56 protein-coding genes and 1 tRNA gene (2 of these 57 cut by a window edge) are annotated in these 57,671 nt (G+C 42.3%); 42 read left to right on the forward strand and 15 right to left on the reverse strand.

What is annotated here, in order from left to right; genetic code table 11:
* The 16 genes from pgeF to ACQ4LT_RS10480 form a co-directional block, all read left to right on the forward strand.
* Nucleotides 1–432 carry the 3' portion of a peptidoglycan editing factor PgeF gene (gene pgeF / locus ACQ4LT_RS10405; RefSeq protein WP_445665976.1) on the forward strand. Its footprint begins 333 nt before the window's first position, so only the last 432 of its 765 coding nucleotides appear in the window; its start codon lies beyond the left edge, outside the window; it ends in the stop codon at nucleotides 430–432.
* Between the two features lie 72 nt (nucleotides 433–504).
* Entirely contained in the window at nucleotides 505–1,344 is an 840-nt protein-coding gene (locus ACQ4LT_RS10410) for a histone deacetylase family protein (RefSeq protein ID WP_445665977.1), read from the forward strand.
* A gap of 84 nt (nucleotides 1,345–1,428) precedes the next feature.
* Nucleotides 1,429–2,574, forward strand: a complete 1,146-nt coding sequence (locus tag ACQ4LT_RS10415; RefSeq protein WP_445665978.1) for a 1-deoxy-D-xylulose-5-phosphate reductoisomerase — start codon at nucleotides 1,429–1,431, stop codon at nucleotides 2,572–2,574.
* A gap of 15 nt (nucleotides 2,575–2,589) precedes the next feature.
* On the forward strand, nucleotides 2,590–3,933 hold the full coding sequence (gene rseP, locus ACQ4LT_RS10420; RefSeq protein ID WP_445665979.1) for an RIP metalloprotease RseP: 1,344 nt from the start codon (nucleotides 2,590–2,592) through the stop codon (nucleotides 3,931–3,933).
* A gap of 15 nt (nucleotides 3,934–3,948) precedes the next feature.
* Nucleotides 3,949–4,602, forward strand: a complete 654-nt coding sequence (locus ACQ4LT_RS10425) for a phosphatidylserine decarboxylase family protein (RefSeq protein ID WP_445665980.1) — start codon at nucleotides 3,949–3,951, stop codon at nucleotides 4,600–4,602.
* A 1-nt stretch (nucleotide 4,603) separates the two neighbouring features.
* Nucleotides 4,604–5,434 (forward strand): CDP-diacylglycerol--serine O-phosphatidyltransferase, encoded by an 831-nt coding sequence (pssA, locus tag ACQ4LT_RS10430; protein WP_445665981.1) that lies wholly within the window; start codon nucleotides 4,604–4,606, stop codon nucleotides 5,432–5,434.
* A gap of 285 nt (nucleotides 5,435–5,719) precedes the next feature.
* Nucleotides 5,720–7,189 carry an anthranilate synthase component I gene (gene trpE, locus ACQ4LT_RS10435; RefSeq protein ID WP_445665982.1) on the forward strand — a complete coding sequence of 490 codons (1,470 nt, stop codon included), beginning with the start codon at nucleotides 5,720–5,722 and terminating at the stop codon, nucleotides 7,187–7,189.
* Between the two features lie 230 nt (nucleotides 7,190–7,419).
* A complete protein-coding gene (gene trpS / locus ACQ4LT_RS10440) occupies nucleotides 7,420–8,409 on the forward strand; it encodes a tryptophan--tRNA ligase (protein WP_445665983.1) in 990 nt (329 codons plus the stop codon).
* Nucleotides 8,410–8,515: 106 nt separating this feature from the next.
* Nucleotides 8,516–9,097 carry an anthranilate synthase component II gene (locus ACQ4LT_RS10445; protein ID WP_445665984.1) on the forward strand — a complete coding sequence of 194 codons (582 nt, stop codon included), beginning with the start codon at nucleotides 8,516–8,518 and terminating at the stop codon, nucleotides 9,095–9,097.
* A gap of 66 nt (nucleotides 9,098–9,163) precedes the next feature.
* Nucleotides 9,164–10,204, forward strand: a complete 1,041-nt coding sequence (gene trpD, locus ACQ4LT_RS10450) for an anthranilate phosphoribosyltransferase (RefSeq protein WP_445665985.1) — start codon at nucleotides 9,164–9,166, stop codon at nucleotides 10,202–10,204.
* An 8-nt stretch (nucleotides 10,205–10,212) separates the two neighbouring features.
* Nucleotides 10,213–11,028 (forward strand): indole-3-glycerol phosphate synthase TrpC, encoded by an 816-nt coding sequence (gene trpC, locus ACQ4LT_RS10455; RefSeq protein ID WP_445665986.1) that lies wholly within the window; start codon nucleotides 10,213–10,215, stop codon nucleotides 11,026–11,028.
* Nucleotides 11,029–11,703, forward strand: coding sequence for a phosphoribosylanthranilate isomerase (locus tag ACQ4LT_RS10460; protein ID WP_445665987.1), 675 nt, complete (start codon nucleotides 11,029–11,031; stop codon nucleotides 11,701–11,703).
* A 169-nt stretch (nucleotides 11,704–11,872) separates the two neighbouring features.
* The gene (trpB, locus tag ACQ4LT_RS10465) at nucleotides 11,873–13,066 is read left to right on the forward strand and encodes a tryptophan synthase subunit beta (protein ID WP_445665988.1); all 1,194 of its coding nucleotides are present in this window, start codon (nucleotides 11,873–11,875) and stop codon (nucleotides 13,064–13,066) included.
* A gap of 103 nt (nucleotides 13,067–13,169) precedes the next feature.
* Nucleotides 13,170–13,982 carry a tryptophan synthase subunit alpha gene (trpA, locus tag ACQ4LT_RS10470; RefSeq protein WP_445665989.1) on the forward strand — a complete coding sequence of 271 codons (813 nt, stop codon included), beginning with the start codon at nucleotides 13,170–13,172 and terminating at the stop codon, nucleotides 13,980–13,982.
* Between the two features lie 24 nt (nucleotides 13,983–14,006).
* A complete protein-coding gene (locus ACQ4LT_RS10475; protein ID WP_445665990.1) occupies nucleotides 14,007–15,122 on the forward strand; it encodes a DUF4837 family protein in 1,116 nt (371 codons plus the stop codon).
* Nucleotides 15,123–15,147: 25 nt separating this feature from the next.
* Nucleotides 15,148–15,963 (forward strand): methyltransferase domain-containing protein, encoded by an 816-nt coding sequence (locus ACQ4LT_RS10480; RefSeq protein ID WP_445665992.1) that lies wholly within the window; start codon nucleotides 15,148–15,150, stop codon nucleotides 15,961–15,963.
* 4 nt (nucleotides 15,964–15,967) lie between these two features.
* Here ACQ4LT_RS10480 and galE read toward each other — a convergent pair whose 3' ends face one another.
* The 8 genes from galE to ACQ4LT_RS10520 form a co-directional block, all read right to left on the reverse strand.
* Nucleotides 15,968–16,975 (reverse strand): UDP-glucose 4-epimerase GalE, encoded by a 1,008-nt coding sequence (gene galE, locus ACQ4LT_RS10485; protein ID WP_445665993.1) that lies wholly within the window; start codon nucleotides 16,973–16,975, stop codon nucleotides 15,968–15,970.
* 70 nt (nucleotides 16,976–17,045) lie between these two features.
* Nucleotides 17,046–17,399: a taurine dioxygenase gene (locus ACQ4LT_RS10490; RefSeq protein ID WP_445665994.1), complete on the reverse strand. Its 354-nt coding sequence runs from the start codon at nucleotides 17,397–17,399 to the stop codon at nucleotides 17,046–17,048.
* Nucleotides 17,400–17,538: 139 nt separating this feature from the next.
* A complete protein-coding gene (locus ACQ4LT_RS10495; RefSeq protein ID WP_445665995.1) occupies nucleotides 17,539–17,907 on the reverse strand; it encodes an acyl-CoA thioesterase in 369 nt (122 codons plus the stop codon).
* A 148-nt stretch (nucleotides 17,908–18,055) separates the two neighbouring features.
* Nucleotides 18,056–21,325, reverse strand: a complete 3,270-nt coding sequence (locus ACQ4LT_RS10500; protein WP_445665996.1) for a S41 family peptidase — start codon at nucleotides 21,323–21,325, stop codon at nucleotides 18,056–18,058.
* A gap of 192 nt (nucleotides 21,326–21,517) precedes the next feature.
* A complete protein-coding gene (locus tag ACQ4LT_RS10505) occupies nucleotides 21,518–22,003 on the reverse strand; it encodes a hypothetical protein (RefSeq protein ID WP_445665997.1) in 486 nt (161 codons plus the stop codon).
* Nucleotides 22,004–22,069: 66 nt separating this feature from the next.
* Entirely contained in the window at nucleotides 22,070–22,696 is a 627-nt protein-coding gene (locus tag ACQ4LT_RS10510; RefSeq protein WP_445665998.1) for a tetratricopeptide repeat protein, read from the reverse strand.
* 50 nt (nucleotides 22,697–22,746) lie between these two features.
* Entirely contained in the window at nucleotides 22,747–23,382 is a 636-nt protein-coding gene (locus ACQ4LT_RS10515; protein ID WP_445665999.1) for a class I SAM-dependent methyltransferase, read from the reverse strand.
* Nucleotides 23,379–24,545, reverse strand: coding sequence for a DUF3419 family protein (locus tag ACQ4LT_RS10520; protein WP_445666000.1), 1,167 nt, complete (start codon nucleotides 24,543–24,545; stop codon nucleotides 23,379–23,381). Before ACQ4LT_RS10520 ends, ACQ4LT_RS10515 begins: the two co-directional genes overlap by 4 nt.
* A 144-nt stretch (nucleotides 24,546–24,689) precedes the next feature.
* Between ACQ4LT_RS10520 and ACQ4LT_RS10525 the strand changes: the two genes are divergently transcribed.
* The 4 genes from ACQ4LT_RS10525 to fbp all read left to right on the forward strand — a co-directional run bounded on the left by ACQ4LT_RS10525 (nucleotide 24,690) and on the right by fbp (nucleotide 27,790).
* Nucleotides 24,690–24,944, forward strand: coding sequence for a DUF883 family protein (locus ACQ4LT_RS10525; protein ID WP_445666001.1), 255 nt, complete (start codon nucleotides 24,690–24,692; stop codon nucleotides 24,942–24,944).
* Between the two features lie 57 nt (nucleotides 24,945–25,001).
* A protein-coding gene (gene prfB, locus ACQ4LT_RS10530; protein ID WP_445666159.1) for a peptide chain release factor 2 occupies nucleotides 25,002–26,121 on the forward strand; the annotation gives its coding sequence in 2 pieces (ribosomal slippage) (nucleotides 25,002–25,061 and nucleotides 25,063–26,121; 1,119 coding nt in all).
* On the forward strand, nucleotides 26,121–26,723 hold the full coding sequence (gene coaE, locus ACQ4LT_RS10535) for a dephospho-CoA kinase (RefSeq protein WP_445666002.1): 603 nt from the start codon (nucleotides 26,121–26,123) through the stop codon (nucleotides 26,721–26,723). Before prfB ends, coaE begins: the two co-directional genes overlap by 1 nt.
* A 35-nt stretch (nucleotides 26,724–26,758) precedes the next feature.
* Nucleotides 26,759–27,790 carry a class 1 fructose-bisphosphatase gene (gene fbp / locus ACQ4LT_RS10540; RefSeq protein WP_445666003.1) on the forward strand — a complete coding sequence of 344 codons (1,032 nt, stop codon included), beginning with the start codon at nucleotides 26,759–26,761 and terminating at the stop codon, nucleotides 27,788–27,790.
* Nucleotides 27,791–27,848: 58 nt separating this feature from the next.
* Here the strand turns inward: fbp and ACQ4LT_RS10545 are convergent, their stop codons facing one another.
* Nucleotides 27,849–28,331 (reverse strand): DUF192 domain-containing protein, encoded by a 483-nt coding sequence (locus ACQ4LT_RS10545; protein ID WP_445666004.1) that lies wholly within the window; start codon nucleotides 28,329–28,331, stop codon nucleotides 27,849–27,851.
* 219 nt (nucleotides 28,332–28,550) lie between these two features.
* Here ACQ4LT_RS10545 and rimP point away from each other — a divergent pair, with 219 nt between their 5' ends.
* From rimP to ACQ4LT_RS10610, 13 genes are all read left to right on the forward strand, one after another.
* Nucleotides 28,551–29,012 (forward strand): ribosome maturation factor RimP, encoded by a 462-nt coding sequence (gene rimP, locus ACQ4LT_RS10550; protein WP_445666005.1) that lies wholly within the window; start codon nucleotides 28,551–28,553, stop codon nucleotides 29,010–29,012.
* A gap of 24 nt (nucleotides 29,013–29,036) precedes the next feature.
* Entirely contained in the window at nucleotides 29,037–30,290 is a 1,254-nt protein-coding gene (gene nusA / locus ACQ4LT_RS10555) for a transcription termination factor NusA (RefSeq protein WP_445666006.1), read from the forward strand.
* Between the two features lie 100 nt (nucleotides 30,291–30,390).
* Entirely contained in the window at nucleotides 30,391–33,312 is a 2,922-nt protein-coding gene (gene infB, locus ACQ4LT_RS10560; RefSeq protein WP_445666007.1) for a translation initiation factor IF-2, read from the forward strand.
* A 22-nt stretch (nucleotides 33,313–33,334) separates the two neighbouring features.
* Nucleotides 33,335–33,715, forward strand: coding sequence for a 30S ribosome-binding factor RbfA (rbfA, locus tag ACQ4LT_RS10565; RefSeq protein WP_445666008.1), 381 nt, complete (start codon nucleotides 33,335–33,337; stop codon nucleotides 33,713–33,715).
* Between the two features lie 8 nt (nucleotides 33,716–33,723).
* Entirely contained in the window at nucleotides 33,724–34,485 is a 762-nt protein-coding gene (gene truB, locus ACQ4LT_RS10570) for a tRNA pseudouridine(55) synthase TruB (protein ID WP_445666009.1), read from the forward strand.
* A 26-nt stretch (nucleotides 34,486–34,511) separates the two neighbouring features.
* Nucleotides 34,512–35,447 carry a bifunctional riboflavin kinase/FAD synthetase gene (locus ACQ4LT_RS10575; protein WP_445666010.1) on the forward strand — a complete coding sequence of 312 codons (936 nt, stop codon included), beginning with the start codon at nucleotides 34,512–34,514 and terminating at the stop codon, nucleotides 35,445–35,447.
* A 96-nt stretch (nucleotides 35,448–35,543) separates the two neighbouring features.
* Nucleotides 35,544–35,813 carry a 30S ribosomal protein S15 gene (rpsO, locus tag ACQ4LT_RS10580; RefSeq protein ID WP_445666011.1) on the forward strand — a complete coding sequence of 90 codons (270 nt, stop codon included), beginning with the start codon at nucleotides 35,544–35,546 and terminating at the stop codon, nucleotides 35,811–35,813.
* Between the two features lie 153 nt (nucleotides 35,814–35,966).
* A complete protein-coding gene (pnp, locus tag ACQ4LT_RS10585) occupies nucleotides 35,967–38,087 on the forward strand; it encodes a polyribonucleotide nucleotidyltransferase (protein WP_445666012.1) in 2,121 nt (706 codons plus the stop codon).
* A 215-nt stretch (nucleotides 38,088–38,302) separates the two neighbouring features.
* Nucleotides 38,303–39,562, forward strand: a complete 1,260-nt coding sequence (locus ACQ4LT_RS10590) for a M16 family metallopeptidase (protein WP_445666014.1) — start codon at nucleotides 38,303–38,305, stop codon at nucleotides 39,560–39,562.
* An 87-nt stretch (nucleotides 39,563–39,649) separates the two neighbouring features.
* Nucleotides 39,650–41,146, forward strand: coding sequence for an amino acid--tRNA ligase-related protein (locus tag ACQ4LT_RS10595; RefSeq protein WP_445666015.1), 1,497 nt, complete (start codon nucleotides 39,650–39,652; stop codon nucleotides 41,144–41,146).
* Nucleotides 41,147–41,220: 74 nt separating this feature from the next.
* Nucleotides 41,221–42,279: a DNA polymerase III subunit delta gene (gene holA, locus ACQ4LT_RS10600; protein ID WP_445666016.1), complete on the forward strand. Its 1,059-nt coding sequence runs from the start codon at nucleotides 41,221–41,223 to the stop codon at nucleotides 42,277–42,279.
* Between the two features lie 77 nt (nucleotides 42,280–42,356).
* Complete coding sequence (locus ACQ4LT_RS10605) at nucleotides 42,357–42,971, forward strand: sigma-70 family RNA polymerase sigma factor (RefSeq protein ID WP_445666017.1); 615 nt, start codon at nucleotides 42,357–42,359, stop codon at nucleotides 42,969–42,971.
* 63 nt (nucleotides 42,972–43,034) lie between these two features.
* On the forward strand, nucleotides 43,035–43,247 hold the full coding sequence (locus ACQ4LT_RS10610) for a hypothetical protein (RefSeq protein WP_445666018.1): 213 nt from the start codon (nucleotides 43,035–43,037) through the stop codon (nucleotides 43,245–43,247).
* A 195-nt stretch (nucleotides 43,248–43,442) separates the two neighbouring features.
* On the opposite strand, the gene ACQ4LT_RS10615 is transcribed toward ACQ4LT_RS10610, so the two are convergent.
* Complete coding sequence (locus tag ACQ4LT_RS10615) at nucleotides 43,443–44,411, reverse strand: phosphoribosylaminoimidazolesuccinocarboxamide synthase (RefSeq protein WP_445666020.1); 969 nt, start codon at nucleotides 44,409–44,411, stop codon at nucleotides 43,443–43,445.
* A gap of 170 nt (nucleotides 44,412–44,581) precedes the next feature.
* On the opposite strand from ACQ4LT_RS10615, the gene ACQ4LT_RS10620 reads away from it, so the two are divergent.
* From ACQ4LT_RS10620 to ACQ4LT_RS10650, 7 genes are all read left to right on the forward strand, one after another.
* Entirely contained in the window at nucleotides 44,582–45,559 is a 978-nt protein-coding gene (locus ACQ4LT_RS10620) for a phytoene/squalene synthase family protein (RefSeq protein WP_445666021.1), read from the forward strand.
* A 99-nt stretch (nucleotides 45,560–45,658) separates the two neighbouring features.
* Complete coding sequence (locus tag ACQ4LT_RS10625; RefSeq protein ID WP_445666022.1) at nucleotides 45,659–46,369, forward strand: alpha/beta hydrolase-fold protein; 711 nt, start codon at nucleotides 45,659–45,661, stop codon at nucleotides 46,367–46,369.
* 9 nt (nucleotides 46,370–46,378) lie between these two features.
* A complete protein-coding gene (gene accC / locus ACQ4LT_RS10630; protein ID WP_445666023.1) occupies nucleotides 46,379–47,890 on the forward strand; it encodes an acetyl-CoA carboxylase biotin carboxylase subunit in 1,512 nt (503 codons plus the stop codon).
* Entirely contained in the window at nucleotides 47,890–48,243 is a 354-nt protein-coding gene (locus ACQ4LT_RS10635; RefSeq protein WP_445666024.1) for a DUF4260 domain-containing protein, read from the forward strand. The genes accC and ACQ4LT_RS10635 overlap by 1 nt, the downstream gene beginning before the upstream one ends.
* Nucleotides 48,244–48,363: 120 nt before the next feature.
* Nucleotides 48,364–49,293: an N-acetylmuramic acid 6-phosphate etherase gene (murQ, locus tag ACQ4LT_RS10640; RefSeq protein WP_445666025.1), complete on the forward strand. Its 930-nt coding sequence runs from the start codon at nucleotides 48,364–48,366 to the stop codon at nucleotides 49,291–49,293.
* Between the two features lie 97 nt (nucleotides 49,294–49,390).
* Nucleotides 49,391–50,074 (forward strand): energy transducer TonB, encoded by a 684-nt coding sequence (locus ACQ4LT_RS10645; protein ID WP_445666026.1) that lies wholly within the window; start codon nucleotides 49,391–49,393, stop codon nucleotides 50,072–50,074.
* A gap of 45 nt (nucleotides 50,075–50,119) precedes the next feature.
* Nucleotides 50,120–50,207 (forward strand) — tRNA-Ser (locus ACQ4LT_RS10650).
* Between the two features lie 220 nt (nucleotides 50,208–50,427).
* On the opposite strand, the gene ACQ4LT_RS10655 is transcribed toward ACQ4LT_RS10650, so the two are convergent.
* Together ACQ4LT_RS10655 and ACQ4LT_RS10660 are read right to left on the reverse strand one after the other, a co-directional pair.
* Nucleotides 50,428–50,904, reverse strand: a complete 477-nt coding sequence (locus tag ACQ4LT_RS10655; protein WP_445666027.1) for a hypothetical protein — start codon at nucleotides 50,902–50,904, stop codon at nucleotides 50,428–50,430.
* A gap of 603 nt (nucleotides 50,905–51,507) precedes the next feature.
* Entirely contained in the window at nucleotides 51,508–51,681 is a 174-nt protein-coding gene (locus ACQ4LT_RS10660; protein WP_445666028.1) for a hypothetical protein, read from the reverse strand.
* Nucleotides 51,682–52,149: 468 nt separating this feature from the next.
* Between ACQ4LT_RS10660 and ACQ4LT_RS10665 the strand changes: the two genes are divergently transcribed.
* Nucleotides 52,150–54,357, forward strand: a complete 2,208-nt coding sequence (locus tag ACQ4LT_RS10665) for a hypothetical protein (protein ID WP_445666029.1) — start codon at nucleotides 52,150–52,152, stop codon at nucleotides 54,355–54,357.
* Nucleotides 54,358–54,377: 20 nt separating this feature from the next.
* Nucleotides 54,378–55,859 carry a DUF5723 family protein gene (locus tag ACQ4LT_RS10670; protein ID WP_445666030.1) on the forward strand — a complete coding sequence of 494 codons (1,482 nt, stop codon included), beginning with the start codon at nucleotides 54,378–54,380 and terminating at the stop codon, nucleotides 55,857–55,859.
* A gap of 18 nt (nucleotides 55,860–55,877) precedes the next feature.
* Here the strand turns inward: ACQ4LT_RS10670 and ACQ4LT_RS10675 are convergent, their stop codons facing one another.
* The 3 genes in view from ACQ4LT_RS10675 to ACQ4LT_RS10685 are tightly spaced (at most 10 nt apart) and all read right to left on the reverse strand, a layout consistent with a single transcriptional unit that may run on beyond the window.
* Entirely contained in the window at nucleotides 55,878–56,969 is a 1,092-nt protein-coding gene (locus ACQ4LT_RS10675) for an NAD(P)/FAD-dependent oxidoreductase (RefSeq protein WP_445666031.1), read from the reverse strand.
* A 2-nt stretch (nucleotides 56,970–56,971) separates the two neighbouring features.
* Entirely contained in the window at nucleotides 56,972–57,586 is a 615-nt protein-coding gene (gene pncA / locus ACQ4LT_RS10680; RefSeq protein ID WP_445666032.1) for a bifunctional nicotinamidase/pyrazinamidase, read from the reverse strand.
* A gap of 10 nt (nucleotides 57,587–57,596) precedes the next feature.
* Nucleotides 57,597–57,671, reverse strand: partial view of a nicotinate phosphoribosyltransferase gene (locus ACQ4LT_RS10685; RefSeq protein ID WP_445666033.1) — the 3' end only. The gene runs 1,362 nt beyond the window's last position; the window shows 75 of its 1,437 coding nt (coding positions 1,363–1,437); its start codon lies off the right edge, out of view; it ends in the stop codon at nucleotides 57,597–57,599.

The raw sequence follows: 57,671 nt of genomic DNA on the forward strand, positions 1-57,671 counted from the left end.
CAGGTGGCAGATTGCGCTGCAATATTATTGTGGGATGCCAAAAATAATGTAATAGCAGCACTGCATGCCGGTTGGCGAGGTGCCGTGGGAGATATTATTCTCCGAGGAGTCCAAAAAATGAAAGAGCAGGGAGCGGAAGCATCAAAAATAAAGTCGTTTGTAAGTCCCTGTATTTCGCCAAAGAATTTTGAGGTTGGGATAGAAGTTGCCGAACAGTTTCCCGATCAGTTTGTGAACTATGCAGATTTTGAAAAGCCTCATGTGGATTTGAAAAGCTTTATAAAACATCAGCTTTTGGATGAAGGCATACCGAATAACCAGATAGAAATACGAGAAGAATGTACTATTAGTGAAGCCGAGAAATTTTATTCCCATCGTCGAGAAGGGAATAAAAGCGGACGAATGTTAGCATTAATACAAATTACGGAGTAATCCAGTAGAGCATTGAGAGTTTCTTACGCACCGGGATATTATGCACCCATTCCCGACGAACATATTTTCCCGATGAAAAAGTTTAAGGGCTTGCATCACTATCTGCTGGAACAAGGTGTTATTGATTCCTCTGATGTTGTTGCTCCGTCGATGGTGGATATCGTCAATTTACAGATGGTCCACACCCGGGATTATGCGAACGGAATTATGAAGGGGAATCTCAACAAAAAGAAGTTGCGACGACTGGGCTTGCCATGGTCAAAACGGTTGGCAATTAGGTCTCGATTAGCCGTACAGGGGACGATTAACGCAGCGATAATGGCTTTACAGGATGGTATGGCAGGAAATCTGGCTGGTGGTACACATCATGCATTGGCAGATTTTGGAGAAGGATTTTGTGTTTTTAACGATGTTGCCGTAGCAATAAAGGTATTACAGCAATCGATGTGGGCAAAAAATATTTTAGTTATTGATTGCGATGTGCATCAGGGAAATGGAACGGCCGCAATTTTTAACGATAATCCCCATGTGTTTACTTTTTCTCTACACGGCGAAAAGAACTATCCTTTTAAAAAGCCGCCCTCTACGCTGGATATTGGATTGCCCGACAACACAAAAGACGATCAGTATTTGAAGACGTTGGGAGATGCCTTGGATACGATTTTTGAGGATTTTGATCCTGATCTGGTATTTTATTTAGGCGGAATTGATCCGCTGGAAACCGATCATTTCGGGCGGTTGTCCTTAACAAAGAAAGGACTGCAACGGCGCGATAGAATAGTGATCCAAAAAGTAGTGGCCCAAGACTTGCCGCTTGTATTGTTACTTTCGGGAGGGTATGCTCCCACACTCAAAGACACTGTTTTGGCTCATGCATTGATGTATGAGACGGCCAAAGAAATGGAGTATTAGCTGAATTTTTTGCACGATAAATGATTCTGAGTTCTATCTCATTTTATCTATCTTCAGAGCTATTTTGAAACTGAATTACTGCTTTTGAAACAGAAGAATATTGTCATATTGGGTTCCACCGGATCAATCGGTGAACAAGCATTGCAAATAGTTCGGGAGCATCCGGATCGTTTTAATGTGTTGGGGATTAGCTGTAATAGCAGCTGGCAAAAGCTGTTGGAGCAGGTTCAGGAATTTAATCCCCGATATGCGCTGGTTGCTAATGAGCAATATGCTGATGCATTAAATGAAAAATTGCCCCCAGCTACGGAATTACTTGTAGGCCATGAGCAGTTGCTTGAACTTGCTTCGCTTGATGATGCCGATGTGATTCTAAATAGCTTAGTGGGATATTCGGGTTTTGAGCCAACGATCGAGGCCCTGAAGGCGGGTAAGAAAGTGGCATTGGCCAATAAAGAGTCACTGGTTGTAGGCGGAGAAATTATTAATGAGCTTATTAAGGATGACAGGAGCCAACTCATCCCGGTAGATTCTGAGCACAGTGCAATGTTGCAGTGCTTGGTGGGAGAACCGCTTGATAAAATAGAAAAGCTGGTTATTACGGCCAGTGGAGGCCCATTTCGCACATGGTCTAAAAAGCAGATGCAGGATATCACGGTGGATGATGCGCTTGATCATCCCAACTGGTCGATGGGGGCAAAAATTACCATCGATTCGGCCACGATGATGAATAAGGGACTCGAAATTATTGAAGCCCACTGGATGTTTGATATGCCGCTGGATAAAATTGAAGCGGTTGTACATCCCCAGAGTGTAATTCACTCGGTTGTAACATTTACAGATGGATCAAGCAAAGCACAGTTGGGACCGCCAACAATGCAGGTTCCAATTTTATATGCGCTAACGTATCCGGAGCGTATTACTCTTGATGCTCCTCGGTTGGATTGGCAGTCGGCTTTTAATTTGACGTTTGAGCCGGTTGACTATGATCGGTTTCCCTGCTTACGTTTAGCGAATGAAGCCATTGAGGAAGGTGGATTGGCTCCGGCCATACTGAATGCGGCCAATGAGATAGCAGTAGAGCGCTTTCTCAACAAAGAAATTACGTATATTGATATCCCGAAAGTCATTGAATCGTGTTTGAAGCAATTAAATAATTCGGGTTCTGTTACGTTAGAATCACTGAAAAATATAGATCAAAAAGCCAGAGAACTGGCATTAACTGTTTAAGAATTACGTAGCTTCATGGAATGGATTGTAAGTTTATTGTCAACGCTGGGGATTTTTGCTGCAGCTCTTTTAATTTTGGTATTTTTTCATGAGTTGGGACACTTTTTGGCGGCGAAATTATTTGGGATGCGTGTAGAGCGCTTCTCGCTCGGATTTCCACCTCGTATTTGGGGTTTCCAAAAAGGAGAGACCGATTACTGTATTGGTGCTACTCCGTTGGGCGGTTATGTAAAAATTTCGGGCATGATCGATGAAAGCATGGATGATGACTACCTGGATGAGGAGCCCAAACCTTGGGAATACCGGAGTAAACCGGTGTGGCAGCGGATTATTGTTATCACGGCGGGAGTCATTTTTAATATGATTTTGGGTGTATTAATTTATGCAGGGTTAGCTTTTTCAAATGGCGAAACAAAAGTTAAGCTCGATAGTGTAGATAGTATTTACGTAGCAGAAAACTCTCTGGCGTCTCAAGTGGGGTTTCAATCGGGCGATAAACTGGTAGGAGTGAATGGGGAAGAAGTGCCTTATTTTCAGGATCTGTTTGCTCCAGATAGAATGATGGCATCATCACTAAGCTATACGGTTATGAGAGATGGGGAGCAAGTTAATATTCCTGTGGCCGATAGCTTACTTGATGATATTGGACAACAGGGATTGGTGTCTCTTAATAATGCCATGCCCAGCGTGCCTATAATCCAAGTGCAACCGGGACAACCCGCCGATCGTGCTGGTATCCAACAGGGTGATCTGATTACTGCAATTAATGGAAAAGAAGTAGAATATTTGCAGGAATTAATTTCGAAAATAGCGAGTTCTAAGGATAGTATAACAGTGACTGTGAATCGCGACGGAGCCACTCATGAGTTTACTTTGATGGCCAACGAGAACAATAAATTGGGGATAGGATTTAATCCTGATCCAGAGGAATATTTTGCTATTGATCGTTTTCAATACGGTCTTTTTGAGTCTATGGATTTTGGTTTGCGGAGGACAGAAGAAACGTTTACGGGGATTATTGGTGGTTTCTCTAAGATGTTTTCCGGGGATATTTCAGTACGCGATAACTTGGGTGGTCCGGTTGCCATCGCTAATGTAACAAAACAGGCGACGGATGCCGGCGGATTTGTCGGGTTTTGGAATATTACGGCCTTCTTGAGTATAACGTTGGCGATTATGAATATTTTACCGATTCCCGTACTCGATGGTGGTCATTTAGTGTTTCTAATCTATGAGGGAATTACCCGGCGCGAACCATCACCCAAAGTACGAATGGCACTTCAGCAAATCGGTTTCTTGCTGATCATAGCTCTCTTTATTTTTGTTACCTTCAACGATATTCTGCGCCAGTTCGGTTAACTAAATTATCTAAATATGTTTGCACGCGAAGGATATACGACTATATTCGTAACCGTTATATTTGCAATAATTGTAAGTGGAATCGCTCGATATATCGAGCCTCACTGGACAGCCTATCTGTTATATACGGCAATGGCGTTGTTAGTAGCTTTTATTCTGTATTTCTTTCGGGATCCTGATCGGGAAGTAACCGCAGATGAAAATACGGTACTTTCTCCCGCCGACGGAAAAGTTGTTCAGATTAAGGCCGTCGACGAGGATCGATATATTAAAGGTCCCGCTACACAGATAAGTATTTTTCTGTCACCCCTTGATGTCCATGTAAACCGAATACCGGTAACCGGAACGCTGGAATACCTTGAATACGAGCCGGGGATGTTTCTTGCTGCTTATGACCATCGCGCCTCGGAATTGAATGAACGGGCCGATTTTGGAGTCAAACATTCCTCAGGGACAAAAATATTTTTTCGACAAATTACCGGACTATTGGCACGTAGAATTGTTTATCATATCGAAAAAGGGGATAAGCTCGAGCTTGGAAAGCGATTTGGGATGATGAAGTTTGGTTCCAGAATGGATATACTTGTTCCGCCGGAGGTTGAAGTGAATGTCTCGGAAGGCGAAAAAGCCGTGGCGGGAAAAACAATTTTAGCTACTATTAGCCCATAAAATGAAATACCCCATACAAAAGTGGAAGCGATTTCGTCGTCGCAGAAAGCGTAAAAAAAGCAAAAATGGTCGTTCGAGGAAACAGATCCCCCGCACGGTTATCCCCAGTTTTTTTACGTTAATGAACCTATTCTGTGGCTTTTTGGCAATTATCAGTGTTGCCGAAGGGCGCCTTTTTTTTGGAGCATGGCTTATTGTTTTTGCGGGGTTGTTTGATGCTCTTGATGGATTTATGGCACGTCTTTCTAATGCCACAAGTCAATTTGGTATTGAGCTCGACTCTATCAGTGATGTAGTTTCATTCGGTGTGGCACCGGGTTTTTTGTTGTACTCATTTGGACTGGCAGAGCTTCCATTTGTAGGCATTATTCTCAGTGCGTTGCCACCACTGTGTGGTGCGGTACGGCTTGCTCGCTATAATGTGGATGTGCAGGAAAGTGTGGAAGACTTTTTTAAAGGGCTTCCGATACCGGGACAGGCTATTATGATTGCTGCTTTTTACCTCACCTTCTATAATCAGCTCGAGCTATTTGAAGGTTTTGAATACGGAATTAACGCTATTTTAATTCCGCTTATCGTTCTGCTTTCTTTTTTAATGGTCAGTACTATCCCCTTTGATAAAATGCCGAGTTTTGATAAGCAGTCGGTACGAAAAAATAAAGTAAAGCTTTCCCTTTTTATTATTTATGGAATATTAATTCTGTTTTTTCAGGAAGTGGGATTAATGATTGTGTTCTCCATCTTTATTCTGAAAGGGATTTTGGTAGGAGCTTACTTGTTTTGGGAGGAGGCTTTCGGAGAAGACGAATTTTTAGATGGGGACGTAAACTGATTTAATTATGTCTTAAAGATGTTATTCTTCCCAAATAAACGTGTTGATTTTCGGTCCGACGGATACTATCTTCAGATCGTTATGAAAAAATCAGCTCATAAAAATATCATTTGGTGGTGGCCTGTGAAGAAACATACGCAGGCAGTGGCATTTTTATGAGTTAGATTAAAGAAAAGAATTTGTTAGAGCCCACTGCAGGAAACTGGAGTGGGCTTTTTTGTTTTTAAAACAGAAATAATATAAATGTAATGCTGAGTTTATTTCAGCATCTATAACAGAAATCTTATGCAATTAGCTAAGTTCAAAAAATTAGCAAAAGATTATACGGCTGTGCCGGTTTATCGGCGACTGATGGCCGATGTACTGACGCCGGTTTCCCTCTTTTTATCACTTCGAAAAGATGCGGAGTATCCCTTTCTGTTGGAATCAGTTGAGGGTGGGGAACAGGTTGCACGGTATTCTTTTTTGGGACGTAATCCCTATCAGGTTTTGCAGTATAATGGAGAACAGGTAACTTTACAGCGAGCTGATAGCACAGAGGTCCTTAATAAGCCGTATTTTGAAGCACTCAAAGAACTAACGACCCGGCACAGCGAGCCGGAAATTCCCGACCTGCCACGATTAACCGGTGGAGCCGTTGGATTTTCTTCTTATGATACGGTTCGCGAAGTAGAGGAGTTGGGCGATGTCCCGGAAGACGACCTGAATATTCCTGAAGCTATCTGGGCATTTTATGACCAAGTCTATGCCTTTGATCACGTGAAGCAACAGGTGATCATCATTAAAACAGTGCTTGTTGATGATGAAACCGAAGAATCTGCGGAAGTTTTATTTGAAGAGGCACAACAATCACTTGATGATATGGAGGAACTCGTTTATCAGCCCGAGCGCTCAACGGATTCGTTCTCCATTAATCCGGATAATCTTACGAGCAATATTGAGAAGCCTGAGTTCGAGCAGATGGTTGAAAAGGCCAAGGAGTATATTTATGAAGGTGATATTTTTCAGGTGGTGCTGTCGCAACGATTTGAAACGGATTTCAGTGGAGATCGCTTTATGTTGTATCGTGCGTTGCGAATGGTGAATCCGTCCCCGTATCTGTTCTTTCTGGATTTTGATGATTTTGGTTTGGTTGGTTCATCGCCGGAGGTTTTAGTCCGTGTGCAGGACGAGACTGCCCAGCTGTTGCCTATTGCAGGGACACGTCCCCGTGGAAAAACACCCAAGGAGGATTTGGAACTTGAGCAAGATCTTAAAAATGATCCCAAGGAAATTGCCGAGCATGTTATGCTGGTCGATTTGGGACGCAATGATTTGTCTCGCGTGTGTAAGCCAGCTACAGTCAAACTGGTACGTGAACAGGTGATCGAGCGCTATTCACACGTGATGCATATAGTATCGGATGTAAAAGGTGAATTGACCGATAACAAAACAGCAGTGGATGCTCTAAAACATTGTTTTCCGGCAGGGACGGTCAGTGGGGCACCTAAAATTCGGGCCATGGAAATAATTGATGAGCTGGAACCGACTAAGCGTGGACCTTATGCAGGAGCTGTTGGTTATTTTGATTTTTCTGGCAATATGGATACGTGTATTGTAATTCGAACGATGCTTGTTACCGATTCAAAAGTGTATATTCAGGCGGGTGCTGGAATTGTGGCTGATAGCGATCCCGAGAAAGAATATGTAGAAACGCAAAACAAGGCCGATGCGCTGGTGGAGGCACTCAGTGTGGCCTTGTCGATAACAGATTGAAAATTATTTTACGAAATGAAACGACGAACGGTTAAGAAATTAGAATTTTATTTTAATTAAAAAATATTGTCAATCCTCCTGACCTCCTTCTCCAAGGAGGAACTCATGGATCAAATTAGTTATTTCTTCAAAGAAAAAAGTCCCTCTTGGAGAAGAGGGATTTAGGGAGATTGATTTTAGTATGATTAGTATAAAGTACAAACAGATTAAATCAGAAAAATTAGGTACCAATGAAAACAATATTATCAGGCATACAATCGTCAGGGAAACTTCATTTAGGTAACTACTTTGGAGCACTGCGTCAACATATCGAGATGCAGGAAGAAGGCAATGCCTTTTATTTTATTGCGAACTATCACTCATTGACATCTATTAATGACGGTGAAGAAATTTATCAAAATACCATAGATGTAGCACTTGATTACCTGGCATTGGGATTAGATCCCAATAAAGCGACTTTTTTTGCCCAGAGCGATGTGCCTCAGCACGCTGAGCTTGCATGGATTTTAGGTACCTTTTGTCCCGTTAGCCTGATGGAAAAAGGCGTGGCTTATAAAGATAAGGTTGCGCAGGGACTGAAACCGAATATAGGTTTGTTTACTTACCCGATCTTACAGGCAGCCGATATATTGATGTACAATGCAGATTTGGTGCCTGTGGGTCAAGATCAAAAGCAAAATATAGAAATTTGTCGTGATTTAGCCGGGAAATTTAACCACAATTATGGGGATGATTATTTGAAGCTACCCGAACCACATATTTTGGAATCAGTGGCCGTAGTGCCTGGAATTGATGGACAGAAGATGAGCAAGTCTTATGGCAATACGATTGGCATTTTTGATGAGGGAAAAGAGCTAAAGAAAAAAGTGATGTCAATACAGACAGATTCAACGCCGCTGGATGAACCCAAAGACCCAGAAAGCTGTAATGTGTTTGCATTGATTAAGCTTTTTGCGGATGAGGAGAAACAAAATGAAATCGCCGAGAAGTATCGGGCTGGGGGATACGGCTATGGTCATGCCAAGAAAGAATTGTTGGGTATGATCGAAGAGTATTTTGCAGAAGCGCGAGCTAAGCGTAAAGAACTGGAACAGGATCTGGATACGGTTCGTGACATTCTCAAAGAAGGAGGGAAAAAAGCCCGTGAAAGGGCAGAAGAGGTAATGGAACCTGTCCGCGAGGTCACGGGGCTGTTTAAAACGTATGATTTTATAAATTGACTTGTCCCCCTTTGAAGGGGGATTAAGGGGGATGACATCATCTGCATGTTGTCTTAAAAAATCTGAAACAATCTTTAGGATGATATTGAGCTAAACAAACATCAAAATGATCTTAATTATCGACAATTACGACTCTTTTACTTACAACCTGGTGCATATCGTGGCGGAGTATACGGATGACTACAAGGTGATCCGTAATGATGATCTCACTGTGGAGGAAGTGAAAGAGCTGAATCCCGACAGGATACTTATTTCGCCCGGTCCCGGCCGACCTGCTGATGCAGGGATCACCGAGTCGCTTATCAAAGAGTTGGGGCATGAGAAGCCGATTTTGGGGGTTTGTCTTGGCCATCAGGCCATTGGTGAAGTGTTTGGGGGGAAAGTAACTCACGCTCCGAAATTGATGCACGGAAAGACGTCTGCTATTAAGCACGATGGAAAAACAGTATTTCGAAATATCTCGGATAATTTTACAGCTACTCGATATCATTCATTGGTATTGGATCCCAATCATATACCTGATGAATTAGAGATCTCAGCGCGAAGTGATGATGAAGTGATTATGGGATTGCGACATCGTGAATATCCGCTTGAAGGAATCCAGTTTCATCCGGAAAGTATCCTTACGAAAGAGGGTCCAAATATTGTAAAAAACTGGTTGGAGCTGGAGTATAAAATTGCTGAATAATTTCACATTAGAATAATGTACATACCGTCACAAAAAAATTTTAATTGAAGTATTTAAATAATTGAAATGCATAAAGTTATAGCGTTTAGTTCAATTTTAGATAAGGTTGTTCGAAAAGAAGATCTTGATGCTAATGAGGCGAAAAGTGCGTTGCAAAGAATCATAACCGGAGAGGTCCCGGATGAACAGATTGCCGCTTTTTTAACTGCCATGCGAACTAAAGGGGAAACCACACAAGAGCTCACCGCTTTTGTTCGCGTAATGCGGGAAGCAGCCATAAAGCCAGAGGTGAATGTAGATAGAGCAGTCGACCTTTGTGGGACCGGTGGAGACAGTTCGGGGACGTTTAATATTTCCACCGCCTCAATGTTTGTAGTGGCCGGTGCTGGAGTGCCAGTGCTTAAACACGGGAATCGAAGTGTATCAAGTAAAAGTGGAAGCGCTGATGTGTTGGAAGAACTCGGTGCTGTTATTGATTTGAACAAAGAGGAAGTAGAGCAGGTATTTGAAGAGGCGGGACTTGTATTTATGTTTGCTCCCAATTTCCATCCTGCCATGAAGCATGTGATGTCGGCACGTCGCACGATGGGTATTCGAACCTTTTTCAATATTCTTGGACCGTTGATGAATCCAGCCGGGGTAAAGCGTCAAATGATCGGTGCCTATAGCAGGGAAGTGGCCCGAGAAATTGCCCATATCCTCGCAAATCTGGAGACAGAGTTCGCCTATACGGTAAATGCCCATGATGGGTTGGATGAGGTAAGTTTGGCTGCGCAATCGGAGATTTACGAACTTAATCACAATATGGTAAAAGAGTCGACGACCTTTGACCCACGTTCACTGGATTTTGAGTGGACGGAGTTAGAATTCTTACAGGGCGGAGATGCTAAATACAATGCGAATATCATTCGTTCTATTCTGGATAATAAAGCCACTGATCCCCAGCGGAATATTATTCTGCTGAATGCCACTTTTGGAATTCACGCCTCGGGTAAAGTGGATAATCTGACCGAAGCACGTAAACTTGCGGTAGAAAGTCTGCGATCCGGCAAAGCGAAAGAAGCATTGCACAAATATATTGAAGCCTCAAATGATGTTGCGAGATAGGGTAAATTATGGCCAATATTTTAGATGAAATAGTTGAACAGACAAAAATTGACCTTAAAAAGCGGAAGGGTAAGGTAAGCTTTAATGATTTGGGAGATATGGAGCTTTTTGAACAGGCTCCACGAGATTTTGCCGATGCGTTGCAGCTTGAAAATGATGTGGCTATTATTGCTGAAATCAAAAAAGCATCTCCTTCGAAAGGACTCATTCGTCCCGATTTTGATCCGCAAAAAATAGCTGACCAGTATCAGGAGGGAGGTGCTTCTGCTATTTCTGTATTAACCGATGAACCTGCGTTTAAAGGGAGTCTTGATTATTTAGAAACTGTTTCTAAGGAAGTTTCTATACCATTGCTGCGCAAAGACTTTATTGTTGATCCTTATCAAGTGAAAGAAGCTAAGGCTTATGGCGCGGATGCGGTGTTATTAATTGCGACTATTACGGAGGGGAGTCAGCTTGATGAACTTTTACACGCCACTAAAGAGTTTGGCTTACAAGCATTGGTTGAATGTTATTCGGAAGACGATATCGAATATGTTAACTTTGAACATGTTGATATTTTGGGGGTTAATAATCGTGATTTGCGGTCGTTTGAGGTTGACTTGCATCGGGGGATTGAGTTGCTGCATAAGGCCCCTGAGGATACGGTACTGGTATCCGAAAGCGGACTCGGAAAACCGGAAGATTTACAGTTGCTTTATGATGAGGATATCGATGCTGCATTAATTGGAGAATATTTTATGCGTCAGTCCGATCCCGGGAAGGCGGTGAAGGAGATGAAATCGAAATTGAAAAATTTAATTACTAAAGAAGCTGAAGAGTAAATGTTTGCAGATCCGGAAGAACGAACAAAAGTAAAAATTTGTGGAATCACTTCGCTGGAAGATGCCCGCTTTGTTTCGGGAGCACTGGCGCATTATATGGGATTTGTATTTTATGAAGATAGTCCCCGCCACGTTACACCTGCAAAGGCCGGTGCAATGATTAACTGGTTGCACGGGCCCAAATGTGTGGGCGTTTTTGTGAATCAGCCGTTGGATGATGTCAATATGATTGCACGTCAGACGGGGATTGATTTTGTACAGCTACACGGCAACGAAAATTCTGATTACTGTTCGCTGATTGATAAGCCGGTGATCAAAGCTATACACGTTGAGGAGAAAGATACAGCCTCTGATCTAAATGAACGTATTGACCCGTTTTTAGATCACGTTGAATACTTGCTTTTTGATACAAAAGTGGATGGCAAATGGGGCGGCACGGGACAGATATTTGACTGGTCTATTTTGGATGAAGTTTCTCAGGGTATGCCATATTTCTTGGCGGGAGGACTGAATCCGGATAATATTCGTGAGGCATGTAGAAAGGTTCATCCGTATGCGGTGGACGTTTCGAGCGGATTAGAAGCTGAACCCGGAGTGAAAGATTTCGACAAGGTTGATGCGTTTATGGAGGAGATGCGCGATATCTGGGAGAAGCAGGAGGTAGGGGAATTGTAGTAGTGAGTAATGAGTCTGCCTACGCCAAAGTTTTGGCGGATGGTTATTAAGTAAAAATTAGAGTTTAAAAGCACGTGTCATGCTGAATTTATTTCAGCATCTAAAAATAAATGATTCTCATAGATCCTGAAACAAGTTCAGGATGATATTTAAATTAAGATCATAAATAATGAAGTACGATTTACCAACTAAGGAAGGATATTACGGTGATTTTGGAGGCAAATTTGTCCCGGAAATTTTGATTCCCGTATTGGAGGAATTAGAAGAGGCATATGAAGATGCTTGGAATGACGATTCTTTTCAAAAGGAATACCGAGAGCTGCTAAATGAATATGTGGGACGTCCGACGAAGCTGACCTATGCCAACCGCCTGACCGATCACTATGGGAAAGCAAAAATTTATTTAAAGCGCGAAGATCTGTGTCATACCGGAGCCCATAAAATAAATAATGCTATCGGACAGATTTTGTTGGCCCAACGCATGGGTAAAGATCGTATTATTGCGGAGACTGGTGCTGGTCAACATGGCGTGGCGACGGCAACGGCCTGCGCTAAATTTGGCGTTGATTGTATTGTGTATATGGGCGCTGAAGATATGGAGCGCCAGAAATTGAATGTCGAACGAATGCGATTACTGGGAACAGAAGTACGTCCTGTTACCAGTGGCTCGCAGACGCTAAAGGATGCTACCAACGAAGCAATTCGCGATTGGGTAACAAACGTGGAGGATACATTTTACATCATCGGATCAGTTGTTGGACCGCATCCGTATCCCAAGATGGTACGCAACTTCCACCGGGTAATTGGGGATGAAACTCGCAGCCAATTGGCAGAAGCCGAGGGGCGAGAAACGCCCGATTATTTACTTGCTTGTGTGGGCGGTGGGTCGAATGCAATAGGTATTTTCTATCCCTTTATCGAAGATGAATCGGTGCAAATGTATGGACTTGAAGCTGCTGGGTTAGGGGCTGATACTGATGAGACAGCAGCAACATTGACCATCGGTCAACCCGGAGTACTGCATGGATCGATGAGCTATTTACTACATAATTCGGAGGGGCAAATTCAGCTGGCGCATTCGATTTCAGCCGGACTTGATTACCCGGGCATTGGTCCCGAGCATTCGTATCTATACAAAACAAAACGGGTTAATTATAAAGCCATTACGGATAATCAGGCCATGGAAGGAGTGAAATTACTTTCCGAAACGGAAGGCATTATACCGGCATTGGAAACGGCTCATGCAATAGCGTATCTGGATGAGCTGATGCCCAAGACCTCCAAAGATGAAATTGTAGTGTTGAATTGTTCCGGTCGCGGCGATAAAGATATGGGTACCATTTCGAAGCATATAGAACACTGATAAAGTGGATTTAACGGATTAGCACTAATTAATAACTTTCATTGCAACATATAATCCTGTTCCGATAGTTTTCGGGGTTGGGATCTGTAAACTTAGATTCTTAATGATTCAGACAGAAAACAGAATAGCACAACTTTTTGAACGTCACGATGACTCGGAAAAAATTATGAGCCTTTTTTTAACGGCGGGTTATCCAGATCCACAAGCAACTGTTGATCTCATACTGGGATTTGAGGAGAACGGCGTGGACTTGGTCGAACTGGGGATGCCATTTAGCGATCCCCTGGCGGATGGCCCTACCATTCAATACTCCAGCAACGTGGCGATTGAGCAGGGAATCACGATGAAGAAAATTTTGCATATTGTAGAGCAAGTGCGGGAGAAGTCTCAGATTCCCATTATTTTGATGGGGTATATCAACCCGGTGTTACGGTATGGTGTGGAAGCTTTTTGCGAAGATGCGGCTGAAGCCGGTGTTGATGGATTAATTATTCCGGATATTCCCATTGAAGAGTCGGGTATTTTGAAAGAGGAAGCTGTTAAAAATGAGTTGCCTATTATTTACCTGGTGGCTCCGAATACTTCTGATGAGCGTATGCGCAAAATTGATGAGCAATCACAGGGGTTTGTATACTGCGTGTCGGTTACGGGGGTTACAGGAGTCCGAGAGGGTAATGAAGTGGCGAAGTCCGTCCAGCGATTTATTGATCGCGTGAAGCAGAATGTGACTAAAAACCCTAAAATGGTTGGATTCGGCATCAAATCCCACGAAGATGCTCAGCGCATAGCCGCTGATATGGATGGCTTTATTGTAGGAAGTGCATTAATTGATACCATCCGGGAGCATTATCCGGAAGAGGGATGGAAGGATGAGGTGTTTGCATTTGTTAGAAGGTTGAAGTATGGTAAAGAGTAAAATTTTAATGTCATTATTAAGGCTATGAAATCAGTATTAAAACTATCAGTACTTTTCCTCCTCGTGGCCGTTTGGGTGGGCTGTGAGGGCGATTATAGACAAAAAGCTCGCGGAAGTTTTGGTGAAGTTGTTGTGGTAATGGATTCAACAAAGTTTGAAAGTGAGACGGCTGAGGCTTTGCGCGAAACATTTGGCGGATGGATTCAGACGATTCCCGGAAAGCCGCCTCGTTTTGATCTTCGTTTTCAGGATTTTAATACCAATCAACAACTGGAACAGCTTAAGCGATATAAAAATATTATTGTAGCGGCGCCTATCTCCGACAGCACTAATACTGCAGATTTAATACGTGCTTTGCTGAGCGATGAAATTGAACGTCAAGTGCGAGAAGGTGAGTCATTTGCCTTTCCGTTGAAGAATCACTGGTATCGGGACCAGTGGCTCATGCTTTTATCCGGGCAGTCGGATTCAACGCTTGCTCAGCAAATTCGAAATTCCCAAGAAACGTTAACGGATAATTTAATTGAAAAAGAAATACAGCGCTACACCCGGGAGATTTATGATCGCGGTGAGCAAGTTGCTCTTGCGGACAGCTTGTGGGAGCATGAAGGATGGCGGATGCGCATTCAACACGATTGGATTAAAAACATCGATACTACGTATTCTGATAATGGGGTTCGACAGCATTTCATGACGATGCGACGTCCGTTACCTCAAAACGATCGCTGGTTTTGGATGTGGTGGAGAGAAATGGATAATGCTAATCATATTGATGAAGACTGGATTAATACCAAAAGAGATTCTCTCAATGAACAGTGGATTCGCGGTTCACGCGAGGAATCGTATGTAACAACTGCGTATAACCGTCCACATGAAACAGAACAGTTTATATATAATGATGATTTAGCGTTTGAGACCCTGGGCGTTTGGACGATGACAAATGATGCCATGGCGGGCCCGTTTGTTAATTTAACGGTATATGATGAGGAGTCGCAGCGTTTGTTTATGATGGAGTTCGCTCAATTTGCTCCTAAGTACGATAAGCGTCGCTTTGTACGACAGTTCAGGGCTATGATTCGTACTTTTAAGAGTGATTCGACTTGGCAGCAAGATCAAGACAATATAGCATCGCAGGAATAAGACTTTTTGTTGATAGAATTTGTATATGGATGACCAGCAGACAGCAACTAATAATGATGTTAAACGAGCAATAGCTGATTCTTTTAGCAAAGCCGCTTCGCATTACGATGAACATGCATCCGTACAAAAGGAGGTGGCAGATCGACTTATTGCCTCGCTGCAGCCGTGGAGAGATATTATTCCTTCAGGACCAATTATTGAATTGGGGGCTGGAACAGGATTCGTGACAAAGGGAGTGATTGATTTGTATCCCGATAGAGAAATTGAAGTTACTGATCTTTCGGAGGGAATGATTGAGTTTTGTAGCAGTAAATTTGCCGATCATGATAATCTATCGTTTAAGGTATCGGATGCAGAGCAGGTGCCCGAATTTGACGATCCGCACTATGCTATGACGGTGAGTGGATTTACGGCACACTGGTTTGATCACCCGGCACAAACGCTGGCAAAGTGGTTGCAAATTACAAAACCAGGCGGGTTGTTATTGGCTTCCTTTCCCGGGAATGAGAGCTTCTCAAAATGGAGAAAATATTGTGAGGAGTTGGGGCTGCCGTTCACAGCCAACGAGTTGCCCGATGTCGAAGAGATGGTTATCAAAATGTCTGTTGGTCCTGCGCAGGTTGATTACTATGAGGACACCATCACGCGAGAATATGAAAGTGCTAAGGATTTTTTTGATGAACTTAAAAACCTCGGCATGGATACTCTTAAACAGGGGCGACAGCTAACATCAAAAGAGATGTCACTTCTTATTGATCACTGGGACTCTTCAACAGAAGGAAAGATTTCCGTGGATTATCACATTATCTTTCTGGCCGTAAAAAGGGATTTTGATTCGTAATGGATTAGTATCCATCGGGATTTTGTGATTGCCAGCGCCACGAGTCACGGCACATATCTACCAAGTCGTACTCAGCTTTCCATCCCAGTTCTTGTTCGGCTTTCGATGGGTCTGCAAAATTGATAGCAATATCGCCAGCCCGCCGATCGGTAATTTCGTAGGGGATTTCTTTTCCTGAAGCTTTTTCAAACGCTTTTACGACATCTAACACGCTGTAGCCGGTTCCGGTACCAAGATTATAGGTTACTACACCTGGGTTTTCTTCAAGCTTTTTAAGGGCGCTAAGGTGACCTTTCGCCAGATCTACAACATGTATATAATCGCGAACACCGGTGCCATCGGGCGTGGGATAATCATCCCCGAAAACAGAAAGCTTTTCGAGTTTTCCCACAGCAACCTGTGTTATATAAGGCATTAGATTATTGGGGATATCGTTGGGATCTTCTCCGATTTTACCGCTGGGATGTGCCCCTACAGGATTAAAGTACCTTAGCAGTGCTACATTCCAACTGTTATTGGCAGTATGAAGGTCGCGAAGAATTTCCTCAATAAAAAGTTTTGTGCGTCCGTATGGATTGGTAGCCGAAACGGGAAAGTCTTCTTTCACGGGTACTTCATGGGGATCACCGTAAACAGTTGATGAAGAGCTAAACACGATGTTGGTAACTTTGTGCTCTTTCATTACCTCACAGAGATAAATAGTGCCGGTGATATTGTTATGATAGTACATCAGCGGTTTTTCTACCGATTCTCCCACGGCTTTATAACCGGCAAAATGAATAACCGAATCGATCTTATGGTTGCTAAAAATATCGTCTAAACCTTCTTTATCAAGAAGATCAGTTTTGTAAAAGGTTAATGATTTGCCGGTAATTTCCTCTACACGGTTAAGAGCTTCTTTCTTACTATTGCTAAGATTATCAACAACGATGACGTCTTCGTTATTTTCTAACAGTTCTACAACCGTATGGCTGCCAATAAATCCGGCACCGCCGGTGACTAAAATACTCACTATCTCTTAGGTTTGGGTTTTAAATTTCTAATGTTCTGCCCGAAATATAGATACTATTTGGCAACAAATGTCAATTCAGTGAATTGGCAAGGTGTGTTAGTTCCTTCTTAATAGTCGCACAGATGTTACTCATTTTATCAACTGATTTTTCCAGTTCTTCATCGTCGGCATTGTCGTTGAGCAGGCTTTTAGCGTGCTCATATTCATCTACGACCTCATCGGCTCCCATCATTTGGGCACCGGGCTTAATTTTGTGACCCGCTTTTCGGAGGTCCGCCATATTCCTGTCTAATAGATGTATTCGATAGTTCTCAATAAACTCATCAAAAGAAGTAACTCCCGCTTCACAAAACTCGACGACATATTCTGAGTCTTTGAAAAGCATATTGGAAATTTTATCGGGATCGATAAACTGATAATTCATGTAGAATCTCCTGTCTTAGATGATATTGCTTTAGCGGACATATTTAAGCACTGTGTGTAAATAATGGACTAAAAATTAACAAAATGAAAATGGATAAGCTCAAATATTATTACCTTTCTCATATTGGTGAATATCTAAGTTATTCGTTTTGAGCTTCGTTGACTCCATGGGGCGCCGGTTTGCCATCTACAAGATGTACAAATACAATTTTATCGATCTTGATAATGGTTTCTTTGGTAAATTTATGGCGTACTTCACATCGGACTGTTATTGAGCTCCTGCCGAACTTAACTGTTTCCATTCCAATTTCGATAATATCACCGAGCCCTGCCGAGCTTACGAAATCAATCTCGGACATATATTTGGTGACAATATTTCCTTTATCGAGCTGACAGGTAACAAATATTGCTGATTCTTCATCAACCCAACTTAGTACCGACCCGCCGAACAGTGTGCCATGGGCGTTTAAATCTTGAGGTTTAATAAGTTTTCGACTAAAAAATTCCATAGTTAAATAATTTGCTTCAAAATAATGAAGTGTAAAGGTAGGAAATTACAGGTGCTAATGCTTATTGAGTTTAGTGATTTGAGGAATAATATATTTCAATAGAAAAGCCCGGTATTAACAGCAGGGCTTTTTTGAGGTTAAGAATGATTTAGTTCCATCCCTTAGTTTTGTCTGCTCGTTTCCATTTATTGGGTGGTTGCGGCTCTTCTTTGAGTTCGATATTGTGTTTTTCAAGCAATTTTAAGGCTTCATCAACCGAACGCTCCAGTTGGGGATCTTCTCCATTTATCACGGCACTGGGTTTTTGCATAACCTGAATATCGGGGCTAACGCCTTCGTCCTCAACATCCCACTCCCCCTCAGTATTGAAAAATCCGCCGCGGGGGGCAATCATACCTCCACCGTCTATAAATGGGGGAGTATCCCATGTACCAACCAAGCCGCCCCAGGTGCGCGTTCCAATAAGAGGGCCGATTTCTTTTTCACGGAACATATATGGCAACAGATCGCCTCCTGACCCAGCACGCTCATTGATAACCATTACTTTGGGTCCCCACAGGCCAGCCATCGGAGTTGTAAAGGGAGGATATTTATCACCTGCTTTGCTGTTAAAATATCCCAGTAACTCACGATCCATGACGTCGATCATGTAGTCTGCTGCTGATCCGCCTCCGTTATTTCGTTCGTCAATAACCACGCCGTCTTTATCTTGCTGCGCAAAATAGTAGCGGTTAAAGGCTTCATAACCTCCCTGTCCGGTGTTCGGAAGCCAGACATAGGCAAGTCTGCCATCAGACATTGCATCAACTTTTTGGCGGTTAGTTTCTATCCAGTTACGTAGACGCAGGTCGCCTTCGTCAGAGACTGGTTTTACCGATATATTTTGGGTCTCGTCCATGGTGGGAGAACTGCTTACGGTCAAAATCGTGTTACGTTCTGCCGTTTCTTCGAACAGTCGAAAAGGATTGGTTGGGGCCTGCAGTTCACGGCCATTTACAGCGAGAATATAGTCGCCTTCTTCGACATCGATTCCGGGTTGAGCAAGAGGAGCATGTAAGCTGGGGTTCCAGCTCTCATCGCTGTAAATTTTCTTGATACGATACCGTCCATCATGTTCTTCGAGGTCGGCACCGAGTAACCCAATGGAAACTTGATCAAGATCAGGATAGTCACCGCCGTAAGTATACGAGTGGCCAACCGATATTTCACCGCCCAGAATATCAATAAGGTAGCTCATATCCGAGCGATGCCGAATGTGATCAACCCAGGGTTTATACCACTCATAGATTTTTTGCCAGGGGGCACCATGTTCGTTATCCACGTATAAAAAGTCGCGCTGGAATCGCCATCCCTCGCGAAAAATTTGGGCCCATTCGTCCAATGGATTAACGCGGACCTGAACATCACTGACATCAATTTGTCCGTCGCCTGGTTTTTGCGGTCCGCCTACTGTAGGTACGATGCCCCAGGTTTCGCTACTGCGATATAAAAGATTTTTTCGATTATGCGAGGTGGTAGCCTCTTGGATAGAAGATATAAATTCTTCAGATTTTTCTTCCTGCACGTTGTATCGGTGTAGGTTACCTTCTTGCTGATAAAACACATGATTCTCGGGCCCGGCAATGAGGCCGGCGTAATCAGCTTCGGGGATATCCGCAGCTACTATGCGATCTTGAATGCCTTCGGGATCGATTGTTACGTCTGGCACGTCAGATGATTTTTCTGGCTGCTCTTTTTCGTTGTTATTTCCATTTTCAGCAGGCTCTTCATCACTTTCGGGCAAGAAGGGGGAAGGGGTATCCTTATTAAGCAACACCAGATAAAGTCCGTAGGTGGTAGACATATCATAGGAACTCATATCCAGCCAGCCGGTATTGAGCCCAAAATCGGTACTTGCCAAAAAGTAGAGGTAATTGCCGTTTTTATCCCAAACCGGATCGACTGCATCGGCCATGCCGTCAGTAAGTTGGTAACTTTCATCGGTTTGTATATTGTGCACTTTAATTACACGATAGTGACTCGAAAGTCGTTTAGCATAGGCTATCCATTGGCCGTCAGGTGACCATTTGGGGTTGAGTGTACGCTCGGGATGGGCATATCCGTCCGTATCTACGTGGGTGGCTTCGCCGGATTCTACGTCTATGTACCAGAGCCGGTAATGAGTGTCGGTATAAGCAATATATTGACCATCGGGCGACCAGGCCGGTTTAAAGAAGAAGGTTGGTTCCGGTAATTTAATTTTCTGTGGATCTTCGAGTCCTTTTTGGTCGGCAATATGTAGCTGATATTCGCCACTTTCGTCCGAAAACCATGCAATTTTCTGTCCATCAGGCGACCATATAGGATAGCGGTCGGCCACACCAGAGGTATTACTGAGATTACGCCACGTGCCTTCTTCTTTAGGAACGGTAATGATTTCGCCACGATATTGGAACAGGGCACGCTGGCCGGTAGGCGAAAGAGTGGCATTATCGAGCGAGGTTGGTGAGGCATCGACCCAGCGCGGCCGGGCTTGCGTCATGTCACCCTGCACATTTATGGTAATTTGTTGGTGATCCCCGGTAGATGGATCCAGTTCATAAATATATCCTCCCTGTTCATAAACGATCGTATTATCACCGGAATCGAGACTTTTAACATCGAATTGTGAGTGGAAAGTCTGCTGTTCGCTTTCGCCTGTTTTGGGATTATATGACCAGATATTCATGGTATAATCGCGCTCTGAGAGGAAATATACGATACCATCCATCCATACGGGATCGATATGACGTTCGCGGTTGGCACGGGGTGTGGTTTGAAGTTCATTGGTTTTGAGATCAACTATCCATATTGGCTTTGCCTGTCCGCCGCGATAGTTACGCCATTCGGGATCCCAAAAAGAAACCGGCTGATAGGCAATGTAGGAGTTATCACTGGAAATTTCGCCCGTAGCCGCACGTGGAATCTTATGCTTCTGTGGGAATCCACCATCTACATTGATAGTATAAAAGGTTGATGATTTGGTAGGAACGCCTTTTCGTCCCGATACAAAAAGTACCTTTTGACCATCGGGTGACCAGCCGGTTACCTGATCGTTGCTGGGGTGCCAGGTAAGGCGTTTTGGTTGATCGCCTTCCACAGATACCACATAAACATCGGTATTTCCGTCATATTGGGCTGTAAAAGCAACTTTTGTTCCATCAGGTGAAAAATGGGGATTCGTTTCGCCGCCATCGCCACTGGTTAGCCTATGGGCATCACCACCGTTGCGGTCAGTAATCCAGAGATCATTGGCATAAACGAACACAATATATTCTTCGCTGATGGTGGGCTCCCGAAGAAGCCGTGTGCCATCATCTTGGGCAAAAACACCCGCAACTGGGGTGAGGGTTAACAGGGCAATGATAATCCCAAAAAAAGTAACAGCTGGTTTCTTCATTATATGGATAAGTTTGAATGTAAATGATTTCCACCAACTAAATAACAAACAAGCAAAGTTGCAATGTTATCGTAACCTATAGAAGAGAGAAATAAACTCCAGGAAAATACCGAATTCTAAGAATTTTTTTTCGTGATAAATAAAGCTGCTCCCCATTGAGGAACGGTTTTATTGTATTAAACAGGATTGAAGCTAAAAATAATACGTACCCATTACGGCTGCTGCTGTAGACAGGCGGTCACCGCCGTTATCGTTAATCAGAAAATTGAGTTGTGCTTCTACTCCAAGACTAAAATGATTACCGAGGAAGTATTCCCCACCGCCGGTTGCACCAAGCAGAAAATCGCTGTCTTCGGGACCAATTTCGGGCGAAGTGCGCTGTAGAACGCCGCGCGCCCCAAGATACGTGGCGAAATTAGATCCCATATCCTGATAAAAGCGAGGTGCAACACCCAGGTTGATAGAAGTGAAATTATCTTGCTGATAATTGACTCCAAAAACAGGTGCGATGGTAACATTGTCGTTTAACCAGATGGGGACCTGCAGATTGGTTTGATTTCCCTGCAAAGAAGCTGTTAGCCCAAAATTACTGTCAGTAGGTTTGTTTTGAGCAAAAGCAGTTGTGGTAATTAAGAATATTGCAAAACAAATCGAGAATAATTTAGTAACGTTTTTCATAAAAACTCCTGAGTTAGTTCAAAATAACGTTACTATTATAATTTGAATAAGCTCAAATGTTCCAGCTCAGGAGTTTTGTAATGCTTTTTTACAGGCTTCCAAATCCTTTTTTGCCGGCTCATAATCGGGTTCAATTTCCAGGCATTGTTCAAAATAGGAAATAGCCTCTTCGTATTGCTCCAGGTGTTTCAGCAGAAAGCCAATATTGTTATAGGCTTCGTGAAATTCGGGATCCAGCTCTATTGCTTTTTTGTAGCATCGTCCCGCTTCCAAGCTATCATTGTTTCGCAGATGATGGTTACCCAAGTTGAAATACCCCATAGGATCTTCGGGATTTATCTCGGTGATGTGTTCAAACAATTCCCGGGCTTTTTCATCTTCATTCGCCAGCTCATAGATATCAGCCAGATTATTTAGTGCCGGTACGTAATCAGGCTTAATATCCAGTGCGTTTAAATAGTGATTGATGGCCTTTTCAATATCCTTTTTTTCATAAAAGGTATTGGCAAGGTTAAAATGGATCTTGACAGCTTTGGGATTTTGATTAAGTGCTTGTTGGTAATAGTCGATGGCCTGATCATATTCCCCAAGCATATGATATCCAATGCCTAATTCGTTGAGCAGGTCTCCGTCGTTGGGGGAATTATCCAGCTCTTCTTTTATTTGCGCAATCTGTTGTTCAATTTTTTTCATAGCAAACTAAGATAAGAAAAGCTGCAGATGAACTCATTCTTAAATAGCACTTAATTTTGTTTCCCTACAAACAGGAAATAGTCCCAAAGCCCGAGATAAGCGTTGTGAAAATTTGTTTGTATTGAGGTAAAGTTTTCTTTTAAATGGGGATACAAATCTCCTGAAAAATCCACATGATTTATTTCCATCCATTTTCTGAACCAAGAAAAGGGAGAAGTATGGAAATCGACCACGGCAAGAAATCCATTCGCGTTAAGATCATTTTTTAGCTGTTTTAATATCTGTGGATATTTGGCTCTCATCATGGTCAGCGAGTAGGAGAGCAAAATGAGGTCGTAGGGTTTTTTATTCAGATTGGCGGAGCCATAGCGCATTCTTTTTAGGGTGATAGAAGAATCTGCAATGTTCTCCCGAGCTTTTTCGAGCATATCAGGGGAGAGGTCAACGCCGGTAATTTGCGCATCCGGAAACCGCTGTTTTAAGTGAATAAGATTTTTGCCCGTTCCGCATCCCACTTCTAAAATACGTGGGTTGACCGGCAAAGCAGGAATTTGTTCGATTAGAGCTGTTCTCCCGAATAAGAAACTCCATCGGGTAGCATCATATATCCGGGAATGGAACCGATAATATTTGGTAACATTCTTTGTGTGTTTTTCTGCAACAGAGATCTCAGAGATATTACTCATAACACGGTGGCAAGATATGTAGATTCGTAGGTTCCAACGCGGTCAATTCTGTGTAATGGTTCTGTTAATTCTGGGTGAAAACTGATGTTATCAAAAACAAAGCCCGGTAAGAAGTCGGGTTCCGGCATGGCTGATCGAAATAAAATGCGTGCACCACTTTGGGCGTGATCCAATATTTGCCTCCATTGGTTAGCAAGTTGATCTGGTTGTGTAAATGCCATCCAGTCCTGATGGTCCAACAACACAAAATGAGAGTAGGTTTTGTTACTTTTTTGCAAGGCCTGCAACAGTGAGAAAGTTTGTGTTTCTATCCTGTGGATACGCTCTCGTAAAGTCTGAAAGTGTTTCTCAAGCAGATAGTTAGGGCAGCAGTCAGAGGAATAGTGTCCCGTAAGATAAACATGCCAAAAGTAATTATCAGTCATAGGCAGTTCTGTGAATACCTTTTGCAAAGATTGGCGAATAAATTCCAGTAGTCCATCTTTGTATTGCTGTTCAATCATCTTGCGTTGACTGGGTGGAACGCCAAGCATTGTCATAGTAGCGTGACGTCCAAGGAGCCATTCTGAAAAAGGATTCCAGAGTTGTGGCTCAATTTCATGAAAGTAGTATGCTTGTTCTTCTAAGCTTTTGGCAGATAAAAGATTTTCAACAGCTGCGGTTAATCCTTTTCGTTGGATTTGGTTATAGACGGTTCGAGCAACTTTTCCGGAGGTGCCGCTAAAATAGAAGCTGTCATTTTTAGAATCGGGATTAAAGTCGTGGATGTTTTGATCCCAGAATTGTTGCGCCTTTTTTGGTAATAATGTTCTTAATTGCTGCCGGTAGATGAGTTCGGCTCCCGATTTCTTTCCTCCTCCAAAAAAGTCCCATAACAAAGCATAGTTTTCATTTTCAAAAAAAGCTTTTTTTAGTTCCAGTAATGCATTTTGTGTAGGATTAATATCAACACATTGTATATGCTTAACATCATCAAGCAGATAATCCAGCGCGTTATCACCGGCACTGGTTAACATAAGTATGTTGCTCTTGGAATTGAGGTTTAGCAGAGCTCGATCGATCCGAGGATCCTCCCAGCAGGTATTATACACAAGGTTGCTGGAGGTTATAGTATCAAAGAGATGGCGCTGTAACTGTTGTAAAATGTCGGAAATTAATTTCATGGAATATCTAAAACTATAGTTTCCATATGTAAATAAGATGAATCACTTTTTATGAATTTTAGATAGTAAAAAAATATAATTTAAAAATGTGATTCGATGCATAATTTGTATCTTTGAGCGAACCTAAAATAAAGAGTTGAAATTATGGCTGATAACAAGGAAAAATCGGAAGAGAAGAGTGAAGCAAAAACCGAAGAGAATAAACGCGAAAAAATTAAAGGCTATAAAAAATTAATTGATCGTCTGAAGAAAGAACGAGATGAGATTGAAGATGAGATAAACAGGGATTATCGCGAGGCCCGGCGTTATGTACGTTCTCATCCCGAAGAAGGCGTACTTATTGGTTTTGTAGGTGGTATTGCTTTAGGATATATCCTGAGCAAACTGGGACGAAAGTAATTATAGCGAAAGTTTAAAATTTGAATGTAAAGAAGGATTATTGTGAGTACAACAACGATTAATTCGGAACATCTTGCTGAATTATTTGAGCGTGTGGATGCGCTCAGGGGGTATCTTTGACTATGATCAGCGAAAAGTAAATATCATAGAGCTACAAGAGAAGACGCAGGATCCTAACTTTTGGGATGATCCCGACGAAGCCCGTCGTATTATGAAAAAACTGGATCACGAAAAGAGTATGGTCAAAAGCTGGGACCGGCTGGATGAGCTGCGTGATAGCATCAAGGTCTATCAGGAGTTTCTGGATGAGGGCGAAGATGTAGAGGATGAGTTGCAGCGGGAGGTCAAAAAGCTTGAGAAACGTGTTGAAGATCTTGAGCTGCGAAATATGCTTCGTGGTGAAGATGATCATCGTGATGCCGTTCTTACCTTTAACCCGGGAGCTGGCGGCACTGAGAGTCAGGATTGGGCCGAAATGCTCTATCGCATGTATACCCGGTGGGCAAAGAAGCATGATTACGAGATTTCCGTAATGGAATATCAGCAGGGCGATGTTGCCGGACTGAAAAGTGCAACGATACAAGTTGAGGGAGAGTTTGCGTATGGATTTTTGAAAGCCGAAAGCGGGGTCCATCGGTTGGTTCGTATTTCTCCCTTCGATAGCAATTCGCGGCGACATACCTCATTCTGTTCGGTATTTGTGTCTCCCTTGGTGGATGATACCATTGAGGTAGATATTGATGAGAGCAAAGTTGAGCTGCAGCGCTTTCGTGCCAGCGGCGCGGGCGGTCAGCATGTGAATAAAACAGAAACCGCTGTTCGACTTATATGGGAGGGAGAGCTTTCTGATGGAACCGAGGAGCGGGTAGTTTCGGAATGTCAGCAGGAGCGATCCCAGAAACAGAATCGCGATAAGGCGATGACGTTGCTCAAGTCGAAGATTTACGAGTTGGAAAAGCAGATAAAAGAACGCAACAAGCAGAAGCTCGAAGATTCGAAAAAGGATATTGAGTGGGGGTCACAGATACGTTCGTATGTATTTCATCCCTACAATATGGTGAAAGATCATCGTACTGATTACGAAACTTCTAATACTGATGCGGTTATGGATGGCGAGCTCGATGAGTTTATCAACGAGTATCTGCTTTCGATTTCGGCATCCGATAAAACAGAATAATGATTACTGTAGGCGTTACGGGAGGTATTGGGAGTGGGAAGTCCACGGTATGTGATGTATGGGCAGAGCTGGGAGCTTATGTCCTTAATGCCGATGAGCTTGCCAAACAAGTAATGGTAACTAATGACGAAGTAAAAAAGCAGTTGGTTGATAGTTTTGGATCAGAATCTTTTTTGGATGATGGTGAATTAAATACCAAACATTTAGCAAATGAAGCATTTGGAAAGGGACGTGTTAAAGAGCTGAATGCTATTGTGCATCCGAAGTTACCTGCAGCTGCTTCCCAAAAAATGAAGGAAGCTGAAGCACAAGGATACGATATTTTCGTTTATGAAGCTGCTTTACTGTTGGAAAATTTAGAGCCCGGTTTGCTGGACTATATTGTACTGGTATTAGCTGATGAAGATCATCGAATTGAACGTGTTAAACAGCGGGATTACAGCTCTGAGACGGAAATAAGACAGCGAATTAAAAAGCAGCGAAACTTCGAAAATGTTACTGAGCGGGTGGACTATGTTATCCGTAACAATGGAACACTTGAGGAACTGGAAAAGAAAGCCGAAATTATATATCAGAATTTTTTAACTGAGCGTGATACATAAAAATTTAAAATAATGATCAGCAAAAGAGGGAAGGTATGGTAGACCGAAAAAAAAGTCGTGTTATTACCCTGGAAGAGTATATTATTCAGGCACAGAATAAATTTCCTGGTGCTACGGGAGAGCTGTCTCAACTACTTCGCGATATTGGCTTGGCAGCGAAAATTATATCAAGAGAGGTTAACAAGGCTGGAATTACAAATATATTGGGAGAGGAAGGATCGACTAATATTCATGGCGAAACGGTAAAAAAGCTGGATATGTTTGCCGACAAGCAACTTATTTCGGCGCTAAACCGATCGGAAATTACGTGTATGGTTATTTCCGAAGAAAATGACGGAATTGTTGAGCTGGATAATGACGGGGGAAAATATATAGTTTATCTCGACCCACTGGATGGATCTTCTAATATCGATGTAAATGTCTCGATAGGAAGTATTTTTTCCATTTATATGCGAAAAAATCCCGATACCGAAAAGCTGAGTGAGGATGATGCATTGCAATCCGGAGTACAGCAGGTGGCTGCCGGTTATGTGTTGTATGGCTCAAGTACGTTAATGGCATATACAACAGGATTGGGAGTTTCGGTATTTACGCTGGATCCCAGTATCGGGGAATTTATTTTATCAGATGATGATGTTAAAATTCCAGATCATGGTACTATTTACAGTGTAAATGAGGGTAGTTATCACTCTTGGGAGGAAGGACTCAAGCAGTATGTAAAATATTGTCAGGTTGAAGATCCCGAGACGAGTAGGCCTTACAAGGCGCGGTATATTGGATCGATGGTGGCCGATGTACACCGGACTCTTATTACGGGCGGTATTTTTATTTATCCCAACAGTAGTCAGTATCCAAATGGAAAACTGCGGCTGATGTACGAATGTAATCCGTTGAGCTTTGTGATAGAGCAGGCGGGAGGAATGGCTATCGACTGCAACGGGCGAATTTTAGAAATTGAGCCTGAAAGCCTCCATGAAAGGACTCCTATTTTTATTGGATCCAAAGAGAATGTATTGAAAGTGAAAGAGTATCTTGATGAGTACAAGCAAGAAACGTTTAAAGCTTAAAATGCTCCCGTGTTTAAATATTTAGTACATGAATCCGGTATAAATTTCCGTGTTTTTTTTAGAAGCTTATGCTTGTGCCTTCTTGAATATCATGTAAAATAGAAAACCCACCGTTTGTTTCTATAACATATTTTGCCGGCGCTTCTGACTCAAAACTTTTTTCGGAAAAGGGCGGGGCATTTTTGTGAATACGTACAATTTCGAAGTCCGCATTTACGAACATAATATCCAGCGAAAGGGGGGTGTTAGCCATCCAGAAGCTGCGGGGTTGGTTTTGATCAAAAATAAACAGCATACCTTTGTCGGATGGAAGGTTTCGCACATCCATTAAGCCCTGATTCCGTTCTTTGTCGCTGTCCGCTATTGCAACATCGATGGTTGTCAGGGTATCAGCATTGGTATCTAAAAAGGCAACCGACTTTTCATAAGTAAGAGTGCGCCCGGTATTTTGAGTGCTGTCTTCTGTTTTTTCTTGTTCCGAACAGCTGAGGAATAGAAGGGATAATGACAGGATGCTTATTAGCGTAAAAGTAGTTCTCATTTCAATATAAGTTTACTGTAATTTGTTAGTTGTTGTAAGTATAGTAAAGTTTAATCAATACGTTTAAAAAAGTTAGTGGTTGCTTTCGAATAGATAAAAACAAAGAGAAAAGAGTTGGCAGCCCAGTTGTTTTTTAGACGTATTAACGGTATCTTTGATTGCTTAAAAGTGAGCGCCGAGAGGTTCTCACTTTTTTTTGTACCCAAAAATAAGAAAATCGTGCAAAACGAAGTTACAAATAAGATTTCAGAACTTGCAGAGTCAGTTTTATCAACAACTGATTTCTTTCTTGTTGATGTTGAGATCAAAGGCGGAGATACACCTGAAGTCTGGGTGTCGATAGATGCCGAAGATCGCGGTGTAAATATGGATGAATGTGCAGAAGTAAGTAATGAACTCAGTTTTCTGATGGATGCACACGATGTATTTTCTGGCAGGTATCGTATTAATGTTTCTTCACCGGGATTAAGTCGGCCGCTGGTAGATCGTCGTCAATATCCTAAAAATGTAGGACGTAAAGCAAAGTTTAAGTTCAAAAAAGACGGTGAATACACCAAGGTTGAGGGCACCTTGAAAGAGGTTGACGATAATCACGTTGTTGTTGGCATGGATGATGAGTCAACGAAGAAAATTTTATTTGACGACCTGGTAGAGACAAAAATAATTCCTTCATTTAAATAATTTTAAGCAGACAGGAGCTAACTGATGTCAAACGATATTTCAAAACAGATTATTCAATCTTTTGCTGAGATTGCCAAAGACAAAGATATTGATAAGGATCTTCTTCTTTCTATCCTCGAAGATGTTTTTCGAACCATGATTCGCAAGAAGTATGGTTCTGATGAGGCTTTTGAAGTTATTTTAAACGCTGATCGCGGCGAAGTACAGATTCTCCATATTCGCGAAGTTGTTCCGGAAGAGGAACTTACGGACGAAGTGCAGGAAATTACGCTTGAAGAAGCCCAAGAGCATGATCCCGATCTTGAACTCTACGATGAGTTTGCGCAAGAACTTGACATCCGGGATTTCGGACGGCGCGCCGTCATGATGGCCCGACAGCAATTGGCTCAACGTATTCGCGAGATTGAGAAAGACAATGTATTTGAAGATTATTCTGACCGTGTCGGAGAAATTGTTTTGGGTGATGTCTACCAGATTCGCAACCATGAAATGTTGGTGAATCATAATGGCGTAGAACTTACTCTCCCAAAAGATGAGCAGATCTACAAAGATCGTTATCACAAAGGAGATACTATCCGTGCTGTAGTAAAAGAAGTTAAGCGTCATCACGGAAATCCGTCGGTTATTATTTCGCGAACATCGCCGCTATTTTTGGAGCGGTTGTTTGAAAATGAAATCCCCGAGGTTTTTGATGGAATTATTGATCTCGAACGCATTGCCCGTGAACCCGGTGATCGATCAAAAGTAGCCGTGGTTTCGCATGATGAACGTGTGGATCCTGTTGGAGCATGTGTGGGTATGAAAGGAGTTCGGATTCATGCCATTGTGCGCGAGCTCCAAAACGAAAATATTGATGTCATCAATTACACCGATGACAAGCATGAGTTTATAAAACGAGCACTGCAGCCGGCGAAAGTGTTAAGCGTTGAATTAAGTGATGACGGTGAACATGCGAAGGTATTGGTACCGGCTGATGAGGTTTCAAAAGCTATTGGTAAAGGTGGTGTAAATATTCGACTGGCCTCTAAACTGACCAATTGTGAAATCGATGTTTATCGCGAAGTGGAAGAAGAGGACGATATCGATCTCGGAGAATTTGAAATCGATTTTGGTCCCGAAGTTATTGAAACACTTCACGAGATTGGTTGTGATACGGCAAGACAAGTATTAGAACTGGATGAGGAAGAAATCGTTCGGCGGACAGAAGGTGAAATTACCGAAGATGAAGCCGAGCGTATCATCGATATCATTGCATATGAATTCGAGGATGAAGAATAATTGAACTTACATTTCCAAGAATCCTGATTTACCTTATACTAAAGGTTCCCAATTAGTGTAACAGATAATAACGAACGTACTTTTTCAGAAACAAATATATATGTCCAAGAAGACAAGAAGATTATTCAAAGTTGCATCTGAATTTAATGTCTCTACCACCTCTATAGTAGATTCGTTATCAGATGAGGGCTTTGATGTTGACAATAAACCAAATTCCAAGATAACGCCCGAAATGTACGAGGCGCTGGAAGAGGTTTATGGTGTTGATAAAGAAAAAAGTAAAGAGCACCAGAAGGCGAAAGAAGAGTATGAAAATCGCCGAAATCAAATTCGTGCCAGCCGTAATCAAAGTGTTTCTGTTGAGGATTATCTGGAGCCTCTTGAAGATGATGACTTACCAATTGAGCCTCAGGAAGAGGAAGAAATTGAGGGAATCAAACCGAAAGATGAAGAACAGCCTGAAGAGGAAGTTGAGGAAGAACCTGAAACCTCAGAAGAAGAGCAGTCCGAAGAAACAGATGCGCCGGATGAAGAAGAGGAGGTAAAAGTTGAGGATGAAGAGGATTCCGAGGAGAAAGATCAGGTTGATGAAGAAATTGAAAAACCTCAGGAAACAGTAGAAGCAGAAGAAAAAGAAGATACGGATGAAGAGGCGGATGCTTCAGAAGAGGAGCCCGAAGATGAAGATACTGAAGATGAGGATACTGAAGATGAAGAAGAGGGCTCCGAAGAAGATGTAGAGGAGGAAGATCAGGACTTTGAGGAAGAAGAGCAGGATGAAGCGGATGAATCTGAAGAAGATGATGAGGACGAAGAGGAAGATTCTGATGAAGCGGATGAGGACGAAAAAGATGATGAACAGGAGCATGGTGTAATTCGGGGTCATGCTGGTCGATTAAAAGGAACAAAGGTTGTCGGAAAGGTTAAAATAGATGATAGTAAGCCTAAGCGACGAAAAAAGCGTAAGCGCAAAAAAGATCGCCAGGAAGAAGAGGAGGACGGTTCAAAAAGCAAGTCGGCCAAGCGTGAGAAGAAAAAGAGTAAAAAGAAGGGTAAGAAAAAGCGACGCAAGCGTGGAAAACGTGTTGACGAAGAAGATGTAGAACAAAAAATGAAAGAGACGCTGCAGAAAATGCAGTCGTCCGAAACGGTTGGTAGTAAACGTCAGAAGCGCCGTCGCCAGCGTAAAGAAGAACGCGAGGAAGAAGAGCAGCTGCAGCAGGAACTTGAAGAGCTTGAAGATCAGATTATTGAAGCTACCGAGTTTATTACGGTCAGTGATTTGGCTGATCTGATGGATGTAAAAGCCAATGATGTGATTACGACCTGCATGGATCTCGGCATGATGGTGTCTATCAATCAGCGATTAGATGCCAGCACAATTGAGCTTGTCGCTGAAGAATATGGCTATGAAGTCGAATTTGTCGATGCCGATGATGCTATCGAAGAAATTGAATTGGAAGAAGATGATCCCGAGGATCTTGAACCTCGTGCTCCTATTATTACGGTAATGGGGCACGTTGATCACGGTAAAACCTCTCTGCTTGATTACATTCGTAAATCACAGGTTGCCGAAGGTGAGGCCGGAGGTATTACCCAGCACGTTGGTGCTTATGAGGTGACGACTGATGATGGGCGTCCCATCACGTTTCTTGATACGCCGGGTCACGAAGCTTTTACGGCTATGCGTTCGCGTGGTGCACAGGCTACAGATATTGTTATTCTTGTGGTTGCAGCTGATGATGCTGTGATGCCGCAAACTATTGAGGCGATTAATCACGCCAAAGCAGCTGGTGTCTCTATTATTGTAGCAATTAACAAGATGGATAAGCCCGGTGCAAATCCAGATAAAATTAAGCAGCAGCTGGCTGAGCATGATGTGCTTGTTGAGGAATACGGCGGTACGAACCAGGTTGCCGAGGTATCAGCTATGACAGGTGAGGGAATTCCCGATCTGTTAGATAAGGTTCTTATTGAGGCTGAATTGATGGAGTTGAAAGCTAATCCCAATCGAAATGCTGATGGAGTTGTCCTTGAGGCTCGTGTCGATAAAGGAAAAGGTATTGTCTCAAACATACTTGTACAGAATGGTACGCTTGAAGTTGGCGATCCATTTGTAGCCGGACCATGTTTTGGTCGAGTCCGGGCAATGGAAGACGAGCATGGAGAACGAATTGAGTCGGCAGGTCCTTCTACGCCATTACAGCTAACCGGATTTGATGATATTCCACAAGCCGGTGATAAACTGGTTGCCCTCAATGATGAGAAGAAGGCCAAGGAGATTGCCAATCAGCGACAGCAGATTAAGCGTGAGCAAGACCTGCGTCAATCCAAGCATATGAGTCTTGATGACCTTTCGCGTCGTCTTGCACTGGGTGAAATTGAAGATCTCAACCTTATTATTAAGGCTGATGTCGATGGTTCCATCGAAGCACTTTCCGGAGCATTACAGAAACTAAGCAACGAGGAAGTTTCTGTAAATGTTATCCACACTGGAGCCGGAGCAATTACTGAATCTGATGTGTTGCTTGCTTCAGCCTCAGAAGCAATTATTATCGGCTTCCAGGTACGACCGACTTCTAATGCGCGTAAAGTGGCCGAAGAGGAAGAGATTGACATCCGACTCTTTAGCGTTATTTACGATGCTGTTGATGAGGTCAAGGATGCGATGGAAGGCATGCTCTCACCCGAAATTAGTGAACGACTTTACGGTAATGCCGAAGTAAGAGAAATCTTTAAAGTATCCAGTGTAGGAACTATTGCCGGGTGCTATGTAACTGATGGCAAGATTAATCGCAATAACCCGGTCCGTGTGGTCCGCGATGGTGTTGTGATCTACGACGGGGAAATTGATGCTCTGAAACGCTTTAAAGATGATGTTAAAGAAGTGAAGAGTGGGTACGAATGCGGTATCAGTATTGTAAATTATAATGATATCAAAGTTGGTGACGTCATTGAGAACTATGAGGTTGTTGAGGAACGCCGAAGTCTCGAAGATGTAAAAAGCGACGACGATAGCTAATGCATTAATTTTATTTTCGATTATGAGTATTCGTACAGAACGGTTGGCCGCTGTAATTAAGCGTGATCTTGGTAAAATTATCCAGAAGAGCTATCAGCAAAGCGGATCGTTTATTACGGTCACAAAAGTGGATGTAACTCCTGACCTCCTTATTGCAAAGGTACTGCTTAGTGTGTATGCCCCCGGGAAAGACGAGGATGCTATTTTCGCTTATCTGGAAGAGCAAAATACGGCAATACGTAAAGAATTGGCATCTAAAATTCGTCACCAGGTGCGTCGAATTCCTGAATTGCATTTCATTAATGACAAAACAGCCGAACACGTGGAGAAGATGGAAAAGCTGTTTCAAAAAATCCGAAAAGAGCGAAAACAGCGGGCGAATAACGAAGACGATGAGGAGTAAGCCTGTTCATGGCAAAAGCGATTCCGCTCGAAAAACTGCCAATATTTACCAATCAAAATTTACCTGATCCCGATTTTGATTATAATCAAGGGGCGGCCTTTCTTCTTGATAAACCTAAAAGATGGAGTAGTTTCCAGGTTGTCAAGTTTTTACGGAAATGCACAGACATCCGAAAAATAGGTCATGCCGGTACGCTTGACCCAATGGCAACAGGTTTGCTTATTTTATGCTGCGGTGATGGAACGCGAACAGTTTCAGCTTTCCAGGAAGCAGATAAAGAGTATCTGGCCGAAATTACATTCGGCTCATCAACACCCAGTCTTGATGCAGAAACGACACCTGATAAACATGATTCTTTTGATCACCTGTCCAGAGATAGCATAAAGAAATCGTTAGAGAAAGACTTATCAGGGTTGATTGTCCAAATACCGCCCATGTATTCAGCACTGAAGCATAAAGGCGACCCGCTTTACAAACTGGCGCGAAAAGGGAAAGAAGTTAAGCGGAAGCCGAGGCAGGTTATTATTGAAGAGACAAAAATATTGGAATGTAATTTACCTCGGTTGGAGTTATATATAAAGTGTAGTAAAGGAACCTATATTCGCACGCTTGCTGATGATTTGGCGAATTCACTGGGTACCGCTGGACATTTGACCGGCTTGCAGCGCATTGCTATTGGTAAGTATAAGAATGAAGATGCATTAACAGTTGAAAGGATGGAAGATATTTTTTCGATTAACGATTATGCATCAAATATTGATCTCCATTAATTAAAGGTATCAAATTTATAATACCAATGTCAGAACTTGTTTTTTTAGATAACGTCGAACGCGAGGAAAATACCGTTTTAACGGTGGGAACATTTGACGGGGTCCATGCCGGCCACCGGGCAATTATTGATACTGTTGTAGACAAGGCCAAAGAGAAGGGGGCTCGAAGCGTATTGGTTACGTTCGATCCCCATCCAAGGAATATTATCAATTCCGGTGACGATGGCATCAAGCTATTGACTACGTTGGAGGAGCGGTGCGAAATTCTTGAAGAGTTAGGCATTGATCGGATGATTGTGATCCCGTTCGATCGCGACTTTTCCTTACTGAGCTCTGAGGAATTTATTCGTGATATCATCCACAAGAAAATTGGTGTGACCGAATTTGTGATCGGGTACGATCATCATTTTGGGCGCAACAGAGAGGGAACTATAGAGACTATTGAAACACTTGGGGGCGAGCTCGGTTTTGATTCCTATGTGGTATCAAAGCACGAAGTTGGAGAACAGACGGTAAGTAGCACCGCTATCCGTAATGCTATTAGTGAAGAAGGAAATATTGAGCAGGCTACAGAATTTTTGCAGCGTCCATATCGTCTTAACGGAACGGTAGTGCATGGAGATAAAAGAGGAAAGAAAATTGGTTTTCCAACTGCGAACATAAAGCCGGAGCATGTAAATAAGATTATCCCCAAAGATGGAGTGTATGCCGTAAAAGTTCGTATTAATGGCGACTGGTTCAATGGGATGATGAATATTGGTACCCGCCCGACATTTGACGGAGAACGGCAGACACTGGAAGTGCACCTGTTTGATTTTGACGGGGATATTTATGGCAAGGAGGTGCAGGTGCGATTTTTTAGCCGAATAAGAGATGAGAAAAAATTTAGCGGGAAAGAAGAATTAATTGTGCAATTAAAAGAAGATAAAAAGCAGACAAGGCAACTGCTTAGCAAGCATTAAAATATTGCAAAATACGGTTTGAACGCTTATCTTTGCTTGCTAATATAAGAACGTTATACACAGTTGTAGAAAAGACAAAAAGAATTCAATTAACACATGGCGATAACAAAAGAGCGAAAAGAAGAACTTGTTAAGAAATATGGTGGATCAAAGGAGAATACTGGGTCTACCGAAGCTCAGATTGCAATACTGACTGAGCGTATTAATGATCTTACTGGTCACATTCAGGAAAATACGCAAGACCACCACTCACGAAGAGGGTTGTTAAAACTGGTAGGGAAACGAAGAAAGCTACTCGACTACCTTAAAGATAATGATATTGAAACGTATCGAGAGCTCATTAGCGATTTAGGAATTCGCAAGTAATTCTTTGAAAGGCGCGTTATCAATGACGTGCCTTTTTTATAATACCTGTATAGTTATACAGTGTTTTCCTTCCTATAGCAAAGACGAAGTTTTAAAATCATTAAGTAAAGCTTTGTTTATTTATTTTAAATTTAAATTGAATATAGTATTACGATGAAAGAAGATTTTAAAAGTGTAGAATTTGCACCGGGCAAAACGCTATCTATCGAAACCGGCCGTATTGCAAAGCAGGCCGATGGTGCAGTTGTGGTTCGCATGGGAGATACGATGGTTTTATGTACAGCAGTAAGTTCAAAAGAACCTACTGACAAACCGTTTTTCCCGTTAACAGTTGATTTGCGAGAAAGCTTTTCTGCAGGCGGAAAATTTCCGGGTGGATTCATAAAGCGAGAAGGACGTCCTAATGATAAGGAAGTTCTTTCCAGCCGTTTGATTGATCGTAGTCTACGCCCGCTTTTCCCGGATGGATATAATTTTGATACTCAGATTGTTTGTAAAGTACTTTCCTCTGACGGAGAGCACGATGGAGATGTTCTCGGTGGAGTGGGAGCGTCTGCTGCACTGCATATTTCTGATGTTCCTTTTGCCGGACCTATTGCCGAAGTTCGAGTAGGTCGCGTTGATGGAGAATTTATTATTAATCCTACCATCAGTCAGATGGAAGACAGTGACATCGATATGATTATCGGTGGTACTGAAGAGAGCGTTATCATGATGGAAGGTGAGATGGAAGAGATCTCTGAAGAAGAGATGCTTGAGGCTATAAAGGAAGCTCACAAATCTATCCAAAAGCTCTGTGAATTTCAGGAAGAACTTCGCGATGAATTCGGTAAAGAAAAGCGTGACTTTGAACCGGAACCTGTTGATGAAGATCTCAAGGCGAAAGTACATGAGCTTGCTGATGAACGTATCCGTGAGCACGTGAATGTTGGACTTGGCAAGGAGAAATACAGTGAAGGCCTTCAAGAAATTAAGGACAGCGTTGTTGAAGAGCTGACAGAAACCGAAGAATATGCTGATGAAGGTGGCACGATCAAAGATATTCTCAGCAAGATTGAGAAGGAAGAACTTCGTAATATGATTCTTGAGAAAAAGAAACGTATTGATGGACGTTCTCCGGAAGATATTCGTGATATCTGGACACAGGTAGATTACTTGGCTCGTACGCACGGTTCAGCCATCTTTACCCGTGGCGAAACACAGGCGTTGGTTTCAGTAACACTGGGTACGCAAAAAGATGCGCAGGCTATTGATACTCTTCTGACCGAAGAAGACAAAAAATTCTTCCTGCATTATAACTTCCCGAACTTTAGTGTTGGTGAAGCTGGATTTATGCGAGGTCCCGGTCGACGAGAAAAAGGGCACGGGCACTTGGCTGAAAGCGCAATCAGTAAGTTGATGCCTTCTTTTGACGAATTTGGATATGTAATCCGTGTGATTTCCGATATTACAGAATCCAACGGATCTTCTTCCATGGCGTCTGTTTGTGGTGGATCAATGGCGCTTATGGATGCCGGTGTTCCCCTTAAGAAGCCCGTTGCCGGAATTGCGATGGGAATGATCGTGGGCGATGACAAAGAGGTTGTTCTTTCCGATATCCGTGGTGAAGAAGACTTCATGGGCGACATGGACTTTAAAACTGCCGGAAGTCGTGATGGAATTACAGCTTGCCAGATGGATATGAAAGTAAGCGGTATTTCTTTTGAGAAACTTGAGGAAGCACTTGAACAGGCTCGAAAAGGCCGTCTTCACATTCTTGATAAAATGGAAGAAACGATTTCTGAGCCAAGAGAACAGATTTCTGAATTCGCTCCCCAATTTGTCAAAATGGAGATTGAAGCGGATGATATCGGATCTGTTATTGGGCCCGGTGGTAAAGTTATTCAGACTCTTCAGAAAGAAACTAATACCGAGATCTGGGTTGAAGAGGATGAAGAGCGCGGTAAAGGTAAAATCACCATCAGCGCCGATCAATTGTCGAATGCCGAAGAAGCAAAGAAACGTATTCAAGGCATTGTTGGTCACCTCGATGAAGGTGCGACTTACCAGGGCACGGTGAAAGCCATTAAAGATTACGGTGCTTTCGTTGAAATTGTGCCCGGTAAAGATGGATTACTTCACGTCTCAGAAATAAATCACTCCCATGTTGATAATGTAAGTGATGTACTTTCTGTAGGAGATGAGCTCGAAGTGAAGCTGCTCAAAGTTGAGCATGGCGGAAAGCTTCGTCTCTCACGAAAGGCGTTGATTCCTAAGGACGGAGATGAAAACTAATCACCTCTGTTTATCTTAAATAAATTATACATTTGCGCCATCTCGATTTTTCGGGATGGCGTTTTGTTTTATTAGCTGAATTAAAATTAATATGTCATTTCGAACCGGGTAAAGCGAGGTGAGAAATCTTTGTTTTTCTCGTATAAATAAATTTAAAATTAAGAACTCTTCCCACGATCGAGATGACGATTTAGGTGTAGGTTTAGATATATTTTATGAGCACAACACATAGTATGAAAGAAATTGATTTTGTAAATAAGACGACACTTGATAACGGGCTTAAAATTGTTACTGAGCACGTCGACAGCGTAAAAAGTGTAGCTGTTGGCATTTGGGCCAAGACCGGCAGCAGAAATGAAACGCATAACATGGCGGGTGTCACTCATTTTTTGGAGCACATGCTTTTTAAGGGGACTGACAACCGTTCCTCGCTTGATATCGCCATGAGCATGGAATCTGTCGGCGGATATTTGAATGCTTTCACTTCCTCAGAATATACTTGCTATTATTCGCGGTGCCTTAACACGCAGCTTGAGCGTGCGCTGGACGTACTTTCGGATATGGTTCTACATCCTTCATTTCCGGAAGATGAGATAGAAAAGGAGAAGAAGGTTGTTATTGAGGAGATGAAAATGTACCGCGACAGTCCCAATGATTACTTGTTTGAACAATTTAGCGAGCAAATTTTTAAGGGACATCCATTGGGAAATTCAACACTTGGTTTTGAGGACACGGTTTCTGCGTTTAAGCGTCAGGATCTGTATGATTATATGGATGAGCGGTATCAGCCTGATAACCTTTTAATTTCGGTAGCCGGTAATGTTGATCACGATAGGGTAGTGGAGCTTGTCCGCGATTATTTCAGTGATGTAAAGCCGAAAGATACGGTGGATAACAATCCGCCGCTCCCGGATTATGAGGCTGATGATCTGGAGTTGACAAAGCCTATAGAACAAACACATCTAATTGCTGGACGCAGGGGATTGCATTATGATCATGAGGATAAATTTCGACTGCTGCTTGCTAACACAGTATTGGGCGGAGGTATGAGCTCCCGGTTGCATCAGAATGTGCGGGAGAAATATGGTTACTGTTATACGATCACTTCTTTTAATCAATCATATAGCGACACCGGGTTGTATGGCATTTATGTGGGCACGGACAAAGATTATGTGGAGCACGTCCGGGAACTGATTGAAGCAGAGCTGGATAAGCTGAAACAGAACCCCATTCCTGAGAAAGAATTATCTGAGGCCAAAGCCCAGCTCAAAGGAAAGCTGATGCTCTCGGTTGAAAGTATGAGTAATCGCATGTCGAGGCTGGCTAAAAGCGAAATCTATTTTGATCGCTTTGTTACCCTTGATGAACTGCAGGAAAAGATTGATGCTGTGGAAGCCGATCAGGTACAGAATTTTGCCCAGGATTTCTTTGATAATGATTTATTTTCTGAGGCACTGTTATTACCTGAAGAATAGGATTTTCGTTTCGAGTCTGGTCAGAAATGATTAGTTTCGAGCTCAATATTTTTATTGAAAAGTATTAACAAAATTATTCGTTGAAGCATGGTTTATATCAGCAATTTGTCTGATCACGTCGATGAGGAAGTAACGCTCAAAGGGTGGGTGTATAACTATAGAAGCAGTGGAAGTCTCTATTTTGTTGAAATGCGTGACGGTTCCGGAATTTGTCAATGCGTAGTAGCGCAAGATGCCGTCAGTGAAAAAGCCTGGGAGCAAACCGAAGCGCTCCGTCAAGAAACTTCTCTTGAAATAACTGGAAAAGTGGTCGAGGATGAGCGCAGCGTTGGTGGACATGAGCTGCAGGTTTCTGATCTCAATATTTACCAGGTTGCTGAAGATTATCCTATTACGCCCAAAGAGCACGGTGTTGAATTCTTGATGGAAAATCGTCATCTGTGGCTGCGTAGTCAAAAGCAGTGGGCGGCCATGCGAGTACGTAATGAGATAATTTATGCTATCCATACTTTTTTCCAGGAGCGTGGGTTTGTGCAGATGGATGCCCCAATTTTTACCGGTAACGCGGCCGAGGGTACAACCAATCTTTTTGAAACCGAATATTTTGATGATGAGGCTTATTTGACGCAATCCGGCCAGTTATATGGCGAAGCGATGGCGATGGCGCACGGATTGATCTATACTTTTGGCCCGACGTTTAGGGCAGAAAAAAGTAAGACTCGTCGCCACCTTACCGAGTTCTGGATGATTGAACCGGAGATGGCTTTTTATGATCTAGATATGAATATGGATCTGGCTGAGGATTTTGTGAAGTTTGTTGTGAAGCGCGTGCTTGATCGACGTCCCAAAGAGCTTGATATCCTTGAGCGCGATACTTCTAAGCTACGTAAAACCGTGGAAGAGGGCTTCCCCCGTATATCGTATACCGAAGCCGTTGATGAGCTTAAGAGTGACGATATGGCCGCTATGCTTGATCAGATGGTCGAAGATCGCAAGCAGGAAGCTGAGGAGCTCAAAGAAGAGCGCGATGAGATAGAGAAAGAACGTGGACAGGCTAAGAAATGGCGCAAAGCCCAGATTGATGAGCGGGTTATAGAAATTAACAAGCGACTGGATGAGATTGAGGAAGACTTGCGAAATATTCCCGATTGGAGAGAATCTGCCCTCAATTTTGAATGGGGAGAAGACTTTGGTGGCAGTGATGAAACATTGCTGACAATGAAATATGATACACCCATTTTGGTGCATCGCTTTCCTGCGGATATTAAGGCATTCTACATGAAACGCGATCCAGAAGACGAAAAATTGGCTATGGCTGTGGATATGCTGGCACCTGAAGGATACGGTGAGATTATCGGAGGAAGTGAGCGTGAAGAGGATCTGGAAACGTTAAAAGAACGTATTGACGAGCACGGACTTTCTGAAGATGTTTTCCAATGGTATCTGGATCTTCGTCAATACGGATCGGTACCGCATTCGGGCTTCGGATTGGGATTAGAGCGAACTGTAGCTTGGCTCTGTGGCTTGGACCACGTCCGTGAAACGATCCCATTCCCACGAATGATGGGACGACTCACGCCTTAGTGATTAGTTAATTGTTATTGGTTATTAGGGAGAAACGGAACCAATAACGAATAACCGGTAACTAATAACAAAACATGGCTAAAAAGACCAGTATAGAACTCTATTCCGAAGTCCTTCAGGAGTTAAAATCCGAAGACAGGAAGCCCGTATATTTTTTCTATGGAGAAGAGGAGTTCTTTCTGGATAAATTGCAGGAAGTGGTTGAGGGATTAATTCCCGACGATCAAAAAGATTTTAACTTTGACCTGCTATATGGCCGTGATGTTACGCCTGAAAAAGTGTTGTCGATCATTCGCAGCTTTCCGATGATGGCTGAGCAGCGCGTGGTGATTCTGAGGGATTTTAAAGGACTCAGCGGCTATGGAGCCCAAGCTGAAGGATACGAGGGAGAGGTTAATGATTTGATTCCTTACTTGGAGCAGCCCAATCCTACGACACTGTTTGTTTGTATTGATACCAAGAAGCCATCCGGACGGTCTAAAGTTGGCAAAGCGTTTAAAAAGCACGCAGGATTTTACAAATTTGAAGAAGTGCCTGACTACCGCCTACCTGACTGGATTATGAGTTGGGCAAAAAAACATCATAATAAAAAGATAGAGCCGCCTGCAGCACAGATGCTTGCGCAGTATGTGGGTAACAGCTTGCAGTTACTGTCCACAGAAATAGATAAAGTGTGTACTTTTGTGGACACTTCTGATACTATCACAGAGAGCGAAATAAAAAAAATAATTGGCCTTTATCGCGAATATTCGGTGTTTGAGCTAAAAGACGCTGTATTTGACCGAAACCTGGAAGAGGCCCTGTTTATCGCGGAACAGATGTTGCAACACTCTAAAGCGAACACGGGAGAAATTATTCGTTCCGTGGGGTTCTTTTATAATGTGTTTTCAAACATCTGGCAAATTCGGCGATTAGCTGGACAGGGTAATTCCAAAAAACAAGTTCAAAATACCTTAGGTATCAACAATAGTTGGTACTTCAACAAGCTTTGGAAAGACGCTTCAGCTTTTGAACTGGCCGACATGCCCAGAATATTTGAAGCACTCTTGGATGCCGATCGGGCATCGAAAGGTTTTACCAAGATGGACCCCTCGACGATACTTCTCCTGATGATCAAGCGGATCATCGGTTAGTATCTCTTTTATTATTTCGTTTTTCGGAACACTGATGATTCCCGCAATTATTAACTGCAATCAAAATAGGGGTCATTATGCAAGCTGTTTCCAAAGCCAAATTTCAGAAGATGTCGGATGAAGATCTGATGGAAAAATTTCAATCCGGGTATGAACAGGCTTTTAATATTTTGGTGGATCGATATCAGGATCGATTGCACAATTTCTTGTACCGTTATACCCATGACCACCGAGACTGTGAGGATTTAGTACAGGAGACTTTTTTCCGCGTGTTTCGCAGTCGCCATTCCTACGAGCGAATCGCGAAGTTTTCTACTTGGATGTACACTATTGCTATAAATCTGGCCAAGAGTTTATACAAAAAGAAAAAGCGTATGACTAAGGTGACGATTCATAAAGATCCCGACGACTCGGAAGATCGTCCCATGAAATTAGAAGACACTAAGATTTTACCGGACGACTCGCTGCACGAAAAAATGTGCATGGATCAGCTTAAAAAGGCTCTCGAAGAGCTCAGTGATGATTTCCGTGAAGTTGTAGTACTTCGTGATATACAGCAGTTGTCTTATGAAGAGATTTCCAAAATTGCGGATTTACCCATGGGGACTGTAAAGTCCCGAATTAACCGTGGAAGGGCACAATTGCAAGAATTATTAGAAAATTACGTCTATCCGGAAACAATTTCTGCATAGTACAGTAAGAGAGTAATAGATAAGGTATTGAACTTGTACAATAATCTATTACCCCTTTTTACTATGGAACCTACCGCATTTGATTCTGATGGAGTGCTCACTGACTTTTTAACGGATTACCTGGATGGCAATCTGGATCGGGCAGAGAAGCAGTCTTTCGAGGATTATTTATCCGAAAATGAAGAGGAGAGAGTCTTTGCTCGAAAAGCAATGAAAGGCAAAAAAGCCTTAGCTCGTTTTGCGGATAAAATTGATGTGCCGTCAGTAACTGCGTAGCCCCGCAAGTACATTTTCAACGGCTTAAATTGACACAATCTGAACTTTAAAGCTTCGTTCGGATTATTGGCACAAGCAGACTAACTTGTCATCTCGACCGGAGGGAGAGATCTATGTCTTACTTTTCCAGTAAGAAATACCAAGATTTCTTACTCGGCCGACAATAGTCGGCTCCATATGAAATGGCAGCTGCTATTAATACCGGTCAAAAATTTCTTTTAGCTCATTGTTGAATGAGTCCATATCTATAGGGGTTGGCTCAAATGGCTTGCCAGTAAGTTTTTCGAATAGTTCGGTATAACGATTGTATACTTTGATGCGAAACTCATTTGGAAGATCGGGTAACGTTTGACCCTTTTTTCCTTGGAAGTTATGATCCATCAGCCATTCTCTTAAAAATTCCTTGGATAATTGCTTTTGCGGCTCTCCTTTTTGAAGTCGCTCGTCGTATCCACCCGCATAAAAGTACCGCGAGGAGTCGGCGGTATGCACTTCATCAATGAGGGTAACTTCTCCGTTATACAGTCCAAATTCATACTTGGTGTCAACAAGGATAAGACCTTGTTTATTGGCTATTTGTTGTCCGCGTTCGAATATTTTAAAAGCTTTTTCCCGAATTTCTTGCCAAATATCCTTATCAACAATCCCTTGTTCTAAAATTTCTTTCTCAGAAATATCTTCGTCGTGACCTTCTTCAGCTTTAGTCGCCGGCGTAAGAATTGGCTCCTCAAACTGTTGGTTTTCAACCATACCATCCGGTAATTCGACTCCGCATAACGTTCGTTTACCTGATTTATAAACCCGAGCTGCGTGTCCCGTCAGGCATGCCCGAATAACAACCTCAATGGGAATAGGCTCACATTTTTTTGCGATTGTTACGTTGGGATGAGGTACGTCAATAACATGCGTGGCAACAAGATCATCCACTTTATCAAAAGCAAAAGCAGCCAGTGAGTTTAAAATTTGTCCCTTGTAGGGAATGGCTTGTTTCATGATGTGATCGAAGGCCGAAATTCGGTCACTGGCTACGATACCAAGTTTATCGTTACCAAGATCGTAGACGTCACGTACTTTACCGCGATAGGGATCAGGATAGCCTTGAACATCGGTTTGGGTAATACAGTTGCGTAGTGCCTTTGAATTGATATAAGAAGAATTAGTCACGGGAATAATAATTTTTGATAAAAAGATCAGTAGAAAATCATAAAAACTTGAGAAGAATAGAAATGTAATTATTAGATCATTTTAATTCTACGATATATTAAAATTTAGAAGGAACTATTTTAGACCATTATAGCATTTGGTGTTATACAGCTCAAGGCAATATCATAATAATGACAGATCTATTTCGAATTCCATATGCGCTGCTAAAGCCTATTTATGAGCGTACTTCATTCCATCGGTCGGTGATTGATGAGTTGAATGATGAGCGTCTTAAACAGGCCTATGCCGAGTGCCGGGCGATAACTCGTCACCATGCCAAAACGTTTTACATGGCGACCCGTTTTTTGCCCAATCATAAGCAGCGGGGTATTTTTGCTATTTACAGCTTGTGTCGGTATATCGATGATCTGGTGGATGAGGCTGAAGATCTATTGGAAAGGCGTGAACTCACCGAAAAGGATATCCGCTTAAAACTGGAATCGTGGAAAGGGAAACTTCGAGATACCTATGACGGCAAAGATCATGATAATGATATTTTGATTGCGTTTTCTGATGTGCTTCGGCGATATCATATCCCCATAGAAATGCCCTTTGAGCTAATGGAAGGGGTTTGTATGGATCTTTTCAAGAATAGATATGAGACTTTTGATGAGCTATACGATTATTCATTTAAAGTTGCATCTATTGTGGGATTGATGACCAGTGAGATTTTTGGATATCAATCAAGAGAAGCGTTGGGATATGCAGTGGATTTGGGTATTGCAATGCAGCTGACAAATATTTTACGAGATGTTGGAGAAGACCTGCGACGAGATAGAATCTACTTGCCCCAAGAAGACCTGTCACGTTTCAATGTATCAGAAGAAGAGCTATTTAATTATCAGCAGACAGAAAACGTTATTGAATTATTGGACTTTCAGATTCAACGAACCCGCAGATATTATCAGCGGTCGGATGAGGGGATAGCACTGCTGAGCAGCGACAGTCGACTTCCTGTTTATTTAGCGCGACAAAACTACGGTCGCATTCTTGATAAAATTGAGCAGAACAATTACGATGTATTTAATAAACGAGCCTATCTAAATGCCACAGAAAAGATTTCCATTCTTCCCAGGGCCTATTACCAGATGAAAATGACTCACTCCTGATTCATTTTAAGAATTGGTGATATCTTCGTTTACACTAATCAATATGAACTGTTATATTCCATTCAAATTTTATTGCCGATCTAATCAAAATAGAGACGAATGGAAGCTAAAATTGAGAAATGGCGGAGTCCCAGTCTGGGAAAAGATATGGAGCTGGCTGTTTATGGAGAGTCAGGAACCCCGGTAATAGGGATTCCGACAAGAGGAGCTACTTGCAAGCAATGGGAAAAGTTTGGAATGACTGATTCCATCTCGTACCAATTGGAAAATGGTTTTAACCAGCTCTTTGTACTGTCATCGATAGATAATGAAGCACTGCTTAACGAAAGTGCATCTCCTGAACAACGTATTATTCGCCAGCAGCAGTACGAATCATATATTGTTGAGGAGGTTGTGCCTTTTATCAAAGATCAAAATAGCATCAAGTTTATAATAATCGCCGGTGTTGATTTTGGCGGATATCATGCCATCAATACTGCGCTCAAGTATCCTGAAGTATTAGGAAAAGCAATTGGAATAAGCGGCATTTATGATATCAGACCGTATTTGGATGATTATTATGATGACGATGTTTACTATAGTAATCCGATGGATTTTGTACCCAATCTGAATAAAAAATCTTTGCTCGATAAAGTTCAGGATATTGATTTTCGGTTGGTAAGCTATGAGGGTGATAAGCGAATCGACGATGCGGTACGAATGGATAATGTAATGCGGATGAAGTTTTTAGATCACGACCTCGATGTTTGGTCTGATGGAGGAGATGAATGGGAATTATGGCCACAAATGTTAAAAACACATATTATTTAAACAATAGTTATGGCAGAGATTAACAAAATATTGGTCGCTAATCGCGGCGAAATTGCTTTACGAGTAATTCGAACGTGCAAAGAGTTAGGTAAAAAAACGGTGGCGGTATATTCTACGCCTGATGCCGATGCTCCACACGTCTTACAAGCGGATGAATCGGTGCATATTGGTCCCGCTTCTTCTTCGGAGAGTTACCTGGTGATCGATAAAATAATTCAGGTGGCTAAAGATGCCGGAGCCGATGCCATTCATCCCGGCTATGGATTTTTGAGTGAGAACGCTGATTTTTCGAAGCGATGCCAAGAAGAGGGAATCATTTTTATTGGTCCTAAACCAAAGGCCATTCGTTTGATGGGAGATAAAACCGAGGCTCGTGAGATTATGAGCAAGGCAGATGTCCCTTTTCCTCCGGGCACTAAAAAAGAGCTCGAAGATATTGAGGAGGCCGAGAAAATAGCTGAAGATATTGGCTATCCTGTTCTGGTTAAAGCTGCAGCCGGTGGAGGCGGTAAAGGGATGCGTATCGTCAATAGCAAAGATGAATTCCGGTCGGGCATTAAGGCCGCAAAGTCGGAGGCACGCAATTCCTTTGGAGATGATCGCGTATATATCGAAAAGTATTTGGTTGAACCCCGTCATGTCGAGTTTCAAATAATTGCTGATGAACACGGAAATACGCTTCATGTTTTTGATCGGGAATGCTCGATTCAGCGGCGTCATCAGAAAGTGATTGAAGAAGCTCCGTGCTCTATTTTGACGCCCGAATTGCGATCAGAAATGGCCGAAGCGGCTATTTCTGCTGCTGAAGCTGTTGACTATGTGGGAGCGGGAACCATTGAGTTTTTGGTAGATGCGGATCGTAATTTCTACTTTCTTGAGATGAATACGCGTCTGCAGGTAGAGCATCCGGTAACAGAGTTGATTACGGGATTGGATTTGGTAGCACTGCAGATATTAGTGGCCGAAGGAAAAGAGCTGCCCGTTACCCAAGATGATATTCAAATGAGTGGTCATGCCGTGGAATGCCGTATTTATGCCGAAGATCCGCGGGATAACTTTTTGCCGAGTACGGGTACATTGAGCAAGCATCGCATTCCATCAGGAAGTGGAGTGCGCGTGGATTCCGGAGTGGAAGAGGGACAGAAGGTGACAATTAACTATGATCCAATGATATCCAAGCTCTGTACGTATGGTACCGATCGTGATCACGCCATCAAGCGAATGCTTCGTGCGTTGGATGAATATGAAATCGCGGGCTGTAGAACAACGATCCCGTTTTGTAAATATGTGCTTAATCACGAGTCGTTTACATCCGGTGATTACGATACGCACTTTGTGCCTGATTATTTTAGCAGGGAAAAGATCGATGCTCAAATTACGGATGACAGCAAGGTGAAAGCGCTGGCTGCAGCCCTGCTCAAAATGGAAGATAGTGGCCAGGAAGAGAAGCAGAAGCTCAAAAACAATTCCCAAAATGGTACGCACTCAGAATGGTGGAAACACCGCAGCAAGAAAAAATAGTGAAATCACTCATAAAAATTGAGGAGCTGGCGATGTTTCTATTCGCCGGCTTTTTATTTTGGACTACTGACTTTGCTTGGTGGTGGTTCCCGGCTTTGCTATTGCTGCCCGATATAAGCATGGTCGGGTATGCGATCAATAACAAAACGGGAGCATATCTATACAACATAGCTCATCATAAAGGGTTGGCTTTGATGGTTTATATTGTAGGATACTTTTTGGGATTTGCGACAATAGAATTAATAGGAATTATTCTATTTGCACACTCCTCGATGGATCGCCTTTTCGGTTATGGATTAAAGTATATTGACTCTTTTAAAAACACCCATCTCGGAAAAATAGGAGAGGTCTAAATTATTCCCTATCCGTATTGGTATTTATTGAGAATCTTTTTGTATTGCCTTTTCTGTTATCCCCAAATCCGCTTAACTTAAGCGAGTTACAGCAATTACAGTTTAAATAATGCTTATAGCGTGAAAAAAGAAGACCAAGAGCTTTTTGATCAGTTAAAAAAATTGGATACGGAGCAGCGGAATCCCAATACAAAAAAGATAGATGTCGCGGATTCACTGGCAATAGCCCGTCTCATTAATGCCGAGGATAAAAAGGTTGCTGATCAGGTCGAAAAAAAGATTCCGCAGATTGCACAGGCTATCGATTTGGTGAAACAGGCATTTGATGAGGGCGGAAGGCTGATTTATGCAGGAGCCGGTACCAGCGGTCGACTGGGAATACTTGATGCTGCCGAATGTCCACCTACCTTTGGTTCCGATCCGGAGCAGGTTGTTGGATTAATTGCCGGGGGCAAAGAAGCTGTTTTTGAGGCCCAGGAAGGAGCCGAGGATTATGAAAAAAATGGCCGGGAGGCTTTGGCGGACATAAACGTAAAATCGAGTGATGTTGTCTGTGGATTGGCTGCCAGCGGGCGTACGCCGTATGTGCATGGTGCGCTAAAAGCAGCTCGTGAAAAAGGGTGCCACACTATTTTTGTGACCACTGTTCCGGGTTCTCAGATTTCTCTCGATGTTGATGTGCTCATTGACGTGCCCGTTGGTCCCGAAGTAATTATGGGAAGTACCCGCATGAAAAGTGCTACTGCTCAAAAGATGGTGCTAAATATGATTACTACGGGCGCAAATATTCGGAGGGGAAAAGTGTATGAAAATGTGATGGTCGATCTACAGCTTTCCAATAAGAAATTGCATGAGCGTTCAAAACGAATTGTCATGATGTTTACTGATCTGGATTACGAGAAAACGGAAAAGCTGCTGCATTCGGCTGGCGGACATGTTAAAACGGCATTGGTTATGGAATTGGGGAGACTGAATAAAAAGGAGGCGGAAAAGAAGTTAAAAGACCACAATGGTTTTATCCGAAAGGCGTTGGAAGATGTAAGAATGTGATTGAGATTGGAATAGCTAATGAATCACAAACTATTGCTTATTCGTTAATACTAAGAACTTTCACCATCCTAAACAGTTTAGATATCCGTAAATAATTTTGTCTGATCTTAAAAAATATATCGGGGACAGTGAAAACGGATATCGGGTTCGCGTTTTAGTGGCAATAGCTGTTGTGGAATTAGTGGCTATCGGGGTTTTTAATCTTTGGCCGGTTAGTGAATCGACATCTACGAATCAGCAAATTGATTTTTCGGATGATGCCATTGCCCTTGAAGATGTGGTGCGAACAGAACAGCAAAACAGCCCTCCGCCACCGCCTAAGCCTCAAATACCTCCGCCCGAACCTACCGATGAGGTAATAGAAGAAGATCCCATTGAGCTGGATGACTTAAACGTTAGTGAATATTCTGATTCTCTTTCTGTTGAAATAATTGGCAGCGAGGGCGACGCCGACGAGCCGGTATCAAGTCCGCAGGTAGCTCCACAGGTCATCCATATTGTAGAACCAACGGTTCCCGAAGCCGCAAAAAAAGCAGATATCAAAGCCGAAATATGGGTGAATTTTTTAGTGGATACGGAGGGAAAAGTTGAAGAGGCCAGTATCACTGAAATTGTGGTCTATGATCAGGAGTCGGGAGAAAAAAGAACGGTGGATCGTATTAACTACGGACTTACAGAGGCCACACTTACCGCTGCTCTGCAGTGGAGATTTCGTCCGGCACGGAATAACGGGCAGCCCGTAAAGGCATACTCCAGGCAAATTTTCACCTTTGGATTTTAACGTTGATATCAGATAAAAATTAGTATATATTTGCGACTCTTTATTGGAGAGGTGGCCGAGCGGTCGAAGGCGCACGCTTGGAAAGCGTGTGTGCGTCTAGCGCGTACCGAGGGTTCGAATCCCTCCCTCTCCGCATTTTTGCTTTTTACGAACAGTGGAGAACAAACCTATCTTTATTCACTCATTTTTAGCCTTTCTTCTGGTTGTGCACGAATGAATTTAAAGAGTTGAAGAGTAGGATTCATGTTTCTTGATTTGCTTAGGCGGCATCATTTGTTTCACTTTTTTTATAGAATTGTGAGCTTCACAAAAATGAGAAACATGCTCGTTTAATGAATGGGTTGGCAATACTATTATTTCTTTATGACATCCCATTCATAACCATGTTGTATAGAAAGAGACTTAAATATTATAAAACCTAACTCGGCTGTTCGTTTGATAACTCTTTGAGCTTGAAGTCTTTCCATTTTAATTAGTGACTCGTTTTCTATTGGTACAGAAGAATAATAATTGTCAAAAATGTATGTCTTTTCATTATCCCAATTTTGAATTGTGGAATTTTTGAATCTTGAACTGGAGTGAGTCACTTTATGTCTTACAAAAGCCAGCACTTCATAAAAGGATGTCAATTCGATATTTAAATTATTATTTCTGTTCATTTCTTTGAATTCTGCAGAGGATTCTTCTAGTATTTCGAATAATAACTTAGGGCTTCTTAGTTTGCGAATCTTTCTAAGTTGAGATTTAAAATCTTCCTTTGTTTTGCACTTAGAAAACTTTTGACTGACTTCTGATGCCTTCTTTTGTGAATGAAAAAGTTGTAAACCCACTGTGTTTTTTAAATATCGAACAAAAGCTTCACAAGTTTGTGCAATTGAATAACCAGCTTCACGTGCTATGAAATTTTCAATCTCATTTTTATACTCTGAACTCTTAACTACCTTTTCATAATCAGTAGGAAAATTTATTTCCCATCCATTATCTGTTTTGCCGGTAAGATCACTAATCCCTAATCCCGAAACTGCTTTAAGTTCATTTGCTTTTTCCTTCGTTATTATTTCTTGATGTTTTTTAAATCTCGTTTTAATACAGTACTTATTTGGAAAAGTGAAAATTGGAGCTCAACTAATCTGTTGAAAAAGGTATCAAGCTCATTTAAGAAAGGATTTATCATAACTCTTGAAACGGATTGGCTGTACTTCTTGTTGATATATGATTTTAATTTTGCGCTATATAAAAATGATCTGTTTTCTTTTCATATGGGATGTAAATATTAACGATGCTATATTCGTCTGATTCAAAAGAGAAACTTCTACGATTATAATTTTCTGAATCTACATAAGTTTGTTTCCATTCTTTGGAACTCCCAAAATATTCATCGTTGATAATCATATCGTTTATTTCACTTTGGATCATCATATCCCATTGCTCTTTTAGATCACATCTGTAAGTCTCATCGACAAAACTTCTTCCTTCGACAGATTCCGAAAGTTCTCCATCAAATTTATCGCAAATATATTTTGCAGGATTTTGAGCAAATAAATTTTCTGAAAAATAGTAGTTAGAAACAAAAATACTCCGAGAACAACCGATAGTTTTTTAGTCATAGTCTTGATGATATATTAAAGATTTAAATTCAAACCTAAATTTTAAATATAGCTAACCAAGGTTCATCCATATTATTCCAAATTTATAATACATTATGGGTATCACGAAAACAACCAATATACATTCCGAAGGTTTTAAATAGGAATGTCCAGTACGAGTAACAAATAGCGATAATCTTTATATATTCAATTAAATTTAAGGCTTCGGCGGATAGGACGATAATACCATATCAGTGAAGCCTTTTTATATCCACGGGTTAAAAAATTCCCTTAGGGTTAATAAAGAATGAAAATAGTATAAAAAATGTTGGGTTTCGGTTCAGCATTCGTGATTTTGTTGTGAGCCATTCTACGAGCTAAATTTTGATTATTCAGTATCAGACCGGATCACACCGGTGGAAGTGGGATATCTCAATTTAAATAAGATGGCATATTACATTTATATCATTTAACAGACGGTTAGGACAGATGAAGAATTCGTTACCCATTGTACTCATTTTATTGTTAGCATTTTCTATTTGGGCATGTGAACAGCCCGAATCCCCCGATTTTCAGGTTAATCATGAACTGGAAGTCCCGCTGAGCGTAGAGAAAACTTATCCCTTTATGGGAGAAGGTGATGCATTGATCGATTCAACATCAGAGGATTATTTAGATCTATTTTCGTCCGACGGGGATGGCATGGTCAGTCTTACTAAAGAACAGGATTTTGATTTTGGTGATCTCAATGATGCTATTCCCACAGTGGATGTTCCAGTAAAGACGCTTAATACGCAAGTGGGAGAACTTAATCTGACTGATTTTAACTCCGGATCTGGAAATGCGGGATCCGCCAGCTTTGAAGATATATTTGGATTTACACCACCTTCTCAGGGAACATTTATATCGGCAGGTTCAACACCAACGCCGGCCAATATTCCTTTCAATACTGACTTTTTTGAGAGTGCAGTGATAAAACAGGACGGATCACTGGAACTTACATTAACAAATAATTTGGGGATGGACTTGGATCAGCTGGATATTACGCTGAACTCGGATAACGAAATAGTCGGAAGTTCAACCGAGAATAATTTTCTTGACGACGAGACCAGAACCACTACAATAAGTATTCCTGCAAATATTTCTGCTACCAATCCGCTGGAAAATCTGAATGCTGATGTCAGTGCAAGCTGGAAAGGTCAGAATAAGAAAGAAGGTGATGAATTTATTGTAAATAGTGTAGCTGGACAAAACCTGGTAGCATCTCAGGTTACTGCTGCACTCGAGTCGCAGTCGTTTAATAATAGCGGAACCTCCACAGTGGATGAAAGTAGTTTTGAATTCCAAGACTCAGAAGATTTTGTGGAATTAAGTACAGGTAAGTTATCGATTGATATTACAAATAAAATCAATCTCGCCGTACCCAGTCTGGATATTACATTCCCAGATATCCGAGATGCATCCACAGATAATCCTCTGGTCTTGAATTTGTCAAATATTCCATCGTCCAGCCAGAACGGAGGCAATTTTTCAACTACAACCGATCTTGCTGATTATCGGATTTATGCTGAAAATGGAACTATTGATTACAACATCAGTGCTACTACTGAAAATACCCAGCCGGATACAAGAACAATAAATGAATCGGATTTACTTGAAGCTACTGTTGATTTGAATAACCTTGAGATCAGCCGTGCTGAAGGATTTATTAATACCGATGTGGTGCTTAATGAGGATGTGACAGGTGATGGGAATGTTGATGTATTTAATGATGATGAGGCGGAAGTAACCAATATCGACGGCATCAGTGATATTTCGGATCGTATTTCCGGGCTTACCTTTGAAAACCCAATTCTAAGTACAATTTATAATACTAATTTGGGAGTCAATACAACGATTTATGCTATAATTGCAGGAACGGATAATAAAGGTACTACAGAGTATTTGACCGGCAAAGATGGCACCCCGTATCAGGTTCAAAGTGGTGAGATTCCTAATGAACTCGAAGTCAGTGGACAACCGGCTACTACGGATCAAGTTATCAAGTTTTCGATTAAGCCAGCGGGTAATCCTGATCCAAATCAAGGAGAGCTTGGCAGTAATGAGTTTAATTCCTCGAATACAAACTCTTCGGAATTTTTCAGTAATCTTCCCAACAAAATTAGTTTTGTAGGAGCCGCGGTAATTAACGATGATGGTACTATTGTTAATCCGGTTATTTTTGATCCATCACTGGGACTTGATTTACCACTAAACTTTTCTGCTGATGCTGCTACCTTCACGGATACGCTGGATGCTGATCTGGGTAGCCTGCCTGGTGAAGGCGATGACCAAAGTCTTGAGGGAGCAACGCTTACCCTCAATTATACCAATGCTCTGCCCCTTGAATTAGGTTTAGTCCTTACCATGCTTGATGAGAATGGGAATGAGGTGTTCCAGAAACCGCCGGAAGGAGAGGAGAAAATTACTGTTGACGGTGCTGGGATCGACGGAAATGGATACGTAAACCAGCCCGCTGAGAGTGATATACAAATTAGCTTTTCTAAAGAAGAGCTTAAGGCGCTCAACCGTACGCGCAGCATAATGCTGGATGTAGAAATAAATACCCCGCAACAACAGGCCGTACGGATTCGAAATGATGATTCTGTTACCCTGCAAATCCAGATAAAAGCTGATATTACTTCTACAGTAAATTAATGCAATATATTATGAATATTTTGAAACGATTATTCGTCCTTTTTCTAATAAGTGTGATATCATTAGGTTGGGGATCAGTACTAAAAGCGCAGTCGGGTCATTATTCTGCCAAAAGTTTAGGCTTGGGAGGGACCGGCACTGCATATCTCGATACCTATCATGCAAATTTTGTGAATCCCGCTAATCTTATGCTTAACGCGGATACCAAACCCTCAACTTCCATTGGTTTGTTGGGAGGGCTATCGGCAACGGCAGGGGGACCGTTGATGAATATCTCTGTATATAACAAACATTTTACTTCAGGTGATGTTGTAGGATCCGAAGCACTTAATGAATGGTTCGGTTCGGCCATGGGAAATAGCAGAGCTATGGGCATGGAGATTGGCGTGATACCGCTTGCGGCATCATGGCGCGGAGAAAAAATGGCTTTCAGCCTGGCCTTTCGAAACCGGGCACTTTTTTCCGGGGCTGTAAACAGAGGATTTTCTGAGATACTACTTACAGGGATGAGTCAGGAACGTTTTGCTGAGCCGAAACCCGTTAATTTTAGTAGTAAAGGCGTAGCGTTTAGCGAACTTTCAGCCGGATTTTCGTATCAACTTTTGGAACTTCCCGCGCTTTTTGGGATCGCCGAAAATGTAAAAGTATTTGCGGGCGTGGCTCCTAAGTATCTCATTCCGCATTATACTTCAAGTATTGATTTTAATTCTACGTTACAAGTTACAGATAACGAAGTAATTCACGACTTCTCCTATACGTTCACCTCAGTTGGAGAGTTGACCAACCAATTTGAGGATTACTACCAAGCTCGACAAGAGCCCAATTTTAAAGGTGAAATCAGTGATTTTGTAGATCCCGATGGAGCCAGTTTTACCGAAACGCAGGGTTCCGGTTTTGGGGTTGATGTAGGTGGAACGGTAGAGATGGATTTAGCCGGACCTCTGAAAGGTGCTTTTTCCTGGATTGGCGGTGAAAAGAAACTTCGCGTTGGTCTTTCGATAACCGATATCGGAAGTATCACTTACGACAGTAATGCGGGCCAATTTTCGGCCGATGAAACGTTTACCTGGGATGGAATCGATATCAAAGATGGGTTGTCTGACAACTTTGCCGATAGCGTACAGCAAGAAATTTATCAAAATTATGAGCCATCAGGGAATAAGGAAATTACTGAAAAGCTGCCAACGAAACTCAATTTTGGGGCACAATTACAAGCGGGCAAGTTGGGCTTTGCTTTTGATTTACAGAAGGGACTATACGAAACAGCGATGAATAGTCCACGTTTGGCTTTAGGGCTTGGAGCTGAATATAAACTGTTTAATATCATTCCGCTGCGAGCAGGGTACCGAACAGGAGGATTAACTTCATCGAGCATTACCTTTGGTACGGGCATAGAGTTGCGTAATTTCGAATTCACTGTGGCCGGTTTAACAGTGCCCAATTCCGAAAACAGAGGCGCGGGTATAGGCGGAGCGTGGAGCGGGTTGGTTATTCGATTTTAAAATCGATGAGCAACTTGCTTAGGTAAATCTATTTATATCTATTTCGGGATATAAGGGCGTACCATTGGTGAGATGGTCGGCATAGTGCTCTGCCAGAAACTTTCCCAAAAGCAGACCTTTTGAGCCCAATCCTGAAAATAGATGAAGATTAGAATAGGCGGGATGCAACCCTAAAATAGGTTTGTAGTTAGGGGTAGAGATCCGAACGCCGGCCCATTGATCTACAAGCTTGGATTGTTTCTCGAGCTGAGGAAGGCTTCGTCGCATTCGTTTTCTAAGATACGATTCCCCTTCCGCATCGGGATTAAGATGGGTGAAATCATGTTCGTAGGTACTACCCTGAATAAACGTATCTTCTTCGTCTAAACGGGCAATATATCCCAGGCTCGAAATCGAGTGAGAGAAAGAGAGAGAGCTACTTTCTTTTTTAAATTTGGCAACTTGACCCTTTATAAGTTCGAGAGGTATCCAATCCCAAAAGGGAGAGGTGGCAATAGTATGTCCGGTTGCAAAAACCAGATGATCAGCTTTTATCGTGATCTCGTCGAGTTCAAGAAGCCAATAACCATCTTCTGAGATGGGATAGGGCTGTTCTCCACAAACTATATTAATTCCGTTATTTTCTAAATAATGGCCGTACGCTTTTATATAAGATCCAATATCCACTGTTAGACCGATGGGCAGCCATAGCCCACCGTCGACACACTTTACGCCCGGATGAATCTTTTGAATTTCTTCCTTGCTTTTCCACTGGCACCAGCCATCAGGCCAAGTGGTATTTTCGTATTGCTCTTTCATTTTTCGAGCCATTTTTTTCAGTAGGGCAGGGCGAAGTAAGCCATTATTCCGGTAAAATCTGGTATCGGAATGTGATTGTACTTTCTCCAGATTAGCGGCAATAGACTCATAAGACTGCTCAGCCTTCCATGTTTTTTTAGCTCGTCGGCCCGTAGCAGGATTAACTAATCCACCAGGTGTACCCGATGCGCCTGAGCCAATACTGTTTTTTTCAATGACCACACTACTCAAGTCATAATCAGATAAAGCATCAGCCAGCGAAAGTCCAGCAATCCCAGCTCCGAGAATACAATAGTCTGTATGGTGGGGCATATTCAGTTAAGTAATTCTTTTGAGCTGACTTTTTTAGCTCCCTTTTCAAGCATTTCGGTCCAGGCCTGATCCACAGATCCTTCAATGTCGATTCCTTTTACGGCATCCTCAACTACAAAAACGTTAAAGCCTTCTTTGATACCATCAACGACGGACCATTTAACACAGAAATCGGTTGCTAATCCAACGGCATAGAGGGTATCGATATTACGTTCTCTAAGGTAACCTGTAAGGCCGGTGGTGGTTTCGTCATCATTTTCGTAGAAAGCCGAGTAGGAATCGATATCTTTTCGGAATCCTTTACGGATAATTAATTGAGATCGGTTGGTTTCAAGGTCGGGGTGAAAATCAGCTCCCTGACTGTCCTGCACACAGTGGTCGGGCCAGAGAACCTGCTCACCGTAAGGCATTTCAATAGTTTCAAATGGTTCTTTTCCTTGGTGGGATGAGGCAAAAGAGGAATGCCCCTGTGGATGCCAGTCCTGAGTTTGAATAACGATATCAAACTGTTCAGAAAGGTTGTTTATAGTTGGAATAATTTGGTCACCGTTTGGAACTTCAAGTGCTCCGCCCGGACAAAAATCATTCTGAACATCAACAATCAAAAGAGCTTTCATAATAATATTGTTAACTTTTGTTCTTCATTTTTTGGGTTAAATCATCACGCAGATTCATTAATTTTTTACTAATTCCCACTTTGTA

The organism is Fodinibius sp. AD559 (assembly GCF_052712805.1).

Coding starts and splice junctions, on each gene's coding strand:
- ACQ4LT_RS10575 (WP_445666010.1), top strand. CDS start 34,512: ATGTCAGAACTTGTTTTTTTAGATAACGTCGAACGCGAGGAAAATACC.
- ACQ4LT_RS10515 (WP_445665999.1), bottom strand. CDS start 23,382: ATGAGTAATATCTCTGAGATCTCTGTTGCAGAAAAACACACAAAGAAT.
- ACQ4LT_RS10660 (WP_445666028.1), bottom strand. CDS start 51,681: ATGACTAAAAAACTATCGGTTGTTCTCGGAGTATTTTTGTTTCTAACT.
- ACQ4LT_RS10445 (WP_445665984.1), top strand. CDS start 8,516: ATGATCTTAATTATCGACAATTACGACTCTTTTACTTACAACCTGGTG.
- ACQ4LT_RS10595 (WP_445666015.1), top strand. CDS start 39,650: ATGGTTTATATCAGCAATTTGTCTGATCACGTCGATGAGGAAGTAACG.
- ACQ4LT_RS10620 (WP_445666021.1), top strand. CDS start 44,582: ATGACAGATCTATTTCGAATTCCATATGCGCTGCTAAAGCCTATTTAT.
- ACQ4LT_RS10625 (WP_445666022.1), top strand. CDS start 45,659: ATGGAAGCTAAAATTGAGAAATGGCGGAGTCCCAGTCTGGGAAAAGAT.
- rseP (WP_445665979.1), top strand. CDS start 2,590: ATGGAATGGATTGTAAGTTTATTGTCAACGCTGGGGATTTTTGCTGCA.
- ACQ4LT_RS10505 (WP_445665997.1), bottom strand. CDS start 22,003: ATGAAAAACGTTACTAAATTATTCTCGATTTGTTTTGCAATATTCTTA.
- ACQ4LT_RS10675 (WP_445666031.1), bottom strand. CDS start 56,969: ATGCCCCACCATACAGACTATTGTATTCTCGGAGCTGGGATTGCTGGA.
- ACQ4LT_RS10410 (WP_445665977.1), top strand. CDS start 505: ATGAAAAAGTTTAAGGGCTTGCATCACTATCTGCTGGAACAAGGTGTT.
- ACQ4LT_RS10605 (WP_445666017.1), top strand. CDS start 42,357: ATGCAAGCTGTTTCCAAAGCCAAATTTCAGAAGATGTCGGATGAAGAT.
- ACQ4LT_RS10480 (WP_445665992.1), top strand. CDS start 15,148: ATGGATGACCAGCAGACAGCAACTAATAATGATGTTAAACGAGCAATA.
- trpB (WP_445665988.1), top strand. CDS start 11,873: ATGAAGTACGATTTACCAACTAAGGAAGGATATTACGGTGATTTTGGA.
- ACQ4LT_RS10425 (WP_445665980.1), top strand. CDS start 3,949: ATGTTTGCACGCGAAGGATATACGACTATATTCGTAACCGTTATATTT.
- ACQ4LT_RS10460 (WP_445665987.1), top strand. CDS start 11,029: ATGTTTGCAGATCCGGAAGAACGAACAAAAGTAAAAATTTGTGGAATC.
- ACQ4LT_RS10500 (WP_445665996.1), bottom strand. CDS start 21,325: ATGAAGAAACCAGCTGTTACTTTTTTTGGGATTATCATTGCCCTGTTA.
- nusA (WP_445666006.1), top strand. CDS start 29,037: ATGTCAAACGATATTTCAAAACAGATTATTCAATCTTTTGCTGAGATT.
- coaE (WP_445666002.1), top strand. CDS start 26,121: ATGATTACTGTAGGCGTTACGGGAGGTATTGGGAGTGGGAAGTCCACG.
- ACQ4LT_RS10475 (WP_445665990.1), top strand. CDS start 14,007: ATGAAATCAGTATTAAAACTATCAGTACTTTTCCTCCTCGTGGCCGTT.
- infB (WP_445666007.1), top strand. CDS start 30,391: ATGTCCAAGAAGACAAGAAGATTATTCAAAGTTGCATCTGAATTTAAT.
- trpS (WP_445665983.1), top strand. CDS start 7,420: ATGAAAACAATATTATCAGGCATACAATCGTCAGGGAAACTTCATTTA.
- rpsO (WP_445666011.1), top strand. CDS start 35,544: ATGGCGATAACAAAAGAGCGAAAAGAAGAACTTGTTAAGAAATATGGT.
- ACQ4LT_RS10510 (WP_445665998.1), bottom strand. CDS start 22,696: ATGAAAAAAATTGAACAACAGATTGCGCAAATAAAAGAAGAGCTGGAT.
- trpD (WP_445665985.1), top strand. CDS start 9,164: ATGCATAAAGTTATAGCGTTTAGTTCAATTTTAGATAAGGTTGTTCGA.
- ACQ4LT_RS10590 (WP_445666014.1), top strand. CDS start 38,303: ATGAGCACAACACATAGTATGAAAGAAATTGATTTTGTAAATAAGACG.
- ACQ4LT_RS10665 (WP_445666029.1), top strand. CDS start 52,150: ATGAAGAATTCGTTACCCATTGTACTCATTTTATTGTTAGCATTTTCT.
- trpA (WP_445665989.1), top strand. CDS start 13,170: ATGATTCAGACAGAAAACAGAATAGCACAACTTTTTGAACGTCACGAT.
- accC (WP_445666023.1), top strand. CDS start 46,379: ATGGCAGAGATTAACAAAATATTGGTCGCTAATCGCGGCGAAATTGCT.
- rbfA (WP_445666008.1), top strand. CDS start 33,335: ATGAGTATTCGTACAGAACGGTTGGCCGCTGTAATTAAGCGTGATCTT.
- holA (WP_445666016.1), top strand. CDS start 41,221: ATGGCTAAAAAGACCAGTATAGAACTCTATTCCGAAGTCCTTCAGGAG.
- ACQ4LT_RS10525 (WP_445666001.1), top strand. CDS start 24,690: ATGGCTGATAACAAGGAAAAATCGGAAGAGAAGAGTGAAGCAAAAACC.
- fbp (WP_445666003.1), top strand. CDS start 26,759: ATGGTAGACCGAAAAAAAAGTCGTGTTATTACCCTGGAAGAGTATATT.
- truB (WP_445666009.1), top strand. CDS start 33,724: ATGGCAAAAGCGATTCCGCTCGAAAAACTGCCAATATTTACCAATCAA.
- ACQ4LT_RS10495 (WP_445665995.1), bottom strand. CDS start 17,907: ATGGAATTTTTTAGTCGAAAACTTATTAAACCTCAAGATTTAAACGCC.
- pnp (WP_445666012.1), top strand. CDS start 35,967: ATGAAAGAAGATTTTAAAAGTGTAGAATTTGCACCGGGCAAAACGCTA.
- ACQ4LT_RS10545 (WP_445666004.1), bottom strand. CDS start 28,331: ATGAGAACTACTTTTACGCTAATAAGCATCCTGTCATTATCCCTTCTA.
- trpE (WP_445665982.1), top strand. CDS start 5,720: ATGCAATTAGCTAAGTTCAAAAAATTAGCAAAAGATTATACGGCTGTG.
- ACQ4LT_RS10490 (WP_445665994.1), bottom strand. CDS start 17,399: ATGAATTATCAGTTTATCGATCCCGATAAAATTTCCAATATGCTTTTC.
- pssA (WP_445665981.1), top strand. CDS start 4,604: ATGAAATACCCCATACAAAAGTGGAAGCGATTTCGTCGTCGCAGAAAG.
- ACQ4LT_RS10520 (WP_445666000.1), bottom strand. CDS start 24,545: ATGAAATTAATTTCCGACATTTTACAACAGTTACAGCGCCATCTCTTT.
- ACQ4LT_RS10610 (WP_445666018.1), top strand. CDS start 43,035: ATGGAACCTACCGCATTTGATTCTGATGGAGTGCTCACTGACTTTTTA.
- trpC (WP_445665986.1), top strand. CDS start 10,213: ATGGCCAATATTTTAGATGAAATAGTTGAACAGACAAAAATTGACCTT.
- pncA (WP_445666032.1), bottom strand. CDS start 57,586: ATGAAAGCTCTTTTGATTGTTGATGTTCAGAATGATTTTTGTCCGGGC.